Annotated in this window: 53 protein-coding genes and 3 tRNA genes (1 of these 56 only partly in view); 44 read left to right on the forward strand and 12 right to left on the reverse strand. The window is 36.0% G+C overall.

What is annotated here, in order from left to right; translation table 11 throughout:
• A partial coding sequence (locus tag BMW37_RS07625) for an inverse autotransporter beta domain-containing protein (RefSeq protein WP_143047616.1) occupies window positions 1-1,151 on the reverse strand: 1,151 nt, incomplete at its 3' end.
• Between the two features lie 839 nt (window positions 1,152-1,990).
• On the opposite strand from BMW37_RS07625, the gene BMW37_RS07630 reads away from it, so the two are divergent.
• The 11 genes from BMW37_RS07630 (at window position 1,991) to BMW37_RS07680 (ending at window position 24,080) form a co-directional block, all read left to right on the forward strand.
• Window positions 1,991-3,079: a galactose-1-epimerase gene (locus BMW37_RS07630; protein ID WP_218139484.1), complete on the forward strand. Its 1,089-nt coding sequence runs from the start codon at window positions 1,991-1,993 to the stop codon at window positions 3,077-3,079.
• Between the two features lie 483 nt (window positions 3,080-3,562).
• Window positions 3,563-4,627 (forward strand): hypothetical protein, encoded by a 1,065-nt coding sequence (locus BMW37_RS07635; protein ID WP_093319287.1) that lies wholly within the window; start codon window positions 3,563-3,565, stop codon window positions 4,625-4,627.
• Window positions 4,628-4,938: 311 nt separating this feature from the next.
• Window positions 4,939-8,820, forward strand: a complete 3,882-nt coding sequence (locus BMW37_RS07640) for a DEAD/DEAH box helicase (protein WP_093319290.1) — start codon at window positions 4,939-4,941, stop codon at window positions 8,818-8,820.
• Window positions 8,821-9,837: 1,017 nt separating this feature from the next.
• Window positions 9,838-12,633, forward strand: coding sequence for an inverse autotransporter beta domain-containing protein (locus BMW37_RS07645; RefSeq protein ID WP_093319292.1), 2,796 nt, complete (start codon window positions 9,838-9,840; stop codon window positions 12,631-12,633).
• Window positions 12,633-14,222, forward strand: a complete 1,590-nt coding sequence (locus BMW37_RS07650) for a hypothetical protein (protein ID WP_093319295.1) — start codon at window positions 12,633-12,635, stop codon at window positions 14,220-14,222. The genes BMW37_RS07645 and BMW37_RS07650 overlap by 1 nt, the downstream gene beginning before the upstream one ends.
• Before the next feature lie 2 nt (window positions 14,223-14,224).
• A complete protein-coding gene (locus BMW37_RS07655) occupies window positions 14,225-15,538 on the forward strand; it encodes a hypothetical protein (protein ID WP_093319297.1) in 1,314 nt (437 codons plus the stop codon).
• A gap of 332 nt (window positions 15,539-15,870) precedes the next feature.
• Complete coding sequence (locus tag BMW37_RS07660; protein WP_093319300.1) at window positions 15,871-17,061, forward strand: hypothetical protein; 1,191 nt, start codon at window positions 15,871-15,873, stop codon at window positions 17,059-17,061.
• 58 nt (window positions 17,062-17,119) lie between these two features.
• Window positions 17,120-18,322, forward strand: coding sequence for a hypothetical protein (locus BMW37_RS07665; protein ID WP_093319302.1), 1,203 nt, complete (start codon window positions 17,120-17,122; stop codon window positions 18,320-18,322).
• A gap of 63 nt (window positions 18,323-18,385) precedes the next feature.
• On the forward strand, window positions 18,386-19,552 hold the full coding sequence (locus tag BMW37_RS07670) for a hypothetical protein (RefSeq protein ID WP_093319305.1): 1,167 nt from the start codon (window positions 18,386-18,388) through the stop codon (window positions 19,550-19,552).
• A 79-nt stretch (window positions 19,553-19,631) separates the two neighbouring features.
• Window positions 19,632-22,871, forward strand: coding sequence for a hypothetical protein (locus BMW37_RS07675; RefSeq protein ID WP_093319307.1), 3,240 nt, complete (start codon window positions 19,632-19,634; stop codon window positions 22,869-22,871).
• Window positions 22,872-22,973: 102 nt separating this feature from the next.
• A complete protein-coding gene (locus BMW37_RS07680) occupies window positions 22,974-24,080 on the forward strand; it encodes an ROK family transcriptional regulator (RefSeq protein WP_093319310.1) in 1,107 nt (368 codons plus the stop codon).
• Window positions 24,081-24,292: 212 nt separating this feature from the next.
• Here the strand turns inward: BMW37_RS07680 and BMW37_RS07685 are convergent, their stop codons facing one another.
• Together BMW37_RS07685 and BMW37_RS07690 are read right to left on the reverse strand one after the other, a co-directional pair.
• The gene (locus tag BMW37_RS07685) at window positions 24,293-24,493 is read right to left on the reverse strand and encodes a hypothetical protein (RefSeq protein WP_093319312.1); all 201 of its coding nucleotides are present in this window, start codon (window positions 24,491-24,493) and stop codon (window positions 24,293-24,295) included.
• Between the two features lie 4 nt (window positions 24,494-24,497).
• Window positions 24,498-25,034 carry a WGR domain-containing protein gene (locus tag BMW37_RS07690; RefSeq protein WP_093319315.1) on the reverse strand — a complete coding sequence of 179 codons (537 nt, stop codon included), beginning with the start codon at window positions 25,032-25,034 and terminating at the stop codon, window positions 24,498-24,500.
• A 709-nt stretch (window positions 25,035-25,743) separates the two neighbouring features.
• Here BMW37_RS07690 and BMW37_RS07695 point away from each other — a divergent pair.
• A complete protein-coding gene (locus tag BMW37_RS07695) occupies window positions 25,744-26,931 on the forward strand; it encodes a hypothetical protein (RefSeq protein ID WP_093319318.1) in 1,188 nt (395 codons plus the stop codon).
• 311 nt (window positions 26,932-27,242) lie between these two features.
• On the opposite strand, the gene BMW37_RS07700 is transcribed toward BMW37_RS07695, so the two are convergent.
• Window positions 27,243-28,181: a DUF4424 family protein gene (locus tag BMW37_RS07700; protein ID WP_093319321.1), complete on the reverse strand. Its 939-nt coding sequence runs from the start codon at window positions 28,179-28,181 to the stop codon at window positions 27,243-27,245.
• A 423-nt stretch (window positions 28,182-28,604) separates the two neighbouring features.
• Between BMW37_RS07700 and ftsB the strand changes: the two genes are divergently transcribed.
• The 5 genes from ftsB (at window position 28,605) to BMW37_RS07725 (ending at window position 31,995) form a co-directional block, all read left to right on the forward strand.
• Window positions 28,605-28,877, forward strand: coding sequence for a cell division protein FtsB (gene ftsB / locus BMW37_RS07705; protein WP_093319324.1), 273 nt, complete (start codon window positions 28,605-28,607; stop codon window positions 28,875-28,877).
• 26 nt (window positions 28,878-28,903) lie between these two features.
• Complete coding sequence (gene ispD / locus BMW37_RS07710) at window positions 28,904-29,662, forward strand: 2-C-methyl-D-erythritol 4-phosphate cytidylyltransferase (protein ID WP_093319326.1); 759 nt, start codon at window positions 28,904-28,906, stop codon at window positions 29,660-29,662.
• An 18-nt stretch (window positions 29,663-29,680) separates the two neighbouring features.
• Window positions 29,681-30,157: a 2-C-methyl-D-erythritol 2,4-cyclodiphosphate synthase gene (gene ispF / locus BMW37_RS07715; RefSeq protein ID WP_093319329.1), complete on the forward strand. Its 477-nt coding sequence runs from the start codon at window positions 29,681-29,683 to the stop codon at window positions 30,155-30,157.
• Window positions 30,158-30,159: 2 nt separating this feature from the next.
• The gene (locus BMW37_RS07720; protein ID WP_093319333.1) at window positions 30,160-30,807 is read left to right on the forward strand and encodes a protein-L-isoaspartate(D-aspartate) O-methyltransferase; all 648 of its coding nucleotides are present in this window, start codon (window positions 30,160-30,162) and stop codon (window positions 30,805-30,807) included.
• A 132-nt stretch (window positions 30,808-30,939) separates the two neighbouring features.
• Window positions 30,940-31,995, forward strand: coding sequence for a peptidoglycan DD-metalloendopeptidase family protein (locus BMW37_RS07725; protein WP_245711041.1), 1,056 nt, complete (start codon window positions 30,940-30,942; stop codon window positions 31,993-31,995).
• A gap of 224 nt (window positions 31,996-32,219) precedes the next feature.
• On the opposite strand, the gene ung is transcribed toward BMW37_RS07725, so the two are convergent.
• Window positions 32,220-32,891 carry a uracil-DNA glycosylase gene (gene ung / locus BMW37_RS07730; RefSeq protein WP_093319336.1) on the reverse strand — a complete coding sequence of 224 codons (672 nt, stop codon included), beginning with the start codon at window positions 32,889-32,891 and terminating at the stop codon, window positions 32,220-32,222.
• 252 nt (window positions 32,892-33,143) lie between these two features.
• Between ung and hemN the strand changes: the two genes are divergently transcribed.
• Window positions 33,144-34,529, forward strand: a complete 1,386-nt coding sequence (gene hemN / locus BMW37_RS07735; RefSeq protein ID WP_093319340.1) for an oxygen-independent coproporphyrinogen III oxidase — start codon at window positions 33,144-33,146, stop codon at window positions 34,527-34,529.
• Between the two features lie 104 nt (window positions 34,530-34,633).
• Here the strand turns inward: hemN and rraB are convergent, their stop codons facing one another.
• Entirely contained in the window at window positions 34,634-35,053 is a 420-nt protein-coding gene (gene rraB / locus BMW37_RS07740; protein ID WP_093319342.1) for a ribonuclease E inhibitor RraB, read from the reverse strand.
• Window positions 35,054-35,456: 403 nt separating this feature from the next.
• On the opposite strand from rraB, the gene rhlB reads away from it, so the two are divergent.
• The 7 genes from rhlB to BMW37_RS07775 all read left to right on the forward strand — a co-directional run bounded on the left by rhlB (window position 35,457) and on the right by BMW37_RS07775 (window position 40,834).
• Window positions 35,457-36,770 (forward strand): ATP-dependent RNA helicase RhlB, encoded by a 1,314-nt coding sequence (gene rhlB / locus BMW37_RS07745; protein ID WP_093319345.1) that lies wholly within the window; start codon window positions 35,457-35,459, stop codon window positions 36,768-36,770.
• A complete protein-coding gene (locus BMW37_RS07750) occupies window positions 36,767-38,326 on the forward strand; it encodes a Ppx/GppA phosphatase family protein (protein ID WP_093319347.1) in 1,560 nt (519 codons plus the stop codon). The genes rhlB and BMW37_RS07750 overlap by 4 nt, the downstream gene beginning before the upstream one ends.
• 32 nt (window positions 38,327-38,358) lie before the next feature.
• Window positions 38,359-38,922 (forward strand): CDP-diacylglycerol--glycerol-3-phosphate 3-phosphatidyltransferase, encoded by a 564-nt coding sequence (gene pgsA / locus BMW37_RS07755; RefSeq protein WP_093319350.1) that lies wholly within the window; start codon window positions 38,359-38,361, stop codon window positions 38,920-38,922.
• A gap of 278 nt (window positions 38,923-39,200) precedes the next feature.
• Window positions 39,201-39,276, forward strand: a tRNA-Gly gene (locus BMW37_RS07760).
• Between the two features lie 15 nt (window positions 39,277-39,291).
• Window positions 39,292-39,365, forward strand: a tRNA-Cys gene (locus BMW37_RS07765).
• A gap of 20 nt (window positions 39,366-39,385) precedes the next feature.
• A tRNA-Leu gene (locus BMW37_RS07770) sits at window positions 39,386-39,472 on the forward strand.
• Window positions 39,473-39,850: 378 nt separating this feature from the next.
• Entirely contained in the window at window positions 39,851-40,834 is a 984-nt protein-coding gene (locus tag BMW37_RS07775) for a tyrosine-type recombinase/integrase (protein ID WP_093319353.1), read from the forward strand.
• Between the two features lie 6 nt (window positions 40,835-40,840).
• On the opposite strand, the gene BMW37_RS07780 is transcribed toward BMW37_RS07775, so the two are convergent.
• The 6 genes from BMW37_RS07780 to BMW37_RS07805 form a co-directional block, all read right to left on the reverse strand.
• Window positions 40,841-41,071, reverse strand: a complete 231-nt coding sequence (locus BMW37_RS07780) for a MerR family transcriptional regulator (RefSeq protein ID WP_093319356.1) — start codon at window positions 41,069-41,071, stop codon at window positions 40,841-40,843.
• 51 nt (window positions 41,072-41,122) lie between these two features.
• Window positions 41,123-41,509, reverse strand: coding sequence for a hypothetical protein (locus tag BMW37_RS07785; protein ID WP_093319358.1), 387 nt, complete (start codon window positions 41,507-41,509; stop codon window positions 41,123-41,125).
• A gap of 46 nt (window positions 41,510-41,555) precedes the next feature.
• A complete protein-coding gene (locus BMW37_RS07790) occupies window positions 41,556-42,470 on the reverse strand; it encodes a RecT family recombinase (RefSeq protein WP_093319361.1) in 915 nt (304 codons plus the stop codon).
• A complete protein-coding gene (locus BMW37_RS07795) occupies window positions 42,467-43,288 on the reverse strand; it encodes a PD-(D/E)XK nuclease-like domain-containing protein (protein ID WP_093319364.1) in 822 nt (273 codons plus the stop codon). The genes BMW37_RS07790 and BMW37_RS07795 overlap by 4 nt, the downstream gene beginning before the upstream one ends.
• Window positions 43,289-43,570: 282 nt before the next feature.
• Entirely contained in the window at window positions 43,571-43,843 is a 273-nt protein-coding gene (locus BMW37_RS07800; protein ID WP_093319366.1) for a hypothetical protein, read from the reverse strand.
• A gap of 256 nt (window positions 43,844-44,099) precedes the next feature.
• Window positions 44,100-44,771 (reverse strand): LexA family transcriptional regulator, encoded by a 672-nt coding sequence (locus tag BMW37_RS07805; protein WP_093319368.1) that lies wholly within the window; start codon window positions 44,769-44,771, stop codon window positions 44,100-44,102.
• Between the two features lie 153 nt (window positions 44,772-44,924).
• On the opposite strand from BMW37_RS07805, the gene BMW37_RS07810 reads away from it, so the two are divergent.
• The 19 genes from BMW37_RS07810 to BMW37_RS07900 form a co-directional block, all read left to right on the forward strand.
• Window positions 44,925-45,200: a transcriptional regulator gene (locus BMW37_RS07810; RefSeq protein ID WP_093319371.1), complete on the forward strand. Its 276-nt coding sequence runs from the start codon at window positions 44,925-44,927 to the stop codon at window positions 45,198-45,200.
• Entirely contained in the window at window positions 45,167-45,511 is a 345-nt protein-coding gene (locus tag BMW37_RS07815; protein ID WP_093319373.1) for a CII family transcriptional regulator, read from the forward strand. The genes BMW37_RS07810 and BMW37_RS07815 overlap by 34 nt, the downstream gene beginning before the upstream one ends.
• Before the next feature lie 109 nt (window positions 45,512-45,620).
• Window positions 45,621-46,436: a helix-turn-helix domain-containing protein gene (locus BMW37_RS07820; RefSeq protein ID WP_093319376.1), complete on the forward strand. Its 816-nt coding sequence runs from the start codon at window positions 45,621-45,623 to the stop codon at window positions 46,434-46,436.
• Entirely contained in the window at window positions 46,420-47,151 is a 732-nt protein-coding gene (locus tag BMW37_RS07825; RefSeq protein WP_093319378.1) for an ATP-binding protein, read from the forward strand. Before BMW37_RS07820 ends, BMW37_RS07825 begins: the two co-directional genes overlap by 17 nt.
• Before the next feature lie 18 nt (window positions 47,152-47,169).
• Window positions 47,170-47,586 (forward strand): antiterminator Q family protein, encoded by a 417-nt coding sequence (locus BMW37_RS07830; RefSeq protein WP_093319381.1) that lies wholly within the window; start codon window positions 47,170-47,172, stop codon window positions 47,584-47,586.
• 460 nt (window positions 47,587-48,046) lie between these two features.
• Complete coding sequence (locus BMW37_RS07835; protein ID WP_245711042.1) at window positions 48,047-48,265, forward strand: hypothetical protein; 219 nt, start codon at window positions 48,047-48,049, stop codon at window positions 48,263-48,265.
• Entirely contained in the window at window positions 48,237-49,046 is an 810-nt protein-coding gene (locus BMW37_RS07840; protein WP_093319383.1) for an LPO_1073/Vpar_1526 family protein, read from the forward strand. The genes BMW37_RS07835 and BMW37_RS07840 overlap by 29 nt, the downstream gene beginning before the upstream one ends.
• Window positions 49,047-49,371: 325 nt before the next feature.
• Complete coding sequence (locus BMW37_RS07845; RefSeq protein ID WP_177168618.1) at window positions 49,372-49,746, forward strand: putative holin; 375 nt, start codon at window positions 49,372-49,374, stop codon at window positions 49,744-49,746.
• The gene (locus tag BMW37_RS07850; RefSeq protein WP_093319388.1) at window positions 49,733-50,047 is read left to right on the forward strand and encodes a hypothetical protein; all 315 of its coding nucleotides are present in this window, start codon (window positions 49,733-49,735) and stop codon (window positions 50,045-50,047) included. Before BMW37_RS07845 ends, BMW37_RS07850 begins: the two co-directional genes overlap by 14 nt.
• Window positions 50,037-50,606 (forward strand): terminase small subunit, encoded by a 570-nt coding sequence (locus BMW37_RS07855; protein WP_093319390.1) that lies wholly within the window; start codon window positions 50,037-50,039, stop codon window positions 50,604-50,606. The genes BMW37_RS07850 and BMW37_RS07855 overlap by 11 nt, the downstream gene beginning before the upstream one ends.
• Window positions 50,545-52,002 carry a phage terminase large subunit gene (terL, locus tag BMW37_RS07860; RefSeq protein ID WP_218139485.1) on the forward strand — a complete coding sequence of 486 codons (1,458 nt, stop codon included), beginning with the start codon at window positions 50,545-50,547 and terminating at the stop codon, window positions 52,000-52,002. Before BMW37_RS07855 ends, terL begins: the two co-directional genes overlap by 62 nt.
• Window positions 51,999-53,354 carry an anti-CBASS protein Acb1 family protein gene (locus BMW37_RS07865; RefSeq protein WP_093319393.1) on the forward strand — a complete coding sequence of 452 codons (1,356 nt, stop codon included), beginning with the start codon at window positions 51,999-52,001 and terminating at the stop codon, window positions 53,352-53,354. Before terL ends, BMW37_RS07865 begins: the two co-directional genes overlap by 4 nt.
• A gap of 10 nt (window positions 53,355-53,364) precedes the next feature.
• Complete coding sequence (locus tag BMW37_RS07870; protein ID WP_143047613.1) at window positions 53,365-54,093, forward strand: phage head morphogenesis protein; 729 nt, start codon at window positions 53,365-53,367, stop codon at window positions 54,091-54,093.
• A complete protein-coding gene (locus BMW37_RS07875) occupies window positions 54,094-55,221 on the forward strand; it encodes a DUF2213 domain-containing protein (protein WP_093319397.1) in 1,128 nt (375 codons plus the stop codon).
• Window positions 55,221-55,685, forward strand: coding sequence for a structural cement protein Gp24 (locus tag BMW37_RS07880; RefSeq protein ID WP_093319399.1), 465 nt, complete (start codon window positions 55,221-55,223; stop codon window positions 55,683-55,685). The genes BMW37_RS07875 and BMW37_RS07880 overlap by 1 nt, the downstream gene beginning before the upstream one ends.
• Window positions 55,685-56,632 carry a major capsid family protein gene (locus BMW37_RS07885; protein WP_093319402.1) on the forward strand — a complete coding sequence of 316 codons (948 nt, stop codon included), beginning with the start codon at window positions 55,685-55,687 and terminating at the stop codon, window positions 56,630-56,632. Before BMW37_RS07880 ends, BMW37_RS07885 begins: the two co-directional genes overlap by 1 nt.
• A 9-nt stretch (window positions 56,633-56,641) precedes the next feature.
• Window positions 56,642-56,983, forward strand: a complete 342-nt coding sequence (locus BMW37_RS07890; protein WP_093319404.1) for a DUF4054 domain-containing protein — start codon at window positions 56,642-56,644, stop codon at window positions 56,981-56,983.
• Entirely contained in the window at window positions 56,980-57,462 is a 483-nt protein-coding gene (locus BMW37_RS07895; protein WP_093319407.1) for a hypothetical protein, read from the forward strand. Before BMW37_RS07890 ends, BMW37_RS07895 begins: the two co-directional genes overlap by 4 nt.
• Window positions 57,462-57,671 carry the 5' portion of a hypothetical protein gene (locus BMW37_RS07900; protein ID WP_093319409.1) on the forward strand. The gene runs 162 nt beyond the window's last position, so 210 of the gene's 372 nt are visible here — the first part of the coding sequence; its start codon is at window positions 57,462-57,464; the stop codon falls past the right edge of the window. Before BMW37_RS07895 ends, BMW37_RS07900 begins: the two co-directional genes overlap by 1 nt.

A 57,671-nucleotide genomic window follows, 5' to 3' on the forward strand; every position in this document is an offset into this window, starting at 1 on the left:
TCAGGCTCAGGTATTTCAGGATTAGGCACTTCAGGGTTGACCTCATCTACAGGAGGCACTTCAGGGTTGACCTCATCTACAGGAGGCACTTCAGGGGTTGGGATTATAGGTTGTTCAATAACCTGTTCAATGAACGATACTGTAATAGTATTTGACTGAGTTTGGTCAGATAGTGAAAAAATATTTAATGAAGCAGGTTCATAAGATGTGAAGTCTAATCTAGCTAAACCATTTTCAGAAGTAGCTACTCCTAATACTAAATCATCAGATTTGAATTTGACGATAACATCATCTAATAAAAAAATTTCTCCGTTCTTTTGACTAAAAACTTTTACTTGTAATGTGTTAGTTTCACCTACTTCAACAAATTCATTAAGTGCTGAAAGTGTTAGCGTTTTAAGTGGTGAAATGATGTTCGTTGATTCATCTAAAACTATTTTCTTTTGTTGATATAAATTGGTATCAAATTTAGCTAAATCTAATCTCTGTGCTTGTAAAGATTGGTACTTAGCTAAGTTGTTAGGCTCTAACTGATCGGCCAAAGTTTCCCCAAATCGATAAGTGAGTTGAATATAGCCAGTGATATCTTCATTGTTTAAATCATAATCTAGATTAAAGGACAATAGTGGGATAGGCTGATAGTTAGCTCCTAATTTAAATAGTTCAGGATTTTTCTCAAATTTTGAGTAAGATACCTTACCTAAAAAGCTTGGTGCTTTTTGTGGTCTAAATGCCAACGATACATCAAAACCATCTGCTGTTTTAGTATATTCATTGGATTCAAGCATCCAATCATCTAAGCCAAAATATTGGTTTGCATTAAATTTAAATTCATTTTTTGATGCCTCAAAACCGATGCTTAAACGGCTTTTATCCTTTTCATCCATTGTGTAAAAAGAATTAATGCCAATTAAATAATCATCGTTCTCAGTGCGGTGACCAAACCCTAAGCTGTAGATACCATCTCGGATTAGACCTTGTGTAAAGGACGTATAAGTTTCTGTATGTTTTAATGGAATAAGAACACTAATATGTTTTTCATCACCAATGTTAATTTGAGCGGTGCCTTTAGTTTCAATTGCATAGCTTTCTAGTGAAATAATATACAAGCATATAAACATAAATAAGGATTTGCTTTTTTGATTATTCATAATGTTCCCATCCAAATGTTTATATCTAAATTTATTTCAAAATGTTTTTACAAAATGCAATTTTTGTTTAGCAACAAACTATTGTAACAGTATCATAAGTTACAATGTCTATAAATGAAAAATTCTTTGTAATTTGTAAAAAGTATATTTGATAGTGCTGATCTGTGAGGATATTTGATGATAAACGTGTTTGAGAAATATATTATTTTGTGTATGAAAAATTAAGAGTCTAACTAAGAGAAAGATTTAAAAACTTTGCATAAATCGAGTCGCGATCATTATGAGCAGGATTGTGTTTAGCAGGTTTAAGCTGATTGGCTTTCTAATTCAGTTGCTGAATCGCCACTTATTTTTTTAGTTTATCTAATTGAAAAACTAAAAGTTTTTAAGGTGGAGTTAGGCTAAAGTCAGTTAAGGTTTTTTATTATTTTACAGCCTTTTATCATATTTAATTTACTGTCTTTAGCATGCATAGGCGGTCAATATGCCATAGGTTTAGTTATAAAAAAACTAAGTAGACGCCTTATGAATTGTATGTTAAAAAATAATTTTAATTTATAAATGTGTAAGGTTTTGATACGATTAACGAACAGAGCGTTATTGAATCTTTTACTAAACGGAACATTACCCACTTACTGAAAATAAGTACATTCATGTTATACTCGATAGTGCAGGCTAACATCTTTCAGGTATTGCTTCCTTAAGTAAAAGATTGATAATAAAAGGCGAGGCATACGGTTAAATCTAATATGAGCTAAATTATCCATTTTTCCATAAACCCTGACCTTCAGAGTGGGGAGGATGCCAATCTTTAGCTAAACTTCATAAATGTGATGAAAATGATGAATATAATTCAATGCGATAAAGCACACAATGCAAGCGTTCAAAATCAGTTAATTTTTGATTGGTTAAATGCAGATTGGACTGATTCACCGTGGTTAGATGGAAAACCAGCCGTATTTATCCCTCTTTTAAATAGTAATGGCATGAGTGTGGTAATTATGGATATTGGTGCGACTTGGTTAAGTTGTAAATTGCCAATATTCAATGCGAATAATCAGCATGGTCGTGAAGTCGTGTTACGTAGCCCTTCAATGAACGAACATATTAAACAAACTGCTTATTTTGGCGCAATAATTGGTCGATACAGTAATCGGATTGCAAATGGACAATTTAGCTTAAGTGGGAAAACCTATCAACTGCCTCAGAATCAAGATGTTCACAGTTTACATGGAGGCTATCAAGGTTTTGATAAAAAACGATGGAGAATATTGGAAACCACGCCTTCTTCAGTATTATTAGGGTATCTCTCACCTGATGGCGAAGAGGGGTATCCTGGTGAACTATCAGTAACAATTTTGTATCATCTCTCAGATGACAATAATTTATCGATTACTTATGAAGCGTTTTGTGCTGATAAAACAGTTGTTAATTTAACCAATCATGCCTACTTTAATTTAGCAGGCATTGAGAGTGATAAAACGGTGTTTGAGCATCAGTTTGAGATTTGCGCTGATTATTACCTTCCTGTCGATCAAGCAAACATACCTATTGGCGAATTGAGGCCTGTTAGTGGAACAGATTTTGATTTTAAAAGCCTTACATATCTAAAACAAGAGATTGATCATACATTTATTTTTAATCAAGAGTTAACAAATTCAAATTCTGTTGTAGCACAAGTGCTTTCTCCAGATAAAGATGTCACCATGGTTGTTAAAACGACTAAACCCACTGCTCAATTTTATACTGGTAATTATTTGGCAGGCAACACAAGTCCTTACGGGCGATATCAACGTGGTAGTGGATTTGCAATTGAGACTCAGTATATTCCAGATGGCCCTAATCAATTTGGTTTAGGCTTACATCAAGGTATTTTGCCAGCTAAAGTACATTATCACCATACAACAAGCTATGGGTTTATGTTTTGAAATAGATGTATTTTCATTAGTCTATACTTAAATTGTCTATTTCATTTATGGCTGAAAATTGTATGAGCTTATATATGGAATTAGCAGCTACGGGAGATCTCTGTTTGTAAGGATAGGTGGGGTAACTTTTGGTAATTTATATCAAAGAGTTTCGGTGGTGGTGTGCCCCCTTTTGTCAGTGATGCTGAGACTTTAAAAAATGTTGTTTGCGTTAGAGATTTAGTCCCCATCCCTTCAACTCCTGTACCGAGTAAATCATAATCTGATTATTGATAGGTATTTGTTTTAACTTATTATTTAATGCTTACGCACAAGTAAGCATTAAATAGTTTATTAATTAATGCCTTAGCGAAAACGAAGTGATTTCTCCCATCACTAATTTTTATTTCAATATGTTTAAATCTTAAAAGTTTAGTTATACTAGCATACCGATTACGTAAAAACGTTAAATTAAACACTTAATTACTCTAGGGATAATCTCGTATGATCACTTTCTTTAAACAAGCATTTATTACACAAAGCATTAAACACCTTAAATATTTACCCTTGATGCTATGCTTTTTAACCATACCACTCAAAAGTGATGCTGCTCCATCTCAAGCAGATGTAGCAAAGGCAGTATCCCAAAAGTTTAAAGGTATGCAGCTTGAAACATTAGAAATGGAAGATTATTTTAGCGATCCTCTATTTGATTTCTATAATGCAGCGGGCACAGTTAAAAGCACTGAGAATATGTACGCTAAGTTAGATAACTCTGGGGTAAATGATTTCCCAATTCTTTATAAACAAGTCATAAAGGCAAATGAGCTATTTCCATTTACAACGGTGCTTGCGGTAGTGGAAAATGACAATGAAACATTAATTGATCTACAAAAATCAAGATTCATCTTCCCTTATTACCATAATTTAGAAAGCGAATTAGATTTAACCCAACAAAATCTAATATTAGTCGATACGCCAGATGGTATGGCTCGATTAACTCAAATTAGGGCACCTTACGAGAAGGATTTAACTAGAATTGAAGAAATTAAACAGCTCATACTCGCTCAAGAAAAGCAACGCACAGACACTAGGCAGCAGGGCTATGATTTTTGGAGTACAGTAGAGATTGATGGGCAAAAATTTAACAGTGAGAAGCAAGTGACAAGCTATTTTGTAAAGAAAATAAATAGTTTTAAAAATGATAATTCACCGGTAAAATTTCGTTCTCAATATAACAAAGAAGTGTTCAAGCCTAAAGAACAAGAGATCTATAATAGGGTGAAAACGCATAGTAAAGAATATTATGCAGAAATAAAAGCTCAAAGAGACGCAGTGTTTGATGCATATAAAACTGATTATGATCTTAAGCTTGCAGCACTTATTGATGAGCGCGATCAGAAATTGAAACAGCTAAGGGATGAAGAACGCAGTTTTGGGGAAACGGCTAGAAACATGGGGCAGGATATAGACGCACTAAAACAAGAAAAAGACACTTTAGAGCGTAAAACTGATGGATATGTTAAGCTCATAGAAACTGCAGTGCATAAAGGATTTATAGAAAACTAAGAGACTCTGTAATCAACTCGGAGGACCCTGTAAATAATTCTGTGTATTTGCCATTTTCATTTAAAGGTGATCTGTCAAACGATCACCAAATTCTATGACCCTGTAAAGAGGCTGCAATTTAAATTACAGCCTCAAATTACAGCCTCAAATTACAGCCTCTCATAGAATCATTCTGTCATATTATCTTCATTCGTCCTCGCTCTCAGATCTGATATAATCAAATTATTAACCTTTAATGTATGGCTAAACTTAAACTCCATACTTAAAACTTCATTATCAAAACTAATAATTAGTAAGGTATAACTATCATCATGCACTCTATTTTTTCAAACATACACAATAACAACGAGCTAAAATTACAATTAGGCCTCAACCTAGATAAGGTTGATTTTTATACGCTTTTGCTTATTTGTTTTGATATAAAAAATTCACCGTCTAAAATTCATAAATCCCTGATTGAAATTAATGAGCTAAAAACGATTACTCACGATAAAATTCGATTAGCTAGTTCAAATTTAGTTGATTTAGGGTTTTTAACTATCAATAAATCTGTAAAGTCTGGTTATGAACTCACTAATAATGGGTTTGCAGCATTAATTGTTAGCGCATATATTTCAGGTATACCAAAGCAGCGCATCAAAAAGTTCCACCGAGCTTCTACATCTGAGGTTGATTTTTTCTTTACAATGCTAGAGCCACAACGCAATTCTAATCAAATTGACGTCAATGAAATTGATGGATTAATCAAATTTCTAGATTCAGATATTTTTTGGCAATTACCATTAGATGAAAATGGATACCATTTCTACTCAAATATATTACCCTTTGCGATATTACATGAGTTGAACTCAAATCGATTTTCGCTTATGCATAGAGTGCAGGATCATAAAATCATTAAAAGATTGAGTAAGGCTAAACTCAGCTATGATTACATAAATGAGATGGGATTATATTCTGAACAATACGGGATAGGGGAGGCTTTATCTAATCCAATTGGTATGGATTATCTAGATAAAAGAGCTTCTTTTGTGAAAGACACTAAATCCACTTTCGGATTAATGCAAGTCATTGATATCGCTGTTTTGAAAATTATTGCGCCAAAGGTATTTGAAACAGAAAAACACCAAATGATTAAAAAAATCAATCAAATTAACTTTACACTGGATCGATTCTTTCACTATATCACTTCAATCATCGTACAACATGACAAACGTTCCACCTTGGATTTTTTGACTAAAAATTATTTCAAGCTGAGAAAAACCGATGGGAATAAAAAATCAGTTACAGAAGTGAGATTTGTCAGCATGTTACTTTTGTTATTGTTGATTTTATCTGTTAAAGAAGATAAAGCCTTTTCAACAATCCGAGAACAATTAGATAAAGAAGCGATTGATTTTGCATTAGCGCAGCCTGCAGATTCCGCTATGATGCGTCTTTTACATAGGGTGATTAATGAATTATACGATTATGAATCTCAATTGCCACCTTTATTTGCAACTATCTCTAAAGAAGATCGACTAATCAATGAATTACTTAATTTGAAGTCTCTGCAAGATAATCAAGAGACTCTTGAACGAGTCGTTTGGATTTTTGATGAAGGTTTTGATTTATCAGGTAAAATACAAAAGCAAACTAAATCTGGTTGGTCTTCAGGTCGAGTGCTTAGCTTTATGTCGATTTGGAGTGGCATAATGAGTAATAAGTTTGAACATGATGATGCGGATATTATTATCGCTTCTTATGCAAATGGTATTAACCCTCATGGAAAACTCATTAAGCCAGATAAAAAAATGCTGATGCTTGTTGCAAAATCAAACAAAGTATTTGATGAGAGTAACTTTCCTATTATCTTTGAGCCAAAGAAACAGCTCCTTTTGTTAACACCTAAAACTAAATATTTAGAAGTAAATGTCTATCCTGAATCCTTTTCACAAACCAATAATGCTTATGACGTCAATGAAGTAGTGATAGAGGAGTTTCATGAGCGGTATTTTCGATTTAATCCTTCTGATGACATTACTTTAGCTATGATAAATTCAATATCTAAAGCAAATAAAATTAAATATGAACAAAAAGAGACAATTTTAAGTTTAATCAAAGACAGCGTAGATTATTATGATGAATCCACACAAAGTGGATCAATTACTCTATCTAAATGGGATGAGACGCCACATTTATGGCTCAGTTTTGCTAATGATATATTTAATATTGAAATAGAGCACCAAACAGAAGATGGGAATTTATCTACCCCTACGGGAGATCTGGATAAATGGCTTGAAGTTGGCTCTTCACAATGGACTGTGCGTAATTTAGACCAAGAAAAAATGCAGCTGCAAACTATTTGTGAGCAAATAGGTGTTGCATCTGATGAAGAGCACTATCCCAACTTTTTATCTTTTTCCTTGTCTGATGCTAGTACTATCATCGAAAAAGTGTCAGCTTTAGAAGGGGTCAAGCTACATTGGCGTAAGGGAAGTAAGCGTTTACAAGTCGTCAATGCGAAAGACTTTACGCTGTCTATTAACGAAAAAGGCGGATGGTTTACTGTTACAGGCGGTCTACAGATTGATGGTGCTGAGTTTATTCAGTTAAAACGACTACTTGCTGCTAAACGGACTGGATATATAGAATTAGAACAAGGAAATGTTCAATTAATCTTGAGCAAAGCCCTACAAGAAAAAGTAAATTTACTTGATAGCGTTATTAATGAAAATCAAGAAGTCGAGGCAAAATTAGCGTATCCACTGCAAAAGTTGATTGAAACTATGCAAGTTGAGAGCGACAAAGGATGGCAAAAATTAGAAAAACAGTGGCAAAAGCCTGTTAAAGTAGATAAGAAATTACTAGTGCCACTAAGAGAATATCAAAGGTTTTCAGTGAACTGGGCTATTCACCTTCTAACAAATGGGTTTGGTGTCTGTTTAGCAGATGACATGGGGCTTGGTAAAACCATACAGTCTCTTAAAATTATTGAACACTTTGCAAAGCAAGGCCCTAGTCTTGTAATTGCACCTAAATCTGTTCTTCATAATTGGGAAATCGAAACGATTAAATTTGCTCCTTCTGTGAATGCAATAGTTCTAGATAGCCAGGTGAATAAAGAAGAAGTCATTAACCAGCTTAAACCAAATGATTTACTGATTGTAGGTTACAGCCAAGCGCCATTATATGAAGAGGCACTAAATGCGCTAGAGTGGCAGACGGTTGTATTGGATGAAGCTCAGAATATTAAAAACCCAACAGCTAAGCGAACTCAAGCATTAATGAATTTAAATGCTAAAGGAAAAATGACCCTATCAGGTACCCCTATTGAAAATCATCTGATTGAATTATGGAGTCAGTTTGCCTTTATTAATCCAGGTTTATTAGGAACACTTAATCAATTCAAAGAAAAATATGGGCAAGCGGCTAAAGATGAACGTGATATGGCGAGATTGCGCGCTTTAGTGAGTCCTTTTATTATGCGCAGGCTTAAAAAAGATGTGCTTACTGAACTTCCTGAAAAAATTGAAATTAATCATACCGTTAGTTTAACTCAACAAGAGTTTTCCGCATATGAAGCGGTTAGGCAAACTGCTTTGCATAATGCGAAAACCAATCCAATTGAATTATTAGCTGCCTTAACTCGTTTACGTCAAATTTGTTGTGATCCTTTTTTAGTCTTTAAAGATAAAACTGCGATGAGCAGTAAATTAGAAGAAGCAATGAATCTTATCCGTGAAGGAATTGAAAGTGGTCACCGGATTTTAGTATTTAGTCAATTTGTTGCATTACTTGGTAGGCTAGAGGGATTTTTAAAGTCTGAAAAGATTGAATTGAGTTATTTAGATGGTAAGACAAGTTTGAAAAAACGAGAAACTGAAATTGAACGTTTTAAGTCTGGTAAATCATCTGTATTCTTAATTAGCTTAAAAGCAGGTGGAACAGGGCTCAATTTGACCGAGGCTGATATGGTGATTCATCTAGATCCTTGGTGGAATCCTGCAGTTGAAGATCAAGCAACTGATAGAGCTCATAGGATGGGACAAACGCAACCTGTTACTATTTACCGATTAGTGACCGAAAATACGATTGAAGAAAAAATTATCGCTCTTCATCAAGAAAAACGAGATTTAGCAGAAAAAGTATTATCGGGACAAGATGGTGCGCAAAAGTTAGACCCAGCCTTATTGCTATCTTTATTGAGCGACTAATATCCGATTTATTCTTTTTATTCAATTTTTGATATTCTCTCCCCCTATGCTTTAGAGATAAAGTGTAGGGATTAGTATTTAAGTATGAATTTAATACTTTAACTTACATCAAATTCATTTCCTTGACTATATTTAAAAAGTCTATTTATCATATGTGATATATTTTGTAAATGTTTACAGGTTAATTAATATTTACATTAATGCAACTTGTTAATTGATTTTTTCAAAATAAATCACTTCGTTATATAAATTCAATATTTAATCTTGCTTGTTATTTTTATTTAATTGTTTGTTTTTAAATGGTTTTATTTTTAATTTTACTGTTTTTTAAATAATTGAGAAATAAAAACTTGAAAAAAAATGTTATTCCAGTGATAATTTTAAAGAACCGAAAATAACTGTATATGTATTTGATTTGGTTGTTTATTTTACGTCTACTGTTTAAATTTAATATCAATAATAAGTCAGCCTTTTTTCTTAAAAAACAATTTGTTTATCAAATATAAATAAATTAAAAATATGAAAAACCTAAATTTATTTTGTTAAGTTATCATAATGAATTGTGGTGATTTATATTTTAATATTAATTTTTATATGAGTTTAGTTTTAGTGGTTATTCTAAATAATTTTATTTTTTTGTATTTTTTTTATTTTAGTGTCTAATTAATAATTGTGGTTAGTTGTTAATTGGTTTCTATATTTATTTTTTTAATTATTTATTTTATATTTTTTTAAATTAAGAATTGATTGGGTAAATGAATAGTTTAATAAATGAATTTGTAAGTTTAAATAATTAATTTTATTTTTACGCGTAATTAAACATGCTTTCAGGTTTTTGGGTGATTGGAATAGTTTAGTTGTTTATGAGTGAATGCTATTTTAACGAATGTTGTTATGAGCCTTAACCTGGTAAGTTTGAAATTATATTAATACTTAGTTTAAGCATTAATATAATTATTGGTGTGTGATAACCACACAATATCGATTAGCTTTGAATTAACAATAGAAAGAGTGAAAATGAAAAAGCAAACTTTAACTTACCAAAATAAATTAATATTAGCGCTAAAGCTGAAAAGTGTATCATTGATTCATGTATTTGATCATGCCTTTTCTTCTTTTCGATTTAAATATCAATTAAGCAAAACAAGAACATTTTATCAATTGTCCTCATTATCTAGTATCGCGATAGTGCTACTTTTACTGAGTAGTAACAGTTATTCAGATGATAAGGTATTAGATAATGAACAGTCCGCTATCACACCAGATTTATCGATTGCATCGATAATGCCTAAAACGCATGAATATGTTATTGAATCAGAAATGACGCTATATCAGCTCTCTCTTAAAAGCGGGGTTGGGATAGAGACGATAAAAGCACTCAATCCTAAATTGCAAGATGAGAATCAAACGTTATTGGCAGGAGCGAGTATCGATATGCCTGAGACTGCGTTAGAGAATTTGACTTCAGCGCAAAAGGTCAAACCTTCAGGTGAGCCGGTAACTTCTTTGCCAACCCTAGGGGCAGAGAATAATAATGCCTATAATACTCAACTTGTCCAAAAGTTACCTGGTAGTCGATATGTTGCTGGAACTACCGAAGAGAATACTGCAAATGTACTGTCTGATGCGGCAACGCGTAATTGGAAACAATTTAATGCAAAACAGCTTCAAAATGAGGCTGAAAATTATCTCATAAATGGTGTCAAAAGTGAGATTAATCAACAGGCCAATACCTTAGGAAACGAGTTTTTAGGTCGGTTTGGTAAAGCTAAAGTGAATATCTCGATTGACGAAAAAGGCAACATTGCGGGCAGTTCATTTAATTTACTTTCTCCGCTTTATGATGATACGCAATCACTTATTTTTAGCCAAGTGGGAGTCCATGGTCAAGGAAGTGGCGTTGAAAAGCGGACAATTGGTAACTTTGGTCTCGGGTATCGCTATGAAACAGATGACTGGCTTGCTGGTAGCAATATATTTATTGATCATGATTTTACCGGTGAAAACACTCGGTTAGGGCTCGGAGCTGAGTGGTGGGTCGATTATGCTAAATTAGCCGCAAATACATACTATCCTTTATCTGACTGGAAAACATCAGAGGTGATGAAGCATTATGAAGCGCTTATTTATGATGAAAGACCAGCAAAAGGATTTGATATTAGAGCTCAGGCCTACCTACCAAGTTATCCTCATTTAGGTGGCTCTTTAGCTTATGAGCATTACTTCGGTGATGAAGTCGCTTTGTTTAGCACCAAAGAACGTCAAAAAGATCCCTACGCTGTGACAGTTGGTTTAGATTATACGCCTATTCCACTTCTGACGGCAAAAGCAGCACATAGAGTGGGTAAAAATAGCCAGCATGATGCGCGATTTGACCTTAATCTGAACTTTCAACTCGGTACACCACTAGAAGCGCAACTTGATCCAAATAATGTTCGTTTAGCGAGAAGCTTAAAAGGTAGTCGTTACGATCTGGTTGATAGAAATTACGATATTGTCTTTGAATATAGGCAAGAGAACTTCACTGTTGATATTACTGGACCTACAGAAGCACAATTAGCCCAGTCAGTTACTTTTGATTCAACAATCCAAAGCAGGGCGCCAATTAGTGAATATAAATGGGTAGTCACAAACCAGTTAGGCGGTGAGCGATATGAATGGGTAGGGGGCACACAATTTAACTTTACCCCAACGCAGCTTAGACCTTACTTTATTCGGTTGATTGTCACAACAGAGCGAGGTGCTGTTGGGGAGTCAAATATCATTCGACTGGATGTTAATGCATTTACGACTTCTTTGTTTGATTACACAGAAGATTCAACTCCTCATGCTGAAGTGCTAGAAAGTGTCATCGCTATCGATGAACCAACAATTGAGGCGTTAGGCAATAGCCATACCATTAAAATGACGTTTATTGCTAGAGGGTTAAATGAGGAGCCGGTTGAACTGCCAGAATATCCTTACCTTGAGTGGCGCTTTGCAGGTGAAGAAGAATTTAGACCTTTTGATAGTAGTGCTTTAGAGTTTGGTTTACGGTATATCGTAGTACGTGATACTGATGATATTAATGTCTACCACTTTACTGTTGTAGGGGATAAAACCTTACTCCTTGATGGTACAACTCGTTTAGTTCAATTTAGAGCTTACTCTATTACGCATCCACATGTTGCCAGTCCTAATTATTTAGAGGGGCAATTTATTCAAAGCTCTGAAACTCAGTTTGTTGATCCTAATAATGTTGTACTGGAAATTCATCAAATTACCAATACCGATTTAAGCAGGGCTTTGGTTAGGGATCCTGTAGCGATTGCAGGACGGATAAATGGCCAAACCGTGGTACTTGAGAATGCTAAACCAATTGGTGCAGGTCGATATTATGAAGTCCAAATAAAACGTGTTAATCCATCCACGCAGGAGATGGAAGATGTGACAGATTATTTTGAAAACAGTTTGACCTGGCTTTATTGGGATCCTGTTATTGGTAAAGAGATCAGTACTGAATTGAATGATCAAAGAACACTTGAATCTTGCATTGGTTACCCTGTGTATTCAACCCAAGTCAATAATTATGATAATAATGAATTATCTTGGGGAAAAATCATGCAAGAGCACTCAGCAGATGTGCCATCTGAACAAGGATTAAGGTTAGCTGTGAAGTTTGATTTTACCGCTATACAAGATCCATCAACGGTAAAAGTCGGTCGTGACAGAGTGTGTTATCCAACAAGTGAGACGCAAGCTGAAACAGATTATCTTGGATATACGTTAGTCAATGGGGAAACTATCCCGAAAGCTGTGGAGTGGAATCGCTAATGAAATTTATCTTAACCAAAATAAACCAGATCATCCATGCAGCATTAAGCCCAAATAGAGTGAATCGAGTAAAGGAATATATTCATCTTAGATCGTCATCAGATAATCCTCAAAAAATCAGATTGACCTTTTTTGAATCTAAGCCATCTATAGAGTCTTATGTGAGTAAAATGACTCAAAAACAGCGTCTTTATGGTTTTATAGTAGGATTGAGCGTGATGGTGTCGACAGTAGGATATGCGGCTATCGCACCTGATGGAGTACAAGTTGAAGATAAACTTAATCCAGAAAACAGTACCGATGGTGTATTTGATTTGAATAAAGAAGCAAGTGCGATTGTATCTATGGCCACAGGTGAGCTGATAGGACATACACCAGGAATTCGTTCAGTTACAACGGTCAATAATGATATTGGCGCAGTGCGAGTATGTTCAATTGTCAGGATTAATTATCAAATCATAGATATTGATGGAGATTGGGATAATCCTTATACCATTTATGATGTGCCAGATGGTCAAGGTGGTACTTATGTCCATATGGGAACGAAAGAAGGGATTACCTGGTGGTTAATTAATGATGCAGGGGAAAAAATTCAAATTGATGTGAATGAATTAGGCGGAGAATCCACAGCCATAATGATCCCAGAGCAGCTTACTATTAATGGTGAACGTCGTTCTACAGTTGGCTATCAATTAGCATACCAAATCACGCCTTATACTATGGTGGGGAGCTGGCCTTATACACTCGCTACGGCCGATCCTATTGATGCACTTGATATTACTCAGGCCTATTTATTGGAGCCTGAATTAACAGCTAAGGATGCTAAGGCTATGGCGCCACAAGCAGTTTTTGAAACCTTAGTGTATGGCGGGCTCTCATTTCCAGGCATGAGTGCTTTAAATGAAAAAGAGCAGTTTATTACCCATGCAGTCATTGAACCGGGATTAAATGGTGAATCTTGCACAGTGGTTGATGGAAGATTAAAGCAAAGATTTAAGATTAAAGCTGTTGATGATGCGGGTAATTTCATCGACGAATTTGCACCAGCACAATCTTATCAGTTTGCATTACTTTATGATAAATCAGGGGATAAAACCTTTACCATAGAAGATGATATTTCTAAAGAAGCATTTGCGCCAGGGAAAAAAACGGTTTATGGGCATTTGATGCAAGATGCAATTAGGTTGGAATATTGGCAACCAAAAGATTATCAAGATTGGGAAAGAAATACGCTATTAGTACCAGAAGTGACAGAAGGCGGCGTGTCTAAGACTGGGTTGCCGTTAAAAGGACAATGGTCAGATCCGGCTCATTTCAGTATTACACAAGACAGACTTATCGCGTATACAGGAGGAAATCTTGCTATTCCTGAATTATTATGGCAACACCCCTTAGTTCAAGAGCGTTTTAAGCAAAAAAGAGAAAAAGCGACAACTGTTCAAGGATACGTCATGCGAATTACATTTGATCCTCCCGAAGGAGATTATGCTCCATATGAACCAGAAAATGCACCTGAAATAGAGGAAAAAGCAAAAGTAAATGGGATGGAGTCTAACAATATCAGTCAAGTGGTGTTCCGTGAGGAGTGAAGATGAATAGCAAAATAAATGAAATAAGGGCCAGATCAACAGGCGTAGCAATAAAATGCGAAAGAGAGGGTAATAGAGATAAGTTAAGCTCAAGATTACCGTTCAAAATGATCGTGATGTCTATGTTAATGGTAGGGATAGTTTTCTACAGTGATAAGGGAAGCGCGGCTGAAGAAACGGTGGGTACCCCTGAAATCAATCCAAATGAAACTACAGAAGCAGAGGGTGAACATGTATCTGAAGAGGACTTTTATGTTAAAACGACTCCTCCATGGATTGCATCTTTAGCCGTGAAAGTATTTGACGAACAAAAGCAATTAATTACTGAGCCAGTGTATGGTCTGGAAGCAGGTTGGTATCTAGAAGTGCCCACAATAATAGAACATGAAAGCCCCTGGTATGATATTCAAGATCATGATGCCTTAGATGCACAGGATCCACAAGAACCAGTTGAATTAAAATGGTATTTATTAACGTTAAAAGAGGGGATGAGTTGGCCTGAAGAGAAGATAGGCGATCACTCTACCGTTTGGCAAGGCACATTGCAAGATACTTATTTCTCTGAGTACTTTACGGTGACGTTATTAGAAAGTGAGCCTTCAATTACAGAGGGGAATAATAGCCTTGCAGTTAAAATTCCAGACGATTTAACCGACTATGAGAAGCATAGAATTGGATTAATTGTTGTACCAACTACCGTACCTCAATTACCTGGAACAGGTTATGAATTGCATGCCTTTGACATCAGTAAAGTATGGGGGCAACCTGAAACATTACTCAATCAACCAATTGATGCATCAATTGATAATAAAAGCTTAATTATTGCTGAACATCCTGTTATTAAGGCTTCGAAATTAAATCCGCCACTCACTACGGGGGATGTGCGAGTGCAGATATTTAATGCAAATGGTGAGAATATTTTAACCAATCTTAAACCATTGAAAGTGTTAAGTGAATACTCTGCTAGCGTTGAAATTAGACAACCTAATGGACGTTTTAGGCGTTTAACAGAAACTGAATTACAAGAATATCCTTTCGTTTGGAATTTGTATTATCAAAAATCCAATGAAGAACAATGCGAATTTATTCCTTTAACGATTGAGCAAGATAATGATTGTTTTGTAAAAGAATCCTTTAGTACTCAGAGCGATCCTAATCGAGTCAATCTTTATTTAGAAGATGGGAAATTAGTTGAGAGCAAATTCAAGACTCAAGATATAAATCAGAATGCAAAAGCGCGCTTGCAAACAATTGCGCCTAATTTTAGTGAGCAAGGGTATTTTTTAACAGTGAGTTTTGCCTATCAAAAAGAGTGATTAATTTTATTCAGAATGAAACTTAATTATTATTAATATTTATATGTTTTATTTTAAGTATATTTAATTGTTGTTAATTAATTTGTTTTTTAAATTTAAATATTGATATTTTTATCGTGATTTTAAAGCGTGAGTTATATTTTATTTTAATTAGTTTTATAACTGATTAACTGTGTGATTTTTATTGTATGTTATTTATTAATTAATAAATGTTTTCATTTTTTATATTTTTATTATGTACTAATTATTTTTCGTGTTTTTTATTACGATATTTCATATTTTTTTGAAATATTATTGTTATTTTTTTATTCATTTTATAAAGGAGATTTTAAATGAAAAAAATGTTATTTAAACCGGCATTAATTGCTATGGTCATATCAACAAGCGTGTTTACGAGTTTCTCGTATGCGGCATTAACCCCTTATGAATCCTCAACCTCCAAACAAGTAGAAGGTCTTGAGCCAATTATTCCTTCAATTGGTACGGTTATTTTTAAACAAAAGACTGGTATACCTTATGAAGCTTCAAAAAATAATGGAGTGAAAACGCAGCCTCAAGTTGGGGATAAACTTTATGTACCAGTTGATGTGCTTGAGAGCGTAAAAGCGCAATATCCAGATGCTTACTCAGCTGATATTTACACATTTTTAGACTGGGATGGTGATATCGAAAATGCTCGTCAAATGGGGTATGAAGTTAGTTGGTATGTGTTAGATGCAGAAGATACTTCTACTAATTTAGACGGTAAAACACCTGTACAAACTAATGTCTTCTCAGATAGAAATGGTGTGCCTTATGAATTAAGTCCGGATGATTTAGGTAAGAAAATTGCATTTAGAGTGACGCCTTTAACCACAAACGGTACGCCCAATAAAGGTCAGCCTCTAGATGTTATGGATATTTCAAAATTAGCGGGACAAAAATATCCGGAAGGTCCAGATGGTAGACCTGATCCGAACTTACCACCTGTGATTGATGAAACAAAACCTGAAACAGAACATCCAAATATTGATGCTCCAATTGTTAATGTAGGTAACGAACGTTATGACGTTGCGGTCTATAACGCGAAAGGCGAAAGAGTTGATAATGCTGCAGGCGCGGTGCCTTACATTAATACGACCTATCATGTCGTTGTTCGAAAATTAAATGAGGACAAAACTGGATATGTAGATGTAACAGAGCAAGATGATATTAAAAATAATATTGTATGGCGTATGTATAACCCTGCTTTAACGGGTGAACAAAGCTTAGTGGTTAATACAGGTATCGCAGAAGCCGCGGTAGGGGATGAAGCTGAACTTGAAGCATTAAGAAAAACGCCTGACTTTACTGTGAAGTTTTCACCTGATGGAGATGCGATTGAAACACGTCTTGGTGAAGATACCACGACATTCACCACTCAGTTGAAAAATATCAACGGTCTTTACCAAGATGCCCCTAATTTTTCAGAACAAGGGTTAACCTTAAGGGCAGTCTTAGTTGCTGACAATGGTGAAGAAGTTGAATCTGAAGTTGCACCATAAGATTAGCTTTACACTTATTTATTCCCAATTAACTTAATTATTTTCAAGGAAGAACCAAATGATGTTAGTCAAAAAAGAGACTCAAAAGGTCAAAAACGGATTGATAAACCGTAAAACGAAATTAACCCTCATGATAGCAGCAATGTGTTTTGGTGGCATTATGAGCACGCCTGTTATGGCTGCCCAAGTGTTTAATTCTGGCTATACACAAGAAATTCACGGGCATATGCCTTATTTCTCAAGTATTGGTGCGATTTTATATCAAGCGACAAACGGCGCTGTTTATGACGCTGCTGCCAATGAAGGCGCTAAAGCGGTCATTAAAGTTGGTGACACGTTAAGAGTACCGACACATATTGAAGAAGCGGCTTACAATCAATTTTATACTTGGGCGGATGCTGATGGTACGGGTACCGTTGGCGATACTGAGCATAAAGCCAATATTAATTTGAGTTTTGAATGGTATTTATTAGAAAGTGGCGCGACAACTATTGTACCTGGCGTGAACGCAAAACTCCTGACAACGAGTGATGGGGTGACGGTTGACACCGCTAGAAATGGTGCGGGTTATGTTGTCGGTGTCGACGCATTAAATAAACAAATCGGTTTTAGGGTCAAAGCCTACTCTGTAAAAGGTGTGCCAAATGAAGGTGTCTATTTAGATGTGCCTAATGTGGCTTATCTTGGTCAACAAGTGATTGATGAAACCGATCCAAGTGTGCCACCGACAGCTGTGCCACCTGGACCTGAAACAGAAAACCCGAATATCGATAATAAACCCGTTGCACCTGGCGCGAAATATATAGTCGATATCATCGATGTTAAAACAAATCAACCACTTGGTAATAATAAGGTCTATGTCAACCGTGAATATAAAGCAGTCATTCGTGCACTTAATGAGGCACAAACTGGATATGATGATGTGACTGAGACTATGGAAAAATACTTAACTTGGAGCGTCTATTCTGGCAATAGCCAATCGGGTTATGTTGCACAAGTTGAAAATATGACTCATCAAGGTTTATTGAATATTACAGGGGATATCAATGATTTTGACCCTGATAGTCCAACTTATACCGAAGATACCAAAGTTCAATCTCGCTTTACTAGCGGCGATAACACAACCTTTAAAACACAAGATCTCAATGCAAATGCCCTTGATCAGGTTATGAATTTACCCCCTCATTTCTCTGAACAAGGTTTACAATTGCGCGTGAATTTGATCTTGCCTGATGAAACGACAGAAGCACCAGGCGCTTAAAGAGTCAAATTAATAAGATTAGCCCACTTATGAATAAGTGGGCATTTTTAAAAGGAACGGGTTATGTATAAGGCCGTAAAATTTGTTGATTATTTAGCAAACCTAATTTTTCTGATAGTGTTCATTGTTATCAGTGAAATTAGTTTTGCTGCTTCATTTCAATCAACTCAAATTCCATCTTCACTTGAAGGGCATGCTCCTTTTTTTAAGTCAATTGGTGCTAGGATTCAATCACTAAAAACAGCACAAAACAATCACTTGACTGTGGGAAGTATCTTAGAAGTGCCAACATATTTGCCTGCCAGCTTAAATCATCCACTATATCAATTTGATGATGCAGATGGTGATCCTTCGGGAATGCTCGGAATTGGCTTAACAGAATCGATGGAAAAGGGTCAAAAACCAATCCCAATTAAGTGGTATATCATAAAAGCCAAACCGGGTTTTCGTTTTGCAGATGAACCGGACACATCTGGCAGTTTGATCACTCATTGGAATGACGATCAAATTGAAGAAATCGAACCATTAACAGGCTTTTATTCCAGCATTAATCCTAACAGCCATCAAATTATCATTCCGCAAAAGGCTGCCGGTTATCGAATCGGATTTAAAGCTTTGCCCACTTCAGAATATGGCGTTCCAGATACCGGTAGGTGGTTAAAAGCTTGGGATTTAAATTATTTTTATACGCAAAGCGAAGTACGTGAACCTGGCTATGTTCAGCCAGAAAACTGTGCTATCGATGCTGATTGTGGCGTGCCAACTACTCATAATCCAGATGGAGCAGGTGGCGTTGTGTCGCTACCTGATTATTTTATTAAAATTTTTGATCAAGATGACGAACGACTGTTATCTGATAATGTTGAACTTGCTGTTAATCATACCTATTTTGCGATTATTCAAGTGAAGGATGCAGGGAAACTACGTGAACCAAACGAGCAGGAAATATCGACTTTGAAGTGGCACATTATGCAGTTTGATTCTGATGATTCAAACAATCCAACAGAATCAATACTCGCAACCTATGCACAGGATTCTGGCCGCTTTATCAATCATAGCCAGAATGAAAGTACTGAATTAATCTTAAATGGTGAACGCTATAAAAAATATTTTTTTAGCACCCAAACAACAAATTCTGATGCTCATGAAGCACTTAAATCAATTAAACCTAATTTTTCTGAACAAAGTTTCGGACTACAAGTCAGTATTGAATTTGAGCTTTCACAATAACGAGATGATGACATGGCTTTAACGCGTCTGGATAAAGCGAGACGAATGAACACATTTCTGACATAAAAGGGATATAAGGATGTTTTTTCTCTACATTAAAAAAAATCAATGGATTGGACTACTAGGTATACTATTAATAGGGTTCTTATTCTGTCAGGGGGCGCATGCTATCACTGCAACCGAAACGCTTTCGAACAGTAAAATTTATGGATATTACCCTTATTTCAACTCATTAGGTACAAGGTTTTACCGAGCGGGTACAGAAGGAAATCGAGGGGTGATTGATAATGAAGGTAACCGCTACCCAACTGTGGGCAGTATCATTGGGTTTGATGATGAAACTTGTGCTTTAGCAACACATGCTAGAGCACAAGATTCTTCCAGGTCAATACAGCCATCATCTGACAAAACAGGTACTCGACAAACTGCTGAACCAACTAACCGTTTATATCATTATGTTGATTTAGATTTTGATCCTTGCCGGATTTTGACTTCTGAAGGTAATGATGCTCAGCATGACGTTAAGTGGTTCATGCTAGATACTCAAGGTAAATCAATTGATGAAATGACAAGTTTTGATGAATTTGAAGCAATTGAAATTACTAATGAAGCCTTTGCAAACAGCATTATTAGCCCAGGCACAGAAGTGGAAATTGAGGATGAATTGATTGGTAATTATCGCTTGCCGATTAGTGGTAAGTATACCTCTTCTCTAAGGGTGCCAAATGAAGCGGTTGGTAAATATATTGGCGTGATTTATACGCCATCATCTCAATATGGTTTACCTAATTTTGGTAAACCACTCAAAATGTGGGATTTACGATATTTTTATCAACAAACACCTCCCTCCATGACTGGACTTTTACCTTTTGAGCAAAATGATGGACAAAAAACCGTTATAAATGATTTCATTGAAGGCTCTGGCGGCGGAATAGTCCAGCCACCAGATGTGCAGCCAGAGATTCAAAATCTCACTCTCTCTGGTATTTTAGCTGGAGGAAGAACGGTTACGCTTGACTATGAATTCATTCCTAATGTGACGACGCCTTATACAGATGAAACGGTTTTTGTTTGGGGAGCACTTGATCAAACTTTGAGTTTTGCTGCGCTATATGATGAGACGTTAAGTTTTGAAGAAAACCAGGCCTTAATGCCAGAAGCTATCAGCCTTTCCAAAGGAAAACGCTTTGATGTGAATGTGAATAATGTAGGAGAGATAGTTGAATTAACCGCTATTCCAATTCGGCTCGATGAGGCGCGTCGCTATGGAGTAGTAGGCCCGCTAAAACGTCATGATTTAAATGAATTTTCATCAACATTAACCCCTTTGATTAAACCAGAAATTACAGAGCTCACCATCACAGGCACCCCAGTTTTAAATGGCGCTCTAAATGCTACTTATCGCTTCAAGAGAAGTAATAGTGTTCGAAATACCGATGCGTCTTTGTATCGATGGTCTTATCAAACGTTATTAGAGGAAGACATTGAGCTTGCTTCTGGCGTGATTTCCAGGCTGCCTAATACTGATTATAATCGCCCTTTACCGGTGCCTACTTCACCTCAATTGACGGCTGATGCAATGACAGGTCGATTAATCCGTTTAACGGTTGATGCAATTGATGTCGATGGTGTGCATGGTAATCAACAGATAGCAGATGTGGATGTATCGATTAACACTGCAAATGGCTTTAAAGGCATTAAATTAGTTTATGGTGATTACGAAGGACATTATCCATCAGAAAAAGTACAAGGATATTTTCCTGTGCTGGGATTTAAAGGTGCCACCTTTCAGCTATTTGCAGAGAATTTTGATCCTCAAACAAATTTTGATAATTGGCAATGGAGCAGTTCTCACCGCGCTTATGCAAGGGTCGATAATTATGGACAAGTCACGTTATTATCAGATATGGCACTAGGTCAAAAAATTACCATCAGTGCAGTTAATCGAAACGATCCGACTAAAATTTTAAATCAAACGTTTACACTGATGATGTGGTTATATTCTAATGCTGAACTGATTCCCTCACATACACTGATGACTTATTCAGAGGCTAAAGCAGTCTGTGATAAAAGAACTATTCCAGGACGTATCTTTTTACAAGTACCGACTTATCAGACCATCACCGGTGCAACAGTCGATCCAGTCAATCCTAATCAAAGTAAAAACCCTTCGACAGATGAAGAGGCTAGGCGCTTTGTCTACACATTCCCGAATTTTAGTTATTATAGCCATTGGGGTAATTTAGCTAACTATCCTGCAGTCAGTGATACGGGCGCAGTCTTAAATAGAAAAGCCTTTCCGGATGGTGGTATACCTTACATTTGGGCAGAGGCTATCAACAATCCAGTTGCGACTTCACCACGTATGTATATTGGTATGACAGGACTTGGGAATTGGTTTCGTACGTCAAACTTACAGTCAAAATATAATGTTGCATGTATGAGATTAATGAATAATCCAGGTGTAGAGCCGCCCCTGCCCCCTCTTGAAGTACCTAAACCAGAACCGATTAATAATCCTATGAGGGCAATCAAATTGCCTTATATTGGTTACCCTGCAAATAGCCGAGGTTTCCCAACAACGCATTTATATGGGCAAGGATTCCCATCACTTGGTTTTACTGGTGCTGAATTTATTTTGTTTGCTGAGGATTTACCCGACTCTGCTTTTGCAAGAGCCAATAATCGAATCAATAATCGTAAGTGGACTTGGAGAGTCGATAACCAACCGGTAGCGGTAGCTGGCATACCTTCAAAAAACCAATATGTGCAAGTATCAAATGAAGGCGTGGTGATGTTATTACAGCGTCCTCCTAAAGATGTCGTGATATCAATTAATGCAACTAATAATGCGAATGCAGAAATTAGAGAGCATACGTTTTCGATTGATAAATGGCTTTTAACTCCAAAACAAATTAGTAGTGTCAATGCGATGAGTAGGCCTAATGCTATGTCTGCTTGCGCTGCTAGAAATGCAAGGTTACCGGCGGTCAATGAATACACGTCTGTGCCTATGAGTCCAACTAATTCAGAAGCTAGTCAAGGTTCCGGTACTCGCGCACCGGGTTGGAATACCATTTATACATATCCTAGTACAAGTTTTTACAGTCAGTGGGGACAACTTAATATTTATAAAGAATATAATCCTATTACGGGTGCTTTAATTAGTCCTATCGCTTTTCCGACTGGGCTCTATTATTGGACTTCAAGTCAAAGCCAATTAGGTCGAGCTATTTTTGCTGGACCAGCAGGTTGGGGAGACTGGGCATCAGATGCTAATGTTAATCATTTAAGGTCTGTTGCTTGTATTGTGGATTAATTATCGGGGTTTTGTTGTGAATGCACGCAATTTATTACGTGAATGAATAACAAATAATTGTAACAGAATGAAAAAATTATAAGTCATTAGAAAGGATGCTAAATGAACCAATTAAATTTAACTTTACGACCACATCACCGATTTTTATTAGATGTGATTCGTTTACATGCACCGGTGACAAGAGCGGAACTTAGCCGTATTACCAGATTAACGCCAGGGGCGATTACTCAACAATGCAGAGAATTAATCTTCTCAGGTTTAGTGATTGAAGGAGATAGAATCACAGGAAATAGAGGGCAACCCTCGTTACCTTTAAGTTTAAACCCTGAAGGGGCATATACATTAGGGGTTGCTTTTGGTGCAGATCATATTGATTTTTCAGCGGTTGATTTAGCAGGCAACTTACTTTTTAATGCTCAAGAATTCCATGAGGATAATCAAACATTAACCTCAGCGCTAACACAGTTGAAATCATTTATCCCAAATACGTTAGATCAATATGGTTTAGATCAAAATAGAATTTTAGGAATAGGGCTTGCCCTACCAGGTTATATTCAAAAAGATGGGACGTGTAGGCCATCAGTTTCATGGTTACATGATTGGTGCAATACCGATTTAACGGATTATTTCTCAAAAGCATTTTCATATCCTGTGTGGGTGGAGAACAATGCAAATACTTCTGCTATTGGTGAATACTATTCAGGAAACTGGGAGCAATCGCGTAATCTTATCGCACTCGATTTTTCTTATGGATTAAGCGCAGGCATTATTATTGAAGGGAAGTTACTTAGGGGCACGTTTGGTAATGCAGGAGAAGTCGGGCTACAAACTCAATTTCCAATATCAGAGGCTTCACAAATTGATTTACAGCAAGCAGTTGAGAAGCATGGGTTAGATTATCAGGATATCGATAAACTGATAGAATCAAATCATCCTGTAATAGATTCGTGGTTTAATCAGAGAATAGACCAAATTGAGCAGATTGTCACAAGTGGAATGTGCTGGCTTGATCCTGAGTTAATTGTTCTGACGGGTATTTTACCAAAAGGACTTCTTGCTCGTATAGAAACGCATCTAAACCGTCAACTAGCTATGCGCTTTGATAGTTTTAATGCTAGGGCAAAAATTGAGTATACACGAAACGGTATTGAGAATGTTGCGTTAGGAGCGGCACTTTTACCTCTCTATCAAACATTGTCCTTAGACTAATGTTTTTCTATTTCCCCTCTCTTTTTTCTTAAGCTAAATGAAGAGGGGAGCATTTCGACTTAAAATTGTTACTTCATCGAGTTGATGTAGGTTTTAATAGATGGTCACTTAGCACTTCATTTATTTTAATATCAATCACATAATCTGTTCTTTGAACTGTTTTTCGATTGCTGATCTTAGTCTCTCATCTAGTTAAAATAGTGATTCATCCATTAATCTATCAGTCGATGTAAATCGGCTAAGAATTCACTACTTTGAATTTGGGTTAATACCTTAAACAATACACCATTTTCACCCGTTTGGTCAGCTATCGCCTCAGTTATGACGACATTTTTGATGAGCTGTTCGGTATTATCATCAAAATCATAATCATAAGCCACTTCAATTCCAGGTGTAATCTCTATCGACAGCATATAATTATCTGCGATAACCTTCCCAACTGGCTTGTATATCTAAATTTTTATTTTTCCAAGGTCGATTTCGGTGTGCAAATGACTTGTCTATCAATGCTTTTGGTATATTAATTAGATTAGTACCGAGTAACCAAGGAGGGCTAGAGAGCGGCTTATTGTCAATTTCAGTTAACGGAGTTGGATTAGGTGGTACTGGCTCAGATGAAGTGACTTGAATAGAGGCGTTAGGTAACTCTATTTTTGATTCATTCACTAGTTGGTTGGTTTTTGTTGCCATTGATTGACTTTCTTTTAATTCATGCGTGGCAATACTTTCATTCTTAGTCTCCACCACAGTTACCGATTCCACGTAGCCTTTTTTCAATTTATCAGCAATTAATTTATCCTTTGCTAAGCTGGCTTTGTGCTCGTCATCAAAATTTTTTATTTGTGATTGACCTTTGGTGCCTATTTTTCCCCATGTCACCCATAATTCTAGGCCTGAGTGTTGCACTTGCCAAAATTTTTTTGATTTTTCATTTTTAAATTCAAAATACCACATAGACTATCCTTACAATTACGTGATTTATCATTAAACTTATCATTTTTCGAAGCCAATCAATTCCACGTTTAACTTTATTAATTTTTATAAACAACATCTTATAGTTAAAACGCTGTCATAATTTAGGATAAGGATTTCGTGTTTTCAGAAGTATTCATTTAATAGTAGTTGCTTAAGTGCTATTTTATTAAGATGATTTGCTTATAAAACACTTAAATATTCGATGAAAATTAATTACATTCAATCTGTTTGTAGAAAGCTTGAACGACCCTCAATAGTGCTAACCTAACCCACCTTTTAAATATGGGTAGTGAATTTTCTAATCGGTGATGTTCACAGCATAAGGATAAACAATTCAATTAATTTTTTGGCTTGTATAACAAATATCTAAGATTCTTAATGAGATGAAATTAAAGGACAATGAGTTATAAATAATTATTGTTGATTCAGTCATCAATAGTAAGTCTATTTTTACCTTGGATAATAAGCAATCTCGCCATTATTTGTGTATTTAGCGTGTTGTGTTAGTGTGTTATCATATAAATAAAAGTATATTAGAACAATTGAAATAAAGTAAATTAAAATTAAACGTTAGATCTAACGAATGAACGAACAAAAAGATACTAAATAAAATTTAATCGTATCGATTTGATATGCACAGATCAATTTAATATCATAAAAAAGCCTGGTATTTTCAGAGAGGTAACTCATGACTTTTACTCATACTATTACCAATAAAATATTATCTGATTGCAAAAACAATTTAGACAAATACGATTCCTTATTTCAGAAAAATAAAGAACTAGGTGAACGATTTTATACTCAACTGAAGTCTGACTCAGAGTCAAAAGTTGTCAGTTGGACATGGGCCACAGGTCAGATGTTTAGTCCTGAACCTTTTTATTTTCAAGAGCATCGATACAAACAAGGTGAATGGTTAGATAATCAACCTGATGACATTGAAGATTTTTACTGCTACGGGCTTGATTTAAATAATCGAATTATCATTGAACGTCGTGGATTCAATTATTTTGGCAATAAAGATAGGGAGCCTGTCTATTATGAAACGTTTTATCATTATAATCTGTTAAACCAAGTTATTCAGAGTTTTTATTTTTCATACGATACTAAAACACATCCAACTAATCACTATTTTTTTGAATATGAAAACGACAAATTAATTTATGTTTATCGAATGTTTAATCAATCTAAAAATAATAAATTAGCTCATTATGCTGTTGAAAATGATCTATATATAGCCAAATATGAATTGAATATATCTACAAAATCGTTAATTAATTCAAATCATATTATTTATCTATATGGTGAAAATAAACAATTAGATAAGATAGAACGCGTTTATGAAAATATGACACAACTTATTTATAAAACGCCTACAAATGAAATTGATATCAATGCAGTCAAAGCGTGGCTTATAAATCATATACAGACGCTGATTGAGAAAAACAAACCTAGAGATAAGATCTATAGCTTTTTTTTATACTATGGGAGTGAGGATATACTTCCCCCTTATCTTTATTATGGATATCAATTTTACCGTGATGAAATGAGTCGTATGGATGAGTTTAATTTTTGCTATGTATGGCACCCTGCTGAATTTCCTGAGGAATTTGAATTACCTTATTTGTCTGATGTTAGTATTCCGGAAAATGTTTTTTTATTTTTACAAGAATCACAGCATGAAGATCAGGAAAAATTATTGTGTGAAGTTGCTATAGAGATAAAAACCTGGCTAACACAAAATTATGAATCTCTTTTGACTGATGATTTTAGCGTGGTGTTGACACATTTTGAATTACATACATTCAATCCTTTTTTTAAGTTAATCAATCCAGAGCGATACGAAACACTTAAATATCAATTTGAAAACTTTTAACATCATTAAATTAGTGAGTTAACGTGATGTTTGACTATTATTTTGTAAAATTTTGAGGATGATGGCATAACTGACAACTCAGTAAGAGAATAATCGAAAGTATGCTGCCATTATTAGAATCGCTGAAAACTTCACTATAGAAAGAATTTATGCATTGAGTTATTTGTGTTACCTAATCAGATGATAGGGAACATAAGCTACTGTGATAAGGCCCTAAGTTCAAACCGTAATCAAATGTGAACAAAAAACGATTCAGCTCTAGCATAGTTCAGTTTCTAGTCTGCATGATAATAGGTATACTGGTGCGATATTTATCGTTTTAAGAAAAGAATGCTCAAGTCTTCTTTAGGGATAAAATCAATGGCATTAAAACTAAATTGTGTAGGAGTTTCACGTTTTAGTTTCCCATCAAAACATAGGAAAACTAAACTATCTTTATTGGATTTATCAATAATAAGATTAAAATGCTTAATAGGCCCATCCCAGTTATTTGCTGTCGTTAAAATGTAATCGACAATAGCATACTCATATCCTTGATGATCCTTGTCTAATTTGCTATCTAGCTCAATTTGCTTATCTGACTCAAGGCAAAAATTAAAGTTATCATTATCATAGCTAAATGATTTTAATATTTCACCAACACTTCTTGGTACGCCAGAAGTATAACTTGGTTCATATTGATGCTTGATATGAATCAGCTCACCTGCAGGAAAGGTCTGTGTCCATGTGTAGTAATCTTGGATAATTAAACCAAGGCTCACACTATCTTCAATTATCCAACGTGGGCTAATTTTATGTGCACCGATATAGCTACCATTAGAAAGATAACTTTCTTCAATATATTCCATTAACTCAGTTTTCGTCCATCCATAACCTATCATTTCCTCTGTAATATCAACTCCTGATTTGGTTTTAAATATCGACTTTAATATTGGGGATACCTCTTTATTATTAATATATAAGGAATAATTTTTGACTGGATTGTAATCACTCATACCAAAATAGGCAGGTGGCATTGGAAAGGCAACATCCACAGTGATATCTTGATTTGATTTATTTTTGAATAAATAATCTACAGTAATTAATGTTGGACTAATATAGAGTATTTCATACTCAATTGAAATATCTTTTGTTTGTAATAATTCAATTGTTCCATTGCGACTACCATATGCTGTATCATTTGCCATAACATTTAATGCAGTTAGCCAAACTAAGATAGTTAATAAAAAATGATATTTTTGTGAAACCATTATTTTGTATTTTCCATTAAGTTTATTGATGATCAATATGCGAGCATTTGTAGCATAGATATTTTGTTGTTTTCAGGTTATTGAGTGAAAAAATGCTTATTCGGTATACTCACAGTAGTGCTCTGCATTAAAAGTGAAAATCACCTGTAAACATATTTATTTTAACTTCCAAAGACTACCTAATCATACACGTCATTTACTTACTCTACATCTGTTTTATGCAGATTATTCAAAATTGTGACTTAAATACACTAGTCTCATATTACTTTGTTAAAAATATGTAACAACTGTATTGACATTTACCGAATATCTCAATCATCACATTTTTAATCTAATCTGTATGATTGATGACGTGTGTTTTATTGATTGTTCTGTTAAAATAAACTAAATTTATTATCAATTATTTTGGTTAATCACTATCCTATGAGACTATTTACTTTTACACTTTTTATCTTATTTGCTTTAAGTCAATATAACTATTGGTATGGCAAAAATGGAAAGTTAGAATATCTTGCTTTAAAGCGTGATGTTGAAAAACAGCGCGTTCAAAATGAAGAATTAACTCAGCGCAATGAAAGGCTGTTTGCTGAGATTCGAGATTTAACGACAGGGTATGATGCGATTGAAGAACGTGCTAGAAGCGAATTAAATATGGTCAAACAAGGTGAAACATTTTATCGAGTTTTTCAAAAATAAACCCAAACATATTCGATGAATTAAAATTGTCTCTAACATTACCTATGACAGATAAAACACCTCTCTCAAATATTGTGGCTATTATTCCTGCGGCAGGTATCGGCAAGCGTATGGGGAGCATGATACCAAAGCAATATATTAACGTGGCAGGTAAGACGATATTAGAGCATACCGTCTCAGCTCTTATGGCTCATCCTGCTATAGATACCATTATTATTGCGGTTGCTCAGCATGATACAACAATTCAAACATTACCTTTTGTACACAATCCGTCTATTCATATTGTGATAGGGGGAGAGGAACGTTCTGACTCTGTTTACTCTGCTCTTAATTTTGCAAAAAAGAATTTATTTGCTAAATGGGCGCTTGTGCATGATGCTGCAAGGCCGCTTATTGCATATCATCAAATAGATAAACTTCTATCGGTAATGTCAGATTCGATAGGGAAAACAGAAGGATATACCGGAGCAATACTCGCACTACCAGTAAAAGATACCATTAAGCAAGGTAAAATAGACAATCACACTACTTGTATTGATAAAACGCTACCAAGAACATTGCTTTGGGCGGCACAAACGCCGCAGTTATTCCCTGTTGATATTTTGCATCATGCTATTGAATATTGTCATGACAATCAGCACTTGTTGACAGATGAAGCCTCTGCTATAGAGATGATGGGACTAAAGATTAGGCTGGTTGAAGGAGTATCTTCTAATATTAAATTAACGGAACCTGATGATTTAGCGTATATAAAATTTATGCTAATGAATCAATTAAGTGAATAAATGCATAAAGGAGTGGTTATGAGAGTGGGTCATGGGTTTGATGTGCATGCCTTTGGAGGCGAAGGTCCACTGATGATTGGTGGTGTGGCTGTTCCTTTTAATCAGGGGTTTCTTGCGCACTCAGATGGTGATGTGCTGCTTCATGCAGTCACTGACGCATTATTAGGCGCATCTGCATTAGGGGATATAGGACAGTTATTTCCAGACACCGATCCAAAATACAAAGGAGCCAATAGCAGAGAACTGCTTAAAACAGCTTGGCAATTGATTGCAAAAAAAGGCTATAGGATTGTTAATATCGATGTTACTCTCATGGCTCAGAGTCCTAAAATGGCACCACATATCCCTCAAATGAGAATTAATATAGCTGATGATCTTGGTATACATTTTGACCAAGTCAATGTTAAAGCAACTACGACTGAACAGTTAGGATTTGTAGGTCGTTCTGAAGGGATAGCTTGCGCTTCAGTTGTGCTGATTACAAAAGAGGGGTGAAAATGCATTCGACTTTTTCAAATAGTCTAACTCCTCAAGCAAAGAAAATGCTCTTTGAACTTCAGTCAATGGGGATTACTAATGAAGCAATTTTAACAGCAATCAGCATGGTGCCTAGAGACCGATTTATAGATCAAGCGCTTGCTCATCAAGCTTATGATAATCTAGCGCTACCGATAGGGTCAGGTCAAACTATTTCTCAACCCTACATTGTCGCAAAAATGACTGAACTATTAGCTTTAAAAACGAATGATAAAGTTTTAGAAATTGGTACAGGTTCTGGATACCAAACAGCCGTATTAGCTAAACTAGTAAGCCAAGTTTATACTGTTGAGCGCATTAAATCTTTACAGTGGGCGGCTTATCGTCGCTTGCAATCCATCGATATTTATAACATATCTTCTAAGCATGGAGATGGCTGGGAGGGATGGAAAAGCCATGCGCCATTTAATGGAATTATCGTTACGGCAGCAGCAAGCCAGATCCCAATAACACTATTACATCAATTAGCCGATGGTGGGAGATTGGTCATTCCAGTTGGTGAAGATAGCCAATTACTCAAATTAATTACTCGCCATGGTGATACTTTTAAAGTCAAACAAATTGAAACTGTCAAATTTGTGCCTTTGATACAAGGCGAGCTTTCTTAGTCCTATGTATTAATATAGCAGTTGCTAATAACCTAAATGGCATGACTGTTTACTCAGTGATAAATCTGTTAATATATTGGTTAATCGTGATATCAACTACCATAGATTGTTTAACCTAGATTAGAGAATAATATGATTAAAAACTTATTTACCCAGCAATGTCCTCTGCACGGCCATGTATCAGTTAAACCAGTAATGTTATCTTTAGCAATGATTTCACTGTTACTGGTTGGATGTGCACGCACAGATGCACCAGCTCCTGTTGTATCAGTGAATGATGCCCGCTCACCTCAGCAATCATCAAATGATATGGGAAGCTCAGGTAGTGTAGGAGTGGTACCACTGTATCCTGAAAATTCAAGCTCAATGCCGGACTCGAGTCAAAGTGCAGTTGTGTATCAATCTCAACCGTATGAGAATCAGTCAACGTATTCCACACCAATTGGTAATGGACGTGATTACACCAATATTCCTAAAGGCAGTTTTTCAGGTTCAGTCTATACTGTTCAACCAGGAGATACTCTTTTTTATATTTCATGGATAACTGGTGCTAATGTAAATGAACTGGCAAGTTTAAATAATTTATCTGAACCCTATTCTTTGAGAGTAGGGCAGCAACTGAGTATATCAAATCAAGTAAATACACCTATTTACTCAGAACCTACGCAAAGCTCTGCGACAAACACTGTAATTGTTTCTACTCAAACAGTACCAGGTGGTGAGCCTTCTAGTGGCGGGAAAATGCTTGGGGGGAATACTGTGCCAATCGTTCCATCAACGGGCGCAATGAGCACCGGTGAACTCAGTAAAGTGAGTGCGAAAGGGTGGAGATGGCCAACTCAAGGGCAAGTCATTCAAGGTTTCTCAACAGCTGATGGCGGTATTAAAGGAATTGAGATTGCAGGTAATCAAGGACAAGCAGTTTATGCATCAAAGGCAGGTAAAGTTGTTTATGCTGGGAATGCTTTAGCCGGATATGGTAATCTGATTATTATCAATCATGATGGTGAAGATTTAAGTGCTTATGCTCATAATGATACTTTAATGGTTTCAGAGGGTACAGAGGTGAAAGGCGGAGAGCAAATTGCAACTATGGGTAGTAGTGGCACCGACAGAGTTAAGCTCTATTTTGAAATTAGACAAAAGGGCGTTTCAACTGATCCAATTAAATTTTTACCAGCTAAGTAATTGGATAGCAGCGTAAAAAAATCATAAAAATTAAAGTGTAGGGGTAGAACACATTAGTTAGAACGATTACAATGCGCACTCAATATTGAATATTCATATTGAACTTAGTTAAAAGCTAAGTAAACTATCCTTGTAACTACCGTACGAAACCTTCGTACGGTAGTATATTTGTTTAATGCTCGTATTTGAGTTTGTGTCAAGAATGGTATATTATCGAACCCTATTTACTTATTTGTTTCCTGCCACTGTATTTCATGCCTGCCTAGATTGGATAATATCTCATTAGTTTTTCTAAAGTGCCCACAAGTTAAAAAACCTCTATGCGCTGAAAGAGGTGAAGGATGAACACTAGTTAAAATTACGTGTTTAGTTTCATCTATCAAACTACTTTTCTTAATTGCGTAATTTCCCCACAGTAAAAAAATAACGTTTTGTTTATGATAGTTAATCAGTTCTATTATTTTGTCTGTATAGCGCTCCCATCCTAAATGGGCATGTGAATTAGCTTTACCCGCTTCTACCGTTAAAGTTGTATTTAATAAAAGTACGCCTTGTTTTGCTAAACCGCCAAGATAACCACTTTCTGGAATCTGAAAATCAGGATAGTCATGTGCGATTGATTTAAATATATTTCTGAGTGAGGGTGGAATAGTTACGCTTGGTTTGACTGAAAATGCTAGTCCATGTGCCTGATTAGGACCATGATAAGGATCTTGCCCTAGTATAACCACTTGTACTTGATTAAATGGGGTGAGCTCAAGCGCTTTAAATATATTCTGTTCTTCAGGATAGATAGTCTTTCCTGCTTGGCGATCAGTTGAGATGGATTGCAAGATATTTTGAAAATAGCTCTTTTTTTCTTCATCAGCTAGAAGTGTTTTCCAATTTAATGACATGTATGAGTTCTCTATTATCGATTTAAATTAACAAATAAGCTATTTATTGTTTTTAAACAATGCATAACAACATTTACTATTTTTGAAGTTAAAAAATTGTTAAGACTTAACATAAATCAAAACAAGCATCACTAGGTTCTTGTAGTATATTTTAGTGATTTATCCAAGGGTAAAGGCTTAGGTGCCTATTTAGATTATTTAATTTTAACTGATATGGATAATTAGAGAAACATCTATATTTTGAGGTGCCATATGCCAGAATTAATACTTCCAACATCATTAATTGCAAAAATGGATAAACCAGGGCCGCGCTATACCTCTTATCCAACAGCAGATAAGTTTACTGATGCTTATACTTTTACTCAGCATCAAGAAACATTAAAAATGTTAGGCTCGAATTATCATAATGAACCTATCTCGCTCTATTTTCACATTCCTTTTTGTCAATCGGTTTGTTTTTATTGTGCTTGTAATAAAGTAATTACCATGCACCAACACCGAGCTGATGAATATTTTATGCATTTGATTAAAGAGATTGATTTAACTACTCAACTAATTTCAAAGCGTTTAACTGTGAGTCAAATTCATTTTGGTGGAGGGACGCCCACTTATATGACGGATGAACAGTTAGAGGCTATTTTAATCCATGTGAGGAAAAAATTTGATGTAACTAGGGATGTTGAGTGTTCTATAGAAATCGATCCTAGAACAGTTAATTACGATAGGCTAAATCGTTTAGATGATATTGGGTTTAATCGAATCAGTATTGGTGTGCAAGATTTTGATGGGGACGTTCAAAAAGCTGTCCATAGGGTCCAGCCCTTTAGGCAGGTAGCAGAAATTTTCCTAACAGCAAAAAAATTAGCCATTGAATCTATCAATGTTGATATGATTTATGGATTACCTAAGCAAACCCCTGAAACGTTTGCTCAAAGTTTAGAAACGTTAATTGATCTAAAGCCAGATAGAATCGCATTGTATGCATACGCACATTTACCTGAACGATTTAAACCACAAAGACGGATCATAACTGAGGAACTTCCTACCTCTGAACAGAGGTTGACTATGCTGGGCATGGCGATAGAACAGTTAACAAAAGCAGGGTGGGATTATATTGGGATGGATCACTTTGCTTTACCAACTGATAGTTTAGCGATCGCTAAAAGAGAAGGAAAATTACAGCGTAATTTTCAAGGGTATTCAACACATGCAAAAACGGACTTAATTGGATTTGGAGTCTCTGCAATTAGTCTAATTAATGGTAATTACTCTCAAAATCAACGAGAGTTAATTGCATATGAAGATGCATTAGCCAATCATCAGCTCCCTTCTTTTAGGGGATATGCAAGCGATGCTGATGATCTATTACGCTACACCATCATTATGCAAATTATGTGCCAAGGAAAAATATCGTTTAGCGAGATCAATAAAGAATTTGATATCGATTTTTTAAATTACTTTAAACATGAACTATTAAGTTTAGACGATTTAATTACCGAAGGGCTTTGTTATTATGATGATGAACAATTGGTTGTAACTAATAGAGGATGGTTTTTAGTCAGGGGAATTGCAATGCGGTTTGATAAACATTTGCAAAACAGACTTGATACTCAAACAAGGTTTTCAAAGATAATCTGATTATTTCTGTCTCAATTAAAGATTGGTTTTTGCATTTTTCAATTATAGGATGCAAAAACCAATTTTGTTAATGATATCATGTTTAAATCAATAGTAGCTTATCACTATTCATCATCAAAAATGACGCCATCATCTTCGTCAGAACCATCTTCAAAATAGGTCCCCCAACCATCATATTCGCAGTTGAATTTTCCAGCAAGTTTAATCATCAGCTCAACTTGTTCATCTATTTTTTCAGCAACAAGATTCATCTCGCAAACAACATCGCATGCAAAAAAGACTTCTCCATTTTCATCTTCTAATTCTTCAGCATCAGTCACTTCAAAGTCTAATTTAAACGCTTCAACAGCAAGGTTTTCTAATTGCTCAAAATCATCAGATGCAAAATGGTGTTCTATCAAATACAATGCATCAGGTAAACTACCATCATCTAGTAGATTTTTAATAATATCACGAGTTTCTATTTTAATTTGTTCATAGTATTCAATTTGCTCTTCGGTAAGAGCTGGATATGTACTGGCCATATGATTTCCTTTAATGTGAGTGAGTTAAAATAGTAATAGTTAGGATTTAGTCTATTAATTAGCGATGTTATTAATTTTTTAAATGTATCAGTTATGCTTCAATATATAGAAAGACACTTAATAAGGCTAGCTTCATGATACTCTGAAATGAAACGTGTGAATAGTTAAAAAATGCAGAGTTGCATTCGATTTTCAGAATAAATGACACCTTAATCACTAGAAAAACAAGCGTGGACTCTAAAAAAAAGGATATTAGTTAAAAAAGGTTACATTTTTTTGCTATTATAGTCCATAATCTATACATCTAGGCTAATTTGAGTATTCAGTTTAGTAAAAGAATCTACTTTAGCCAGTAACTAAACACATTAATTTAATGTTTTTCATTCTATCGAACTGGTAATTTATGCAACATACTCATTTAACTGAACTTTCGTTTCAAGATCTTCCCCTTCATCCAGAGATTGCAAAAGCGCTTTCAATAAAGGGATTCACACGCTGTACACCAATACAAGCCTATACTTTGCCTATCACTTTAAAAGGGCAAGATGTTGCAGGCCAAGCACAAACCGGAACAGGTAAAACCCTGACGTTTTTAATTGCTGCATTTCATCATCTTTTACATAATCAAGCAAAAGGGGATGAGACCACTTTTCAAAAAAATCAGCCTCGTGTTGTTATTATGGCGCCGACACGTGAACTTGCGGTACAAATTAGTAATGATGCTACCTTTTTAGCCGATCATTTGAACTTTAAGATAGGGCTTGCTTATGGTGGGGAAGGGTATGATAAGCAAGTAAAAAAAATTGAATCGGGTGTGGATATTTTAATTGGTACCACAGGCAGGATTATTGATTATGTCAAACAAAACATATTGGATATGAGCGCTGTTGAAGTGATGATATTAGATGAAGCAGACAGAATGTTTGATCTTGGCTTTATAAATGATATTAGGTGGCTATTTAAAAAAATGCCCGCGCCTTCTATGAGACTTAATATGCTTTTTTCAGCTACATTATCTTATCGTGTGCGCGAACTAGCTTTTGAGCATATGGATAACGCTGAATATGTTGAAATTGAACCAGAAAGAAAAACAGGCCATAGAATTAAAGAAGAGCTATTTTACCCCTCCATGCAAGATAAAATTCCTCTTTTATTAACCCTTATGGAAGAAGAGTGGCCTGATAGAGCAATTGTATTTGCTAATACTAAACATCACTGTGAATCTGTATGGGGTTATTTAGATGCCGATGGACATAGAGTTGGATTGCTAACAGGTGATGTACCGCAAAAGAAACGTCTTCAAATTTTAGAGGCATTTACCCAAGGTAACTTAGATATTTTAGTTGCAACTGATGTTGCTGCAAGAGGGCTGCATATTGCAGAAGTAACACATGTATTTAATTATGATTTACCTGAAGATTGCGAAGACTATGTCCACCGCATCGGTAGAACAGGGCGCGCAGGGGCTTTTGGGCACGCAATTAGTTTTGCTTGTGAAGATTTTTCTATTAATCTTCCTGGTATTGAAGAATACATTGGGCACGCCATACCTGTTACACATTATGATCAAACTAAATTACTTACAGAAATAGCTGCACCTACAAAAAGTGCATACACTTATAAATCTAATCAAGGTGATAAGCGTAATTCACGTAAATCTTCTCAGTTTAATCGTAATAGGCGCTCGACTAAACCACAACAAACTATGACACCATGATAGAAAATTTGCCACGTGATAATGATTTATTTGCCATAATTGACCTAGGGTCAAACAGTTTCCATTTATTGATAGCTAGATTTTTGCATGGACGCTTACATCCGATACAAAGAGTGAGGCGAAAAGTTCAATTAGCAAGTGGCTTAGATACAAATAACTTATTAAATGAGCAAAGTATTAAACGTGGCTTAGAGTGTATTGCAATTTTTGCTGATCGTGTTGGACACTTTAATCCTGTTAATGTAAGAGCGGTTGCAACCGCAACTTTACGTCTTGCTCATAATCGTGAACAATTTATTTCTCGGGCTGAGCGTTTGCTTGGGCACAAAATCGAGGTCATCGATGGTGAAAAAGAAGCATCGCTTATTTATCTAGGGGCTTCACTGGCATCTCACGATCAACCTAAACGCCTTGTCATCGACATTGGTGGTGCAAGTACAGAAATTATTATTGGGGATGATTTAGATATTCGATATTTAAAAAGTCTTTCAGTTGGTTGCGTGACTTGGCAACAACAATTTTTTACTTCAAAAATAATTTCATTAAATCAGTTTGATGAAGCGACTAATAAAGCTAAGCTTATTTTTTTAAAAGAAAAGAGTGAATTGTCGCATTTGGATTGGGATGTGGCACTAAGTGCTTGCGGTACGATTCAAACACTTAATGAAATTATGATAGCCCAGCGATTAGGTTCTGAAATTACACTGGACATTTTGTACAAGCTAAAAGATCAGATTATTCAATCTACTCAACTTGGTTTAATTACTGTTAAAGGGCTGTTTTTAGACAAAGCGGTAGTGTTTACCAGTGGCCTTAGTATCTTAATTGGCTTATTTGAAGCACTTGAAATTCAAACGTTAGTCCCAACTGATGGTGCACTTAGAGAAGGGTTGCTTGCTTCATTTGAGTTTACACACCAAAATGCAATTGATGATAATGCAGCTATTAGCTATATACAAAATCGCTATCAAGTGGATGTAGAACAGGCTAATCGAGTACAAGCTCAATTAGAAAGGTTTATTCTGTCAAATTCAGCTACAATCACATTATCCACGAGAATTAAAAAAATCTTAAGATATTGTATTGCACTTCACGAAATTGGATTAGTGGTGGACTTAAAAAACACCAATCAACATGCAAGTTATTTAATTCATCATATTCCACAGTTAGGTTTAACTTCTTACGAAAAAATACTGATTTCACTGTGGCTTCAGATGCTTAATCCACAAAAAATTAAAGTGACTCAACTCGTTAAGCAATCGGTACTTGATTTGGTAGATGCAACTCTTCTTTCTATCATGATTAAATTGGCTGTGATCAGCTGCAGTCACCGAGATGATAGGTTTGTGGCGCCATTTGTTGTGAAGATTTTTAAAAAAAATAGCCACTCTAATCAAATCATAGATGCAAATAATCTAGATTCAATTGAATTAATAGAGTTGCAAATATCTAAGAGTTATCTTTTAACTCACCCATTAGTGAGCGCTTATTTGCAAGAATTGATTCATGAAATCAAATATGAAGTAAAAATTAATATCAAACTAAGTAGACTTTAAAAGTACAATTGAATTTAACTAAGAGAGTTTTTATGCCATTTAACATCCCTATTTTATTGACCTACTTCAGGATACTATTGATTCCTGTGTTTGTCGTTACGTTCTATTTGCCATTTAAATGGACAGCAACGGTTACTGCAGGTATTTTTGTAATTGCAGCGGTAACTGACTGGTTTGATGGTTACTTAGCAAGGAGATGGAATCAAAGCACTCAATTTGGAGCGTTTTTAGACCCTGTAGCAGACAAGGTGATGGTAGCTGTAGCTTTAGTGCTTTTAGCTGAACATTATCGTGTATGGTGGGTTTCCCTGCCGATTGCAACTATCATCGGCAGAGAGATAATTATTTCTTCTCTACGCGAGTGGATGGCTGAATTAGGTAAGAGGGGACTTGTAGCAGTTTCTTGGATTGGTAAATTAAAAACAACCGCTCAAATGACTGCTATTGGCTTACTTTTATGGCATCCATATAAATGGGTTGAATATGTCGGTTTTGTTTTGCTTTATGTTGCAACAGCTTTAACATTTTGGTCAATGTATCAGTATTTACAAGCGGCGAAAAAAGATTTGCTTGCTCAGCAAGAAATTGATAAGTAATTTATGTAATTGAAGGTGCCCAGTAGGAATCCCCTTGCTTTAGCGTGGGGGAGGATGTCAAAAACTAGGATCTTTATATAATTGTGGATTAAAACACTAGTTAAATATAATTTATAACTGGAAAAGTATTAAAATCGTTTGAAAAATAGCTAAATTGATACAAAAATATGCAATCGATACGCATTTTTCAATATTTATTCAAAAACTGATTGACTCATTCTCAAAATTCATTAAAATGCGCACCTGTTCAGAGACATTAACGAAACTTAAGTCACTGTGCGGGAATAGCTCAGTTGGTAGAGCGCAACCTTGCCAAGGTTGAGGTCGCGAGTTCGAGCCTCGTTTCCCGCTCCAAGCATGGTTAACATAGGCGCGTTGGCAGAGTGGCCATGCAGTGGATTGCAAATCCATGAACCTCGGTTCGACTCCGGGACGCGCCTCCAAAAAGTAGTAGCAATCACCTGCCCAGGTGGTGAAATCGGTAGACACAAGGGATTTAAAATCCCTCGCCCGAAAGGGTGTGCGGGTTCAAGTCCCGCCCTGGGCACCAATTCCTCTTTGGTGATGTTCAAAATATTCAAAATAACTTCAAAAACAAGCATTTATAATATTCCTTAAAAATTCATTTTCACTATTTTTAACCTAATTTAATATCAATTCTCGCATGAATCCCGCACGATTCCCCCACGAATCCCGCACAAAAATTATATTTTTTTTCTGCTCAAAACTTCTCAATCATATTTAATAGCTTTCTTTTCAGTACTTTAAAATCCACATGCATAGTAATAAGTAAAACGCTTATTCGCTTAAGTATTTTTTTTAAGTGGCCAATTATCCATAATGACTTTTCGACATATAGGGAACGATTCGTCTTATGCACGGATTGCAAATGTAGATAAAAATATTTTATTTATGGAAAAGGGAATTTATGGCCAGCATTAAAAAAAATGATAAAGGATATCGAGTTCAGGTTCAAGTTAAACACTTGAGAGAATCAAAGACATTTGCAACACGAAGAGAAGCTACGGAGTGGGCTTTCAAACGTGAAAATGAATTTAGGGAACAGATAGCTAATAAGGAAAGCAATAAATTTACATTAAAAGATGCGTTAAGACGGTATTCAAAAGAAATTTCACCCACCAAGCGAGGGATCCGCTGGGAGCAAATTAGACTCGCGGCATTTGAAGAACGAAATCTGCCATTAGAAAAATTTATGTGTGATGTAGATAATGATGATATAGCCCTTTACAGGGATTCGCGATTAAAAGAAGTATCTGGTGCCAGTGTACTACGCGAACTCAATCTACTTTCTTCCGTTTTTGAAATCGCTAGAATTGAGTGGCGTTGGTGTGAGAAAAATCCAGTAAAAGAGATACGCAAGCCACGTAGCCCTAAGCATCGTGAGCGAGTGTTAAGTTGGTATGAAATCAGGGCAATGCTTAAAATCTTAGGCTACAAAACAACAGGAAAAATAACTTCAAATAAACAAGCGGTTGCTATTTGCATGTTAGTCGCCCTAAGAACAGGCATGCGGGCAGGAGAATTGTGCGGATTAGAATGGTCTCATGTATTTGAGAGACATGTTCATTTGCCGTTAACAAAAAATGGTAATTCCAGAAATGTACCTTTGTCAAATAAAGCAAAAGGATTAATAGAAAGAATGCGTGGTGTAGATGATGTTTTAGTGTTTGGCATGACGTCCCAGACATTATCGTCAGCATTTAAAAAACAGAGGCAAAGAGCGGGGTTAAGTGGCTTTACTTGGCATGATACCAGACATACGGCCGCAACCATGCTAAGTAAAAAATTAAAAGTACTTGATCTGTGTAAAATGTTTGGATGGAGCGATCCTAAAATGGCGATGGTTTATTATAATCCGCATGCATCATCGCTTGCGGATTATCTCAACTAGTGCCAATTAGATTAATCTTAAATATTTGGCAATTTCAGCACCTGTGATTTTGCCATCTATTTGTTTTATTTTACCTTCTTTGATCCTACGCTGAAGAGTAGGATACGTCATTCCTAATTTTCTGCAGGCATCAGCATAATTGTAAACCGCAAAATCAGCAATTGCCATTTTTGCTCCTTGTTTAGCTGCTTCTGATAATAATCTTTCTAACTCATTTTCTTGCATTGTATAAACCATGATATTACTCCTTTAAAATCATAATAAGTTACGGTATTAAAATCTATTCATTTAGTTGCTATTCATAATTTTCAGTTGGATGATGTCTTTTACCCCACTGAATGTGGGCTGTTTTATTTTGCGATTAAAGAAATCCGCAATCACAGTGGCGAGCTCTTGTTCAAGCGCTTCTGTTATATCATCAAGATACAAGTTTCTTTCATCCATGCTCCCAAGGGTCGGTAGATCAAACGCATCATCTCTAATACAAGTGATGACTTTATAGGGATCAATCATGTCGATATGAGAAATTTGAGTTTTCTGACCACAATAAAATTTAATATCATGATCGGATTGATTAGTTTCTAGTTCTGCTAAGAACACTTCTTTTTCTTGAAAATGACGACCATTAAGGCTAAAAACTAAATCTTTAAGTTTAAATATTTCATGTAATTTCATGGGTGTACCTGTTTAAATTAAAATATAAAATCAGTGCATGCACTATTTAGTGTTGCTCTATAAAATCCATCTCTATAAGCGAATCGCGCTGTACTACATACGCGTTATGAGCTTTAGTGAGGTGTATGTTTGATTCCTTAAAGATCAATTTGGCTTGTTCTAAAGCTTTATCTAAAGCATCAATACACGTCAATGCATCAATATGTTCGCAAAATTTCAACAATCGCTCATCGAATTCTTTAATCGGATCTTCTTGATTTTGATGATCACTTACTACTTCCTCGATTATTTGAGGACTTGTTACATCTGCCTCTGTTATCGTTAATAGAGACTGAGCTGGTTTAACAGGTGTCACATCTTTTGGAGGCTGCACGTCAGCTAATTCGTCAGGCGTGTAAATACCCAAAATGGCGCCTGGTGTATAAAGCCGAGCCCAATACTTGACAGCAAGATAAGCAATTTGTTGTCTTGGATTAGTTTTCCATAGAGGTGAGTTTCTTACCCCTACTAAAGCTAAATACACAGGTTCTCCCCAGGTGATCTCATTGTCACCTTTGAGTATTGCACCAACACGACAAGCGAGGCCAACTTCACTATCAGCTTTGGTGGGATTAAATTGTTCCCAATTGCCAATATACTCATATTTGAAATGTCCCTGGATTGCCCCTGATGCCATAATGGCTGCATTAACTAATTGTGCTTCATAGCCAAGTATGCCATTGACTAGATGGGTTTTTTGCGCCACAGAGAACGGATTCATCCCCCACTGCGTGGCATGGAGTACAACCGCTAGGCAATCAGCTGGTTTTCCTTGCAGATGCCGAGGAACAGTCACTACACCTTGTGCCATAACTTCTGCAAATTTTTGGATTGCCATTAAATTCTCAGGAGAAAAAATAATGTTTGAAGTTTGTGGGGTGATATCATTAAGTTGTTGGTTTTGTATGCTTACAGTATTCATGCTATTTCTTCCTTGTTTTTAATCCATTTAGGTGCAGTTATTATTTCTGAGAATCCCCAGTCATTAGTAGTTTTACATTGATGGTAAAGCTCTAAATTTTTTCGAAACAATTTATGGCCAACTGCTGAGTAATCAGCATCTAATTCAAAGATGCGGACAGGGTACTTACCACAGTTAATGGTCTCACTGACTACGATAAATAGAAATTGAGCAGGCTCGCCAAAATGATTAAAAAATCCGTCTTTATACATTGCTTCTTGTACGTGATACCGATAATCATGAATTAATGAAGAAAATTTATCGATTTGTGCGGTTTTTTTAATATCTACGATGATAGGGTAATCTTTTAGCTGCTTATCAAAGCGAGAGCGGCATAATTCACCTGTTTCCTTATCGTTCCAATATATCGAACGTTCAGCATATCCCTCCAATTCCAAAAGCTTTTTTGCAGCTGGATGAGCGAAAACACTTTCTCTTAAAAGCATTAGTTTTTGATGCTCTTCATTGGTCATGATAGTGACACCAGATTTTTCTTGTTTTTTGAGAAAATTAGCCTCAATTTCACGACCTTCTTTGGTTCTTCGATTGACCGTTGGGGCGAAGATAAAACGCTTTGAAAACTCTTCTGGTTCAAGCAATAAACAATGCAAAGCAGAACCCATATTTAATGCATTTAATTTACTGGTATCGACAGGCGCTTTTTTATTCCATAAAAAGGTATTGGGAGAACAGGCGATAAGATCGAGTTGTGATTTGCTGACGCCTTGAGAACGTTGATATTCTTCATTCAGCATGTTGTCAAAAATTCCGATAGTCATGTTACATCCTTGTTGTAGTAATGGTTAGTAAATATTTATATTTTTGTGATTAAGACTTGTTTGGTAATCACGTTAATTATTTATTAGTGTATGAATGTCTTTACTTAAAAGTGCAAAGTCAAACATTGCCTTAAACCCTTCGCGATTATTTGGAAAAGTGTATAAAGTTCCATTCATGCGAAGGTGTAAAAAAAGTCCATCTACAAAAAACAGCATAGGTAAATTCCCTTTAGATTGATTCAATGAATACGTTTAGTCGAAAGGATCATCAATTTTGTTCCATTAGCTGTAGCTTGTTTTTTTATCTTGCGTTCTGTAAAGATAAATGATGAGATCAATATTGCTGTTTAACTCCCCAAGACAAAGAATCTTTTCATCTTTCACTAGAGTTTCATCCTGAATCTCTTTTTGAATTAGATATATATCACCGTCTATTTGTTGTTCTTCAAACGTAATTTCCTTGTTTTTGATTTCAATTTTTAATTGAGAATCCAACCATTGGTATGGAATGTTTTTTTTGACTAACGTCATTTTTATTAAATCCATTATTTTCATAGTTCTTACTCCTTTAAGAAAATTTTTTCAATTAGATAGTAGGTTTAGGTATTTACTGTTATCCGGGCAGTGACAACATAATACAACCTGAGTTGTTTATTGTAAATAACCTTTAGTTTATTTTTGTGTAAGGATTTCGAAAAATTTTAATTTGAGTTTATTAGGTATTGTTTTTTATTGATTTTTTTAAAAGAAAAAATAAAAAAAACCACTATGTTTAGTGGTTTTTATAAAAAGGAAGGGGATTTATTTATTTTTAGATGGCTAACATGACTTGAATAGCTCTGCCAATAATATGAATTTCATTGATATACACTTCTTCAACAGGGTAATTTGAATTATAACTTTTTAATATGATTTTATCTGGTGCTGTACGGTATAAAATTTTTACTCTTTTCCAGCCACTTTGCTCAATAACAAATATTTTACCATCAACAATTGATTTATCACGGGTATTTATAGTTATTGTTGAACCTTCAGGAATGTTGGGTTCTAAAGAATTATCGCCTAAAATTATACAGAATAGAGATTTTACATCAGAACATTTGTGAAACAGTGCTAATGTTGATTTGGAAAATTGTACGACTTGTTTTTCGCTCGTAGTGACATAGCCTTCTGAGTTAATATCATTTAAGTTGCTAATGAGGGGGATCGAAATTATGTTTTCATTTTCAATAAGTTCACTTTCATTGTGAGCATTAGTAACGAATTCTTGGTAATTTTCTAAATGACCAGATTTGAGCCATTCAACACTAACACCTAAGACTTTTGCAAAATCATAGATATCCCTAGGCTTTAATGTTTGCCCATCTTCAATTTTAAAAACAGAGGCTTGACTCACCCCAACTTTCTCTGCAAGTTGTTTTTGAGTTAATCCTTTGGATTCGCGTGCAAGTAAAAATCTATTCGCTAAAGTATTTTCTTTCATATTCAAATTATAATCCAAGTAATAACATTTGTTAAGCCAATAATAAATACTTTACTTTTTAGTAAAAAATAAATAAAAAAGCATTTTTTAGTGGAATTTTAAAAACCAAAGTAATATCATGTGTTTTTTTTGAAACTATAAAAAGGAGTATTTGTGAATCAAGTCATCAAAAAAGCAATTGATTTATTAGGAGGCCAGCAAAAAATGGCTGATGCTATCAGTGTATCACAATCAGCTGTTCATAAATGGTTACATAATAAAATCAAAATTTCGCCTGAAAATGTAGTTCGAATTGTTGAAGTAACACAAGGTAAAGTCCAGGGCTATGATCTTAGACCTGACTTACCATCGCTTTTTCCTAAACCCCTTAAACTAACTGAAGAGGATTTAACCACATGCAAAACGCAAACACACGCAAAACAAAATTGAATAATACGACTAATTTACTGTTAAATCGAGCTCATTCCTCAATTAGACAAAACACTCAAACCCAAGTAGCTAAAAACCTTGGGGTTGCTGATTCTACGGTACTCAGAAGAACTGAAAAGTTTAAAGAGGTTTTTGAAGTACTGGCGGCTTTAGGAATCAATAACTTTGTTTTTGAAGGGGAACGAGTGCTCGAGGAGAGTGAGTATCGAATACTTTTAACCTATGCGGTCAATTGGCTTAATCTACAAAAAGAGAGCACTGAATCTACAGCAATAGATCCAGTGCAGAAGTTGTCAGCTTTTCCAAACTAACCAAATTATTGTATCAAAAAAAGGAGGGCACTCCAATACGAAATTATTACTAATTATTACTTTAGTCGATTTTAGGAATGAATGGAGTGCATAAAAAATAAGGATATCTATGAGTACACTAATAATGAGTAAATGTTGGCCTATACAAATAGAGCCTTCACCAAAAGCAGTCTTAATATCATTGGCAGATAACGCTAATGATGAGGGGGTGTGTTGGCCATCAATAGATACTATATCAATGAGAACTTGCTTATCCGAAAGAACAGTAAAACGAGCCATAATGATTTTAGAAAAATTAGGGTTGCTAGTTACTAAAAGAAGGGATGGGCGTTCTAATGTCTACAAAATAACTCCAGATAATATACTCAAACATGTGACATTAAATACTAATAAAGGGGTGCCACCATGTCAGGGGTGTCACAGTGACACGGGTGACACAGTGGCACTTGAGGGGTGTCATGGTGACACGGGAGGGGTGACACAGTGGCATGAGGGGGGTGACACAGTGACACCTAGAACCGTAATTGAACCATCATTGAACCGTAAGGAACCGTCATTGGAGGAAATTGTCCCAAAAGTGCCCAAAGAAAAATCACCCCAAAATGCAACCTCACTCCCAAGAGATTTTAAACCAGGTGAGAAACATGTGCAGTTAGCAAATGAACTTGGTGTTAATTTAATACAAGAATTCGAGAAATTTTGTGATCATGCCAGGGCGAATGGAAAAATATACAAGGATTGGTCGGCAGCCTTGAACAATTGGATTCGAAATTCAACTAGATTTTGGATAGGGAACACACAACCCAAAAATACAAGGGTAATGACTCCTGCAACACAAGAAATTCCACCTGGTTTCTTAAATTCAAGCCCCGACTATGTGGCACCGGTTATCACTCAGGAGGATATCGATGCAATGCCTTTCTGAATTACAGCGAATTATGCCGACGCATATTAAACCTAAGTTTAGAACTGTTGAGGAGTTAATTGCGTTTCATGATGCTGAAGCCTTAAAGCAATCACATTTAATTAACGAGCGAAATCGTCAAGCCCGAATCCAACGAATTTTGGGGCGCTCTGGCATTCAAAAATTACACTCGAGGTGTGGATTTAGAAATTATCAAGCATCCACCCGAGAACAAAAAGATGCTCTTGCTAAAGCACTTGATTTTTATAAGGGATTTAATGATTCAAAAGGAGGATTTGTATTTTCTGGTAATGTTGGAACAGGGAAGAATCATTTGGCAACAGCAATAGCTAGAGGATTAATACAACAGGGTAAATCAGTTGTTATTGTCACTATTGCAGAATTAGCTATGCGGTTTAGGTCTTGCTATGAGAAAGACAGTCTAATAAAAGAATCTGAGTTGTTAGAAGACTTAGTAGGATTAGATCTTCTCATACTCGATGAAATTGGAGTACAAAAACAGGCTAATAATGATTTTGAGATTAATCTGCTGAATCAACTCATTGATCGTCGGCAATTAAATTTAAAACCTACAGGCATGTTAACCAATCTAAATTATCAGGAAATGGTGAAACTATTAGGTAATCGAATCATGGATCGTCAAACTTGCGCCGGCCTATGGGTTTCTTTTACTTGGCAATCATATCGTTCGAAGAAAAAAAGCTTGGCTGAATAATTTAAAAGTGAGGAATGGATGCAAACACTGACAAAACAACAAATAGATTTTATTGATGATATAATGGAGAGATGGGGGGCATGGGTTTACTCTGGGAGAATTGAAGTTAGGCAAATCAGCCTAATTGGCAAGCTTATTGCAAGCATTAACCCTCAAAATCCTGTGAGGTCTATGTGTGACGACGATACGGGGTTATTAATATCGCGTATTGTGAGTGATATTAAATTACGAAGTCCTGCAGAGTATGAAATTTTGATTCAATATTATGTTTATATGAATAATAAATATCAGATTTCAGTTTGGCTCTATAGCAATAGGGAAACTAATGCTAGGGGGCATTCACTAACAACATATCGTAACTTAGTAGATAAAACACTGTATAATATTAAAAAAATTATTTTTCTAAAGTACATTGAATTAAGTGAATCTACCTAAACATACTTGTAAGCGAAATATATAGATAAATGCTGTGAGGTATCTTATGAAGCTTAGAAAAATAAGAAGACAAAAAAATTGTAACAACTGTCTTGACATCTACCGTAGGAATAGTGCTAGCTTAAACGTTAAGAGTGAGTAGTTGTAAATTATATAGCTTAATCTAATAGTAAAGTTGTATAGTTACACTAATAAGTACAAAGTTTAGCTGTGCAATTATTTTAAAAAAATCAATTGCTTTATTTTGAAAATATCTTCTAATTATTTTTGTGTACTCAATGGAAATAGAGCTGCATAACGCCTACTGCGGTAGATGATAATCGAAATAATATTTGCACTTGGAACTAGGAGTAACGGCGAACCCTAGTAAGCAATCATAGTAAAATCTATAATGAAATTATTCTCGCGAGTAAGCTTATGACTTTAAATTTATTTTTTTTACGTTCATGAGGGAGTTTTTATGATTAAGGAATTACTAGATACATATATCGGGTTAGATAATGCTACCTACATTGGTGTAGGACTAGGTTTAATTAGTCTATTATGGGGAGCAAAAAAAATACTAAAAAGTGTAAGGGTAACTCAAAAAGCTAAGGTGAGCAATGGAGGGAGCATAATCCAAGTTGCTGGTAATTTTAAAGGTGAAAAAAATGGTGAATCAAAAAGCAAAAGCGAGTGAAAATTCAAGTATAACCCAAGTTTCTGGTGTTCTTATACAACAAACAGGATTAAGCTTTACGGAATGTGAAAGGTTATTTAACTTATTATGGCAAGAAAACTTCCCTAAGCTAGAAGCTAAAGCAATAGAAATTGCTAGAAATAATGTTGATATTTTATCCAGGATGGTATATGAGAAGATTATTTCAAGTATTGATGAGATTAACATTGAAAAATTAGCTCAACCAGATACTCAATATGCTTTTAATACAGCTATTCAGCATGTTGCGAGAAAAGGTAATAAAATAGATATAGAAACTTTAGCTGAATTATTGAAAGAGAGAATTAAAAAAGATAACAACGACTATCTTGAAAACTGTATTGAATCTGCAATTGAAATGATACCTAAGCTTACACATAAAATGCTAAATTCAATTGCATTAATTTACTTTGTTAATGTCGTTAAAGTAACTAATGAGCGTTTATTAGAAGTATTTTATAGAAGAATATCAGAAGTTTATTTAGAGCAACTTTCTGATATCACAATTTCAGAATTAAAGCAGATTGGAGTGATAGGAGCAGCTATTTATGGTATTAATTATAGTACTATGGATACATTTTCTCTATTGCAAGATAATAGATACTCATTCTTGAACATAGATAATGTGCAATCTAAATATCCTTATTTTTATAAAGTCATAAATTTTTTCGATGAAAAAAAATTTCATCTATTGAATCTAACGACTTCTGGGGAATTGATAGGATCTATAATTTTAGAAAAAATCACTGATTCAATGCGCTAAAATAGTATTTAAAAACCACATTGAATTAGCCATCTTTTAATTGACTCTTCGTCATTTTAATTCTGGTGTTCTATTATAGATGTGAAGCATCAAAAATCTAATTAGATAGGGATAAGTTTGAATGTAAAACTTTTTTGAAGGTTTTTTTATTATTCAATTCATTTTAAGCTTGATATGAATTAGCAAATTAGTGTATCATTTATTTATTCTTGGTGTTATTGCGGTTGTTTCATTGTTTGCAAGGTTGCACCATAACATTTATTAAGCCCCATGCTAACGCTGGGGCTTTGTCATTTATAGCGATATGAACTTTGATGGAGCTTACATGGATGAAAAAGTTCAATCATTCGAGTATCTCAAAGTCCCAGCGATTTTAATCTTTATATTTCCTAATTTATCCGCTGATATAGTTATTTCAGCACTAGCAGGCTCAACTGTATTTTTTATGACAGCAGATGAGTATTCAGGCTTACAAAAATTAATCCTAACTTTTGTATCTTTTTTTATTGGTTTAATAGCTTCAGAAGAAGCGACTCAATACATCAATATCATAGCACCCATTCAAATTAGCTATTCAGTAGGGGCATTAATCACATCGGCATTTGCCGTCAATGTGATGTTGCTGATTAGACACAAACTTAAAAGATACAAGCGTAATCAAGATCCAAAACATTTTGGAAATTCCAATGATGATGAGTGAATATCTATTTTTAACCATGGCATCAATGCTTCGGATTGTTGAAGGGTGCCATTGTTTAATTGCAAGTTATTATGCAATCAAAATTTACCAAAAAAGTGGTGTTTTAAAATTAAGTTTTTATGAAAGGCTTTTATCGTGGATGTTATTTGTAAGTTTTGCTTGTATTCCTATTGTGGTTTTTTTTGGTGTTTATGGAGAGTATGCGAGGGAAGTTTTAATCATTAATTTGATTGTTATATCACTGATTTGGTTAACTAATCGATTTCACATGCAAATTAGAAGGAGATTGAATGATAACTAAAAAGCAAGAGTTGTTTTGTCGTGAGTATATCATCAATTTTAATGCGACCCAGGCGGCAATCAGCGCGGGTTATAGTGAAAAAACGGCGACGAAAATTGGAAGTGAAAACCTGACAAAACCAGACATCCAAAATAGAATTTCCGAGCTACTTAATGAAAGAGTGGAACGCAATGAAATCAATGCTGACTATGTACTAAAACGCTGCATTGAAATCGATGAGCTAGACATTCTTGACATCATGGATGAAAATTTTAATTTTAAGCCATTAAATCAATGGACTAAAGTATGGCGGACATCTATCACGGGCATTGATATACAAGAATTATCAGGCAATGAAGATACAGTGAGTTTAATTAAAAAAATAAAATGGCCAGATAAAATCAAAAATTTAGAACTCTTAGGGCGTCATATTAACGTACAAGCTTTTAAAGAAAAGCGTGATGTAGAAATCACCGCTGAAGTCATTCCCCCTCAAATGGATTTAACGAGATTAAGTGATGAACAACTTGAACAGCTTAAGTTTATCACTGAATCAGCTATGCCCCAATCAGATAGCTAATGAGCTATCACGTCGTCATCTAATCCATTTTACCAAGCAAACCAAACCTGATTTTATAGAAGGATGGTTTAATCGAATCATCGCCAAAGAATTACAGCAGTTTTATTTAGATGTCATTAATGGTAAGCAGCCCAGATTAATGATTTTTGCACCTCCCAGATCTGGCAAATCAGAATTATTTAGTCGACGTTTTCCCGCATGGGTGTTAGGACAAAACCCAAACTTAAATATAATTGCAGCATCCTATTCAGCTGATTTAGCCAGCAGAATGAATCGGGATGTGCAGCGTATTATTGATGATCCTGCCTATAACCAAATATTCAAAGATACCGTTTTAAGCTCTGGTCGTGATGGTGTTATGCGCACTAATGAACTCTTTGAAATAAAGGGGGCAAAAGGCGCTTATAGAAGCGCTGGGGTGGGAGGTGGCATAACGGGTATGGGTGCCGATATCGGTATCATTGACGACCCCGTTAAGGATGCCAAAGAAGCCGTTTCTGAAACTACTCGTAATGCGATTTGGGAGTGGTATACCACGACTTTTTATACCAGGCTATCTCCTAATAGTGGCATTTTATTGGGGATGACACGTTGGCATGAAGACGACTTGGCTGGCAGATTACTTAAACTGATGTCCGAGGGGGATGGTGACAATTGGCGGCTTGTGAGCTTTCCAGCCATTGCAGAGGTTGATGAAGAACACAGAAAAATAGGTGAAGCGTTACATCCTGAACGTTACCCTGTAGAGAGATTAGAGAAAATTAAACGTGCGATTGGTTCGTATGCATGGAATGGTCTTTATCAACAAGCCCCTACAGCTAAAGGGGGAGCAATCATTCGAGGCGAGTGGTTTGGTCGCTATCCAAAACTGCCTATCTTAAAATGGCGAGCCGTATTTGTGGATACAGCTCAAAAAACCAAAGAACATAATGATTTTACCGTGTTTTTGCATGCAGGATTCGCTGATGATGGGCGCATTTATATAATTGATGTCATTCGTGCGCGCATGGACGCCGTTAAATTAGAAACAACCGCCAAAGATCTTTATGCCAAATGGCGAGAGCAACTAAATAAATCAAGATTAAGACACTTCGCTATCGAAGATAAAGCCAGTGGAACAGGGCTTATTCAGCAATTAAAAGCCCGTCATCGGATTCCAGTTAAAGCCATTCAGCGAAGTCAAGATAAGTACTCTAGGGTGCTTGATATACAGGGTAATATTGAATCAGGGTTTGTTATGTTGCCAGAATCAGCCCCTTGGATTGCTGATTTTATTGCGGAGTGTGAAGCCTTCACGGCTAATAATTCACATGCGCATGACGATCAGGTAGATGCTTTAGCAGACTGTGTCTCAATGATGTTAAATAAACCATTGTCAATGTTGGATATGATGTGAAAAAGGAAAAAAACACTTTTAAAATTAGTGATAGCTTAGAGAGCATGATGACGAAATTGGGCGTAAGGCAAGATGCCATTCGCTACAACCGTTCTCAGTCATTAACTTCTGATAGACAGCAGCTTTTGAGCATGTGGATGAGCTCCTGGCTGTCACGTAAAATCTGCGATAGAAAATCCAGGGATATGACAAGAAAGTGGCGTGAAGTTAAATCCAATTCTTTAAGCGCAGAAGAAATTACTGAATACGAGCGCCTAGAAAATCAATTGAATGTTAAAGAAGTTTTCAGGCAAGCTACGCAATGGGCAAGTCTCTTTGGCACAGGTGCTATATTAATCATCACGGACAAAACCAATATAAAAAGTGCTATGACGCCACTTGGTGATGATGAACGAGTTATACGCTTGATGGCAGTTGATAGACACTCGATGGCTGCGCATTCTAATCGATTGGTTAATGACGTTTTTGATCCTGATTTTGGTTCACCTGAACATTACTACATCAAATCAAATATCGTACATCGCACCCGATTGATCATTATTAAGGGGCGCGAAAAACCTCTATCTGAACCAGAACCTTTTTGGGGTATTTCTGATCTTGAAGATGTGTATGAGACTATTAAAAGGTTCGATATCATGTCTTTGAATATAGGCGAGCTGATACAAGAATCCAAATTAGATATTTTCAAAATGGACGGCTACGCCGATATGGTGGCAGCTGGGCAAGAGGATGACATCATTAAACTTCTTTCTTTTGTGCAATCCACCAAGTCTTTAACTAACTCTCTAATTTTAGATGGAACGGCAGAGTATGAACAAAAAGAGCTAGCATTTACAGGGCTTAAAGATATTTTAGTGGAGTTTCGTAATGCCGTTGCGGGCGCAGCAGATATGCCTGTAACCATTCTTTTTGGCCAATCCGCATCAGGGTTTTCTTCTGGTCGAGAGGACTTAGATTCTTATTATGACACCATCGGTAGCTTACAGGAAACGAGATTACGACCTGCTCTAGAAAAACTGGATAATTTATTATGCAAACAGATGTTTGGGGTGGTTCACGATGACTGGTGGTTCGCTTTTATGCCACTTCACCAACTAACCGAAACTGAGCGCATGCATAATCTTAACTTATTTGCCCAATCAACCTCACTGCTGATTCAAAATGGCGTGTTAAGAGAAGATCAGGCCGCTGAAGAGCTTAAGCAGTCTGTGATGTTTGATAAAATAAGTGATGAGGATATTGAGTTTTTAAAAGGACTAGCAAGTGACCCAACTGACTTTAAGCCAATTACTGCGATACAAGGGCAACAAGAAGTTTATAAAAAGACAATTGAAGCCAACAACACCGAGTAAAAGAGCCGAAGTGTGGTATCGATTTCAATTAAATACCTATATAGACAGACTGAATGACGAAATTATCAAGACGCTACAAGGCGTCTTTTTGCGTTTTGGGGACAGCAAATTTGTAGATACTAATCCTGTGATGAAACTGGCCATGTTACAAGCACTTGATAAGCTCGCTGATTCACTCAGTAGCCAAAAAGCGAGGCTTATGGCGAATCAATTGGCAAGCGAATTTGCGAAACGAGTTAATCAGCAAAATCATGCTCAAACAGTCGCTTCGATTAAAAGTGTACTTGGAGTGGATGTCAGTGATTTTATCATGAGTAATCAATTCATCACCGCTGAAATTGAGATAGCTATGCTTGAGAATATTAATTTAATAGTCAGTGTTGCTGAAGAACACCTCTTAAAAGTCAGACAAGTGATTCATCATAATATTCTCGATGGGCAAAGGCATTCTTCAGTCATTAATGCAGTAAGCCGTGCTGGGCAAGTCTCAAAATCGAGAGCTAAGGTCATTGCACGAGATCAAACGAATAAATTCAACGGCGCTTTGACGCGAGTCAGACAGCAATCATTAGGAATTGAACAATATATCTGGTCAACGTCTGGTGATGAACGGGTTCGGCAGGAACATCGTGAGAATAATGGAAAATTGTTCAGATGGGATAGTCCGCCTATTACTGGTCATCCTGGTCAGGATATTCAATGTCGTTGTGTGGCCATCCCCTATTTTGAGAGTGATTAGATGCATAAACGTAGACAACTTATTGATTATGAACAATCGACTCGTTATAGAACGCCACAGGGTTATCTGGTTTATCCAAAATCCGTGTTGGCTAGAACGGGCATACAAGAATATGACGGAGCAGAAATCGGGGAGACGCCAGGTGAAGTATATGCTGTTGAACGACCCGAAAGCGAGGTGTTTGCCCCAGAATCCATTGCTTCTTTTGAAGGCATGCCTGTTACATTTGATCATCCAAAACAATTAGAAGTCACCGCTGAGACTTGGCAAGATTTATCCAAGGGATTTGTAAAAAACGTGCAAAGACACGGGGATTATCTAATTGGGGATGTATGGCTTCAGGATTTGGCAACTATTGAGATTGTTGAGCAAGAGGGCATTGAAGAATTGTCACTTGGCTATTCTTCAGCGGTTGTTAAAAAAGAGGGTAAATTTATACAAACCAATATCAAAGGAAATCATATCGCCATTGTTCCGCTTGGGCGATGTGGGGGTGAATGTAGACTAGCGGATCATATACAAGGAGAACGTGTGACTAAACGGAAGACAATTATCGATGCGATGGCAAACGCATTGGGGTTAAGCAAAGCAACTGCCGAGCAAAGAAAAAAACTGGCCGATACCGCAGAAGAGCTTGGGGTGGATTCTGAGCAAGAAGTGAATGATGAGGAGCTCAATGATACCGCACCCGCTGGAAGTGAACCGCATGAACCTGAGGGCTTAGAGAATATCGAACCGTTAACTGCAGACAGTGATGAGATCAACGATGTTGAGACGCTTAGACAAGAAAATGCGGCATTAAGAGCCAAAATCGATGAAATGACTCAAGCGCAGGCGGATTCTGCTGAGACGCAGCAGGTGGCCAACGATGCGCGCTCAGTCTTTGCTACATTAAAAATTGCGGACAGTGATAATGCAAGATCAATCAGAAGAAAAGCGATTGTATCGGCTGGTCTTTATACTGACAGTCAGGTGATTAAATTATCCGATTGTGATTTAAAAGCTGCCTATCAGCAAGCCAGGGCAACTGTCATACAAGATATGCACAATGCTTTTGGACGTGGTTTGATAACAGATTCACCGAACCCACAACAAAAGATTAATTACAATAAAAATAGGAGTAAGTAATGGGATTGTATCGACAAGATAAAACTAAGGCATTTGCAGGACAAATTGCCAGAGTAGGCGAATCACTTGCTCGTGCTACGGGTGAACCGAATGAAGGGAACGTTGAAGTCAGAGCTGGCCATTTTGTGGCAATAGGGGCTGAATATGGTTGTAAAGCAATCTCTTCAAAAGAAGATATCGTGCTTGGGGTGGTTGTTCGCGATTTACTTCAAGGCATCTATCGAAAAGATGAAACCCCTTCTGTAGGTAGAATTGGCCATGGTGATGCCCTTTGGGTTGTGGCACATGGGGAATTTATGCGTGGTGATTCAGTCTATATTTTAACTAAGGATGGTAATGCAAATAGCGGTATTTTTTCAGGTAGTGCTGTCAATGAAGCGGTTGAAGATAATACCATAGCAACAGGCTATATAGTAGAACAAGTAGGCAGTGGCCTTGTTATGATTTCGCGCAAGGAGGCGTAATGGCAACCCCAATGAATTTAAATCAGGGACTCAACATTTTAATCCCTGCATTATCCATTTTTCGTGAAAAAATGGTTGAAACGTTATATCCAGAAATCATTTTTCCTGAGTTTGTGACGGTAGATAATGAGGGCGGCGCAGGGTTGGTTAGTAAAATCCATTTTGAAAGTGATGTGACGGGCGATTTAGATACGGGGCTAATTGGTACAAACACCACTTCGATTGATACTGTGGATGTGGGTTTTACCCCAAGAGAAGCGCCCATTGTGTCTTGGGCTAAGGGTGTCACTTATACCCTTAGAGAATTAGAAATTTGTGCCCGAATGGGCATTGCCGTTGATACTAGAAAATTAACCGCGCTTCGCCTTGAAGCAGATCAAACGCTTCAAAAAGTGGCTTTTATTGGCCATGGCAATGATAAACGAATCACAGGGTTATTAAATAATCCAACTATTCAAGTGACTAATGACGCTAAGTTATCGGCGACATTAGCGAATGCAACAGAAGGGCGCGCACTTGCAGCTCCTTTTATTGAGATGTTTAAACGAGTATTGGAACAAACTTCACTTATTGAGGCGCCTGATACCATCGCGATGCCTGCGCTAGATAGGCTGGTGTTAGCAACTACAGAGTTTTCAGTGTCATCCACCCGAACAGTACTAGAATTTATTGAAGAAACGCTTACTGCTGCGGCTGGCAAAACTGTGACTATTAAAGGCGTTCCACTTAACTACGCGAATACCGCGGGCGGCACTGAAAAATCACCTAAAAAACGCATCATTACCTATATTAATAGCGCTGATCATGTTCTGTTTGATATTCCATTAGTGCCCGACATTATCGATCCACAGCCTAAAGGCTTACTCGCCTGGCAGTCGGGTATGAGGATGGATTTTGGTCGTGTTAATTTTCTAAGACCTGAGTCAGCAACGTACATTGATTATTAAGAGCACAAGATGATAACACCAGAACACTTTATGCTTAGATTTCCAGAGTTTAAATCAACCGACTTGCCAACCGTCGGTTTTTTTATGGAAGAAGCTAAAGTACAAATTTCCGAAAAAGCTTGGGGGAAGTTATATGTGCATGGCGTCTTGTATTTAACCGCGCACCTGCTTTTTCTTTCTTTGCAAAAAGGGGGAATCACTGGTCAGGTGTTATCTAAAAAAGCGGGCGAGTTGCAAGTCAATTATGCACAACTCACAAGTGCAGATAACCCATTTGCTCAGTCAAGTTATGGACTCGAATACCAAAGGTTAAAACGATTAATTGCAAAACCAATAGGATTAACTAGATGAGAGAAACCGAAATCATTAATAATTTTGATCATCAAAGGTTAGGCAAATTGTATGAATCTTTGATGAAACTTGGCAATAAATCTGTTTCAGTTGGAATAACAGCCAGTGCAAATCAATCGATTGAAGAGGGTGAGTTAAATTTAGCTGGCCTGCTCGCCATTCATGAATTTGGCACCCTTAATGGCAATATTCCTGAACGTGCTGCTTTAAGAACTTCGGTGATTAAAAATGTTGACGCTTACATTGATTTTAATAAAGTAAATTTTAAACGTGTATTGAGAGAACAAATTAGTGTTGATGATGCGCTCAATTTACTAGGCATCAAAGCCGCATCCGATGTTCAAAACGGCATTGGCAATAGAACACTGGAATTAACGCCAAATAAGCCCTCAACAATTAAAAGTAAAGGTTCAGATACACCGTTAATTGATACGGGTCAATTAAGGCAATCAATCACTCATGAAATCAGAGAGGCCTGATGTTTGACTTTAGAGAGATTTTTACCGATCAACACTTCATGGTATCCATTGAGTATATCAAGTGTAAAGGCAAACGCTTAGACGATGGTGAGTGGCTTGAAGTGCATGCTGATCCTCATACGATCCAAGCAGTTGTATTACCGCTCTCATCAGAAGAATTGTTGATTTTACCTGAAGGGGAGAGGTATCTCCCGAGTCTTAAATTATTA

The organism is Thorsellia anophelis DSM 18579 (assembly GCF_900111395.1).
GTDB lineage: Bacteria > Pseudomonadota > Gammaproteobacteria > Enterobacterales > Thorselliaceae > Thorsellia > Thorsellia anophelis.

Bases quoted from the DNA above. Each gene is read 5' to 3' on its own strand.
- BMW37_RS07630 (WP_218139484.1), top strand. From the start codon at position 1,991: ATGATGAATATAATTCAATGCGATAAAGCACACAATGCAAGCGTTCAA.
- BMW37_RS07635 (WP_093319287.1), top strand. From the start codon at position 3,563: ATGATCACTTTCTTTAAACAAGCATTTATTACACAAAGCATTAAACAC.
- BMW37_RS07640 (WP_093319290.1), top strand. From the start codon at position 4,939: ATGCACTCTATTTTTTCAAACATACACAATAACAACGAGCTAAAATTA.
- BMW37_RS07645 (WP_093319292.1), top strand. From the start codon at position 9,838: ATGAAAAAGCAAACTTTAACTTACCAAAATAAATTAATATTAGCGCTA.
- BMW37_RS07650 (WP_093319295.1), top strand. From the start codon at position 12,633: ATGAAATTTATCTTAACCAAAATAAACCAGATCATCCATGCAGCATTA.
- BMW37_RS07655 (WP_093319297.1), top strand. From the start codon at position 14,225: ATGAATAGCAAAATAAATGAAATAAGGGCCAGATCAACAGGCGTAGCA.
- BMW37_RS07660 (WP_093319300.1), top strand. From the start codon at position 15,871: ATGAAAAAAATGTTATTTAAACCGGCATTAATTGCTATGGTCATATCA.
- BMW37_RS07665 (WP_093319302.1), top strand. From the start codon at position 17,120: ATGATGTTAGTCAAAAAAGAGACTCAAAAGGTCAAAAACGGATTGATA.
- BMW37_RS07670 (WP_093319305.1), top strand. From the start codon at position 18,386: ATGTATAAGGCCGTAAAATTTGTTGATTATTTAGCAAACCTAATTTTT.
- BMW37_RS07675 (WP_093319307.1), top strand. From the start codon at position 19,632: ATGTTTTTTCTCTACATTAAAAAAAATCAATGGATTGGACTACTAGGT.
- BMW37_RS07680 (WP_093319310.1), top strand. From the start codon at position 22,974: ATGAACCAATTAAATTTAACTTTACGACCACATCACCGATTTTTATTA.
- BMW37_RS07685 (WP_093319312.1), bottom strand. From the start codon at position 24,493: ATGCTGTCGATAGAGATTACACCTGGAATTGAAGTGGCTTATGATTAT.
- BMW37_RS07690 (WP_093319315.1), bottom strand. From the start codon at position 25,034: ATGTGGTATTTTGAATTTAAAAATGAAAAATCAAAAAAATTTTGGCAA.
- BMW37_RS07695 (WP_093319318.1), top strand. From the start codon at position 25,744: ATGACTTTTACTCATACTATTACCAATAAAATATTATCTGATTGCAAA.
- BMW37_RS07700 (WP_093319321.1), bottom strand. From the start codon at position 28,181: ATGGTTTCACAAAAATATCATTTTTTATTAACTATCTTAGTTTGGCTA.
- ftsB (WP_093319324.1), top strand. From the start codon at position 28,605: ATGAGACTATTTACTTTTACACTTTTTATCTTATTTGCTTTAAGTCAA.
- ispF (WP_093319329.1), top strand. From the start codon at position 29,681: ATGAGAGTGGGTCATGGGTTTGATGTGCATGCCTTTGGAGGCGAAGGT.
- BMW37_RS07720 (WP_093319333.1), top strand. From the start codon at position 30,160: ATGCATTCGACTTTTTCAAATAGTCTAACTCCTCAAGCAAAGAAAATG.
- BMW37_RS07725 (WP_245711041.1), top strand. From the start codon at position 30,940: ATGATTAAAAACTTATTTACCCAGCAATGTCCTCTGCACGGCCATGTA.
- ung (WP_093319336.1), bottom strand. From the start codon at position 32,891: ATGTCATTAAATTGGAAAACACTTCTAGCTGATGAAGAAAAAAAGAGC.
- hemN (WP_093319340.1), top strand. From the start codon at position 33,144: ATGCCAGAATTAATACTTCCAACATCATTAATTGCAAAAATGGATAAA.
- rraB (WP_093319342.1), bottom strand. From the start codon at position 35,053: ATGGCCAGTACATATCCAGCTCTTACCGAAGAGCAAATTGAATACTAT.
- rhlB (WP_093319345.1), top strand. From the start codon at position 35,457: ATGCAACATACTCATTTAACTGAACTTTCGTTTCAAGATCTTCCCCTT.
- BMW37_RS07750 (WP_093319347.1), top strand. From the start codon at position 36,767: ATGATAGAAAATTTGCCACGTGATAATGATTTATTTGCCATAATTGAC.
- pgsA (WP_093319350.1), top strand. From the start codon at position 38,359: ATGCCATTTAACATCCCTATTTTATTGACCTACTTCAGGATACTATTG.
- BMW37_RS07775 (WP_093319353.1), top strand. From the start codon at position 39,851: ATGGCCAGCATTAAAAAAAATGATAAAGGATATCGAGTTCAGGTTCAA.
- BMW37_RS07780 (WP_093319356.1), bottom strand. From the start codon at position 41,071: ATGGTTTATACAATGCAAGAAAATGAGTTAGAAAGATTATTATCAGAA.
- BMW37_RS07785 (WP_093319358.1), bottom strand. From the start codon at position 41,509: ATGAAATTACATGAAATATTTAAACTTAAAGATTTAGTTTTTAGCCTT.
- BMW37_RS07790 (WP_093319361.1), bottom strand. From the start codon at position 42,470: ATGAATACTGTAAGCATACAAAACCAACAACTTAATGATATCACCCCA.
- BMW37_RS07795 (WP_093319364.1), bottom strand. From the start codon at position 43,288: ATGACTATCGGAATTTTTGACAACATGCTGAATGAAGAATATCAACGT.
- BMW37_RS07800 (WP_093319366.1), bottom strand. From the start codon at position 43,843: ATGAAAATAATGGATTTAATAAAAATGACGTTAGTCAAAAAAAACATT.
- BMW37_RS07805 (WP_093319368.1), bottom strand. From the start codon at position 44,771: ATGAAAGAAAATACTTTAGCGAATAGATTTTTACTTGCACGCGAATCC.
- BMW37_RS07815 (WP_093319373.1), top strand. From the start codon at position 45,167: ATGCAAAACGCAAACACACGCAAAACAAAATTGAATAATACGACTAAT.
- BMW37_RS07820 (WP_093319376.1), top strand. From the start codon at position 45,621: ATGAGTACACTAATAATGAGTAAATGTTGGCCTATACAAATAGAGCCT.
- BMW37_RS07825 (WP_093319378.1), top strand. From the start codon at position 46,420: ATGCAATGCCTTTCTGAATTACAGCGAATTATGCCGACGCATATTAAA.
- BMW37_RS07830 (WP_093319381.1), top strand. From the start codon at position 47,170: ATGCAAACACTGACAAAACAACAAATAGATTTTATTGATGATATAATG.
- BMW37_RS07835 (WP_245711042.1), top strand. From the start codon at position 48,047: ATGATTAAGGAATTACTAGATACATATATCGGGTTAGATAATGCTACC.
- BMW37_RS07840 (WP_093319383.1), top strand. From the start codon at position 48,237: ATGGTGAATCAAAAAGCAAAAGCGAGTGAAAATTCAAGTATAACCCAA.
- BMW37_RS07845 (WP_177168618.1), top strand. From the start codon at position 49,372: ATGGATGAAAAAGTTCAATCATTCGAGTATCTCAAAGTCCCAGCGATT.
- BMW37_RS07850 (WP_093319388.1), top strand. From the start codon at position 49,733: ATGATGATGAGTGAATATCTATTTTTAACCATGGCATCAATGCTTCGG.
- BMW37_RS07855 (WP_093319390.1), top strand. From the start codon at position 50,037: ATGATAACTAAAAAGCAAGAGTTGTTTTGTCGTGAGTATATCATCAAT.
- terL (WP_218139485.1), top strand. From the start codon at position 50,545: ATGAACAACTTGAACAGCTTAAGTTTATCACTGAATCAGCTATGCCCC.
- BMW37_RS07875 (WP_093319397.1), top strand. From the start codon at position 54,094: ATGCATAAACGTAGACAACTTATTGATTATGAACAATCGACTCGTTAT.
- BMW37_RS07880 (WP_093319399.1), top strand. From the start codon at position 55,221: ATGGGATTGTATCGACAAGATAAAACTAAGGCATTTGCAGGACAAATT.
- BMW37_RS07885 (WP_093319402.1), top strand. From the start codon at position 55,685: ATGGCAACCCCAATGAATTTAAATCAGGGACTCAACATTTTAATCCCT.
- BMW37_RS07890 (WP_093319404.1), top strand. From the start codon at position 56,642: ATGATAACACCAGAACACTTTATGCTTAGATTTCCAGAGTTTAAATCA.
- BMW37_RS07895 (WP_093319407.1), top strand. From the start codon at position 56,980: ATGAGAGAAACCGAAATCATTAATAATTTTGATCATCAAAGGTTAGGC.